We start from the raw sequence: 57,671 nt of genomic DNA on the forward strand, positions 1-57,671 counted from the left end.
GCCGTCTCGTCGTCGAGTACGAGGTGGATCAGCGTGCTGTCGAAGTCACCGCGCAGCTCCGTCTGGATGCCGGCGCTCTGCAGCAGCGCACCGCTCGACACCTCGCCGGTCTCGACGTTGCGATAACGAGACACCGGATCCAAGCCACGCAAGCGAATCGGCGGCTTCGGCAGACCGTACTGCTGCGCGTGCAGCCACGCGATCACCACCACCTCCGAGCCGTCCCGCTGGATGTACTGCACCGCCGACAGGTCGCCTGCCACCGGCTCTCGCAGCCGATACAGCAACCCGTGCTGGACCACCGGCCGGATCTTCTTGTACTGCGCGACCAGCTCGCGCGCCTCCGCCAGCTCCGGCTCCGACCACTTGGTCAGGTCGCCGCCCAACCCCAGCAGCCCGGCCATCGCGACGTGGAAGCGCCAGCGCACCGAATACGTACGCCGGTTGAGGAAGTTCGGGCTGTCGGTCACCCACGCCGACATCACGCGCGGCGCGTAGACCTGCGTGAAGCCGTTCTGGATCGTCAGGCGGTCGTAGGCGTCGGTGTTGTCGCTCGTCCACACCATGTCGGTGCGCTGCAGGATCCCGAAGTCGACCCGCCCGCCGCCTCCGGAGCAGCTCTCGAACGCCACGGTCGGATGCGCCTGCCGCAAGCGGTCCAGCAGGCCGTAGAGGTTGCGTACGTGGTCGATCCACAGCCGGGTGGGGTTGTCCTGCTCGTCGGCCCAGCCCGGCTCGGAGAACGGGCGGTTCATGTCCCACTTGACGTAGTCGATCGCGTTGTCGGCGAGCAGCGAGTCGAGCCAGCCGTACGCCCACTCGACGACGCCATCGCGCGCGAAGTTCAGCACGAGCTGGTTGCGCCGCTCGTTCCGCCGCCGCGTCGGGTAGTGGTAGACCCAATCCGGATGGGCGCGGTACAGATCGCTGTCGGGGTTGACCATCTCGGGCTCGACCCAGATCCCGAACTGCATCCCGAGCGAGTGCACGTGGTCGGCCAGCGGCCTCAGGCCGTTGGGAAACCGCTCCGGGTTGGGCGTCCAGTCGCCGAGCCCGGCGCGGTCGTTGACCCGCTTGCCGAACCACCCGTCGTCCATCACGAACAGCTCGACGCCGAGGTCGGCCGCGAGCTTCGCCAGCTCCTTCTGGTTCGACTCGTTGATGTCGAACCAGGTCGCTTCCCAGGAGTTGTAGAGCACCGGCCGCAGCTCGCCGGCCTTCGGAACGATGTGCCGCAGCTGGTACGTGTGCCACTCGCGGCTCGACCCGCCGAACCCGCCGGCGGAGTAGAGCCCTGCGAAGACAGGCGTCTCGAAGAACTCGCCCGGTGTCAGCCGCCAGGTGGAGAACCCGTCGTGCCCGAACCCGCCCGACACCTGCGCGCGGCCGTTGGCGTACCGGTGTGCGACGAACTGCCACACGCCACTCCACGCCAGCGCACCGCTCCAGACCTCGCCGTGCTCCTCGCCGGCCGTACCGTCGTCGATCGCGAACCACGGGTTGGCCTCGTGGCTGGTGGTTCCGGTCCGGCTGCCGAGCACCACCGACGACTCCGTCGACAGGGGTACGCGGTCGAGCTGTGTCTCCGCGGCCCAGCGCCCGTGCAGGTGGCTGAGGCGGTAGTCGTCGCGGTGCGGGATCGACCAGGCCGCCGAGTGCGCGATCCGTACGTCGATCGGCCCCTGCATCGGATCGTCAGCGGAGTCTGTGGAGGCCGCGAAGTCGGCCGACCCGGTGTGGCGCAGCTCGACCCACCGCTCGATCACGTCGGACTTCTCGTACGCGCGGTACGAAAGCGTGATCCGCAACGGATACGTACGATCCCGGAAGTGCAGGTCGAGCTCGCTGCGGTTGCCCTCGGTCAGCGTCTCGGCCTGGTCGAACTCCCACTCGATCTCGCGTACGCCGTCGCCGAACTCCACCGACAACGTGGGCTTGCCGAACCGCAGCCCGGCCTCGACGGGGTACTCCGCCGCGCCGTCGGCGCCACGTTCGGCCCAGCGCAGCCGGCTCGGCTGCTGCGTGACCAGGTGGACGGCATCGGCCAGGTGGATCACCGGTCCCCAGTGCAGGTTGACCAGTTCGCCTTCCGGCGTGAGATGAACGGCGTAGGACGTCGCCGGCGTGGTGATCAGCCAGACCTGGTTGCCTGGGTCGTGCTCGATGGTCGCCATGCGGCTACTCCTATGCCGTTCCTGTCCGAGCTGCTGCGACTCAAGAGCGCGGGCGCAGCCTCAGGTTCTGCATACCCCCGTCGACCGCGACTTCAGTCCCGGTCGCCGAAGCGGTGAGCGGCGAGGCGAGGTAGACGATCGCCTGCGCGACCTCGTCCGGGCTCACCAGCCGGCCGGTCGGCTGGCGGGCCTCCAGCGCGCTGCGCTCGGCCGTGGGGTCGGCTGCCATGGACAGCAGGCGTCCGACCCAGGGTGTGTCGACCGTGCCGGGGTTGACGCAGTTGACCCGGATGCCCTCGGCCACGTGGTCGGCGGCCATCGCGAACGTCAGCGAACGTACGGCGCCCTTCGACGCGCTGTAGACCGCGCGCTGCGGGATGCCGGCGGTCGCCGCGATCGAGCAGGTGTTGACGATCGAGGCGGCCGGCGACTCGCGCAGGTGCGGCAGCGCGGCCCGGGAGATCCGGACCATGCCCATCACGTTGACGTCGAACACCTTCTGCCACTCGGCGTCGTCGTTGGCCTCGACCGTGCCCTGGGCACCGATGCCGGCGTTGTTGATCACGATGTCGAGGCGGCCGAAGTGCACGACGACGCCATCGATCGCGGACCGAACGCTCACGTCGTCGGTGACGTCGCAGGGAATGCCGACCAGCGGCGCCTCCACCTTGTCGGCGGAAAGGTCGAGGCAGGCGACCTGCGCCCCACGCGCGCTGAGCAGCCTGGCCGTCGACAGTCCGATGCCGGAGGCGCCTCCGGTGACCGCGGCGACCAGGCCTTCGAACTCACTCATGCGCCGACCAGCTGCTGCCGCTGCTTGCCGAGGCCCTCGATGTCGAGCTCCATGACGTCGCCCGCCCCGAGGTAGGGGTACTTGCCCGACATCGCGACGCCCTGGGGCGTTCCGGTGTTGAGCAGGTCGCCCGCGTCGAGCACCATGTACTGCGACAGGTGCCAGACCAGGAACGCCACGTTGAAGATCATGTCGCCGGTCGTGGAGTCCTGCCGGGGCTCGCCGTTGACGAACGAGCGCAGGTTGAGCTTGCCGGGATCGATGCCGGCGGCCGGCACCAGCCACGGGCCGAGCGGGTTGAACGTCTCGGCGCACTTGCCCTTCGACCACTGGCCGCCGGACTGCTCGATCTGGAACGCGCGCTCGCTCACGTCGTTGGAGACGACGTAACCGGCGACGTACGAAAGCGCCTGCTCGGGCGACTCGAGGTAGCGCGCCTGCTTGCCGATGACGACGCCGAGCTCGACCTCCCAGTCGGTCTTCTGCGAGCCGCGCGGGATGCGCACCTCGTCGTAGGGGCCGACGACCGTGTTGGGGTGCTTGAAGAACACGATCGGCGTCTCCGGCGGCGGCGAGCCGGACTCCGCGGCGTGGGCGGCGTAGTTCTGCCCGATGCAGACGACCGCGCCCGGCTTCGCGATCGGCGCGCCGAGGCGCAGGCCGGAGCCGTCGCCGGGGTCGTCGAGCCGCGGGAGCGAGCCGCCGGCAAGCGCCTGCTCGGCGCGGCCGATGCCGCCGCCGGCCAGGAACGCGCCGTCGATGTCCGCCGTGAGCGGGGTCAGGTCGTGGACCGTGCCGTCGTCGGCGATGACGGCAGGCTGCTCCTCGCCGGGAGCGCCCAAACGAATGAAGCGCACAGGTGTCGCCTTCCTAGGAGGTCGAGCCTTGACGTCGAGGCTTGAGGTCGAGGGCGGGTCTACCAGTTGGCTTCGCCCTGGGCGACCAGCCACTCGCCGCCGGCCTTGGCGACGTCGAACGGGTCGCCGGCGCACTCGTCCAGCTCGATGATCGCGTGCGAGACGCGCGGGCCGGCGTGCATCGCGGCCACGTTGTCGACGCTGCCCTGGCCGACCTGGACCTGCAGCTCACCGCGTACGGCCGGGCCGTCCTTGATGTGCAGCAGCTGGACGCGCTCCTTGTACTTCTCGATCACCTCGGCGGGGTTCTGCAGGCCGGTGGCCGCCCAGTAGACGTCGACCTCCAGGAACACCCGCGGGTCGAGGTTGGCGACCAGCAGGTCGTAGGGGTAGCTGCCGTCGGGGAGCTTCGCCCACTCGAACTCGTGGTTGTGGTAGCCGACCTGGATGCCGGTGCCCTCGGCAGCGGCGGCGGCCTCGTTCAGCGCGCCGGCGAACGCCTTCACGCCGTCGGCGCTCTTCATCGCGTCGCCGTGGCCCTCGATGCAGCCGGGCGCGGGGGCGATCACGCGGTTGGTGCCGATCGTCTTGACCTCGTCCAGGACGGACGCGAAGGCGGCCGGGCTCCAGACGGCGTGCGTGGCGACGACGCTGAGGCCGTTCTGGTCGTAGAGCGCGCGCAGCGCCTTGGCGTTCGCCAGCCGGTCGGCGGCATCATCCGGGCTGAACCCGCCGATCCCGAACGGCTCGACGGCACGGAAGCCCTGCTCGGCCGTCCGGGCCAGCGCTGCCGCGCGGTCCGCGCCGATGGCGTTGCGGAAGGTGTAAAGCTGGACGGCAAGAGGAAGTGCCACCGAGTCACGCTCCAACTGTTGAACTCAAGAGGTCTGGTACGGATTGGTCCATCGTGCATCCTGCCCCACGCGTACAAACACGGGCACCCGGTCTTGACTCTTGAGACGTAACGTCCGGCACAGGCCGTTACCGGGCGAGGTGGTCCTGGTCACGACTCGTGAGCGTGCCCGGCGAGCTTGGCACGGACCAGGTCGACGTCGGAATGGCCGAGGTCATCGAGGATCTCCTCGGCCTGCGACCACGCCGCCCGGGCAGCCATCAGCTCGCCCGCCGCGAGCTCGTTGTCTCCGATGTGGGTCAGCACCGTGGCCTCGAAGTACCGGTCGTCCAGTCCACGGAAGAGGTCGAGCGCCCGGCGGAAGCACGCCCGAGCCTCGGCGTGGCCGCCGAGATGCTGCTGGGCGTAGCCGAGCGAGTCCCAGGCGTCGGCTTCGCCATCACGGTCGCCGAGCTGCTGGTGCAGCGTTACGGCCTGCCTGCAGGACACGAGTGCTTGCCGATGGTTGCCGAGCAGGGCACTGTACCAACCGACGTCGTTGTGCGCCCTGGCCTGCCCGACCAGGTGGTTCGAATGCTCGAACAACGCGAGCGCCTGCCGGGCGTGGTCGAGCGCCTCGGAGTAGTGGCATTGCTGCTCGGCGACCTGGGCGATCAAGCTGTGCACGTGGGCCGGACCGGCGTGGTCTTCCAGACCGCCGTACAGGTCGAGCGCGCTCATCAGCTCCGCGCGAGCCGAGACCAGCTCGCCGACCTCGGTATAGGCGCGGCCAAGCAGGCGATGCGCCCACGCCTGGGCTGGGCGATCGCCCAGCCGGCGGGTCGCGGCCAAGGCAGCCTGCCCCACTTGTACCCGGTCGTGCCAGTGCCCTCGCCGTTTGAGGAACGTGTCGAGCGACCAGGCCAGCTGCCATCCATGCCGGTCGAACCCGGATGCCACGGCCAGCTCCAGCACCGCCAGCAGAATGAGGTGCTCGACCGCGAACCATTCCATCACCTGGCCGGCATCGGCCGGGCGTTCCGGGCTGGCGTCCGGTTGCGGAGACGTGAGCTCGATCGGGTCGCGGGTGGGCCGGAGCAGGCGCTCGGCGAAGTACGCGGAATGCAGGTAGTGGTCGAACATGCGGTTCGTCGCCGCCTGCCGGTCGGCGTAGGAGTCGGTTGTGTTGGCGAGCTCGAGCGCGTAGGCGCGGAGCAGGTCGTGGCAGCCGTACCGGCCTGGCTTGTACTCCGTGATCAGGCGGGCGCGGCTGAGCTCTGCGAGCGGTGACCGGACCGCCTCGGCCGCGAGCCCCGCAAGGCTCGCGGCCGCGACGACCGAGACGTCCGGGCCGGGGTGGAGGCCGAGCAGCCGGAACAACCTCGCGGCTCGCGCACTCAGCCGGACGTACGACCAGGACAGCACCGCGCGCAGGTCGGGGTTCTCGCCCGCGAGCGCGTCCAGGCGGGCCCGGCTGTCACGGAGATCCTCCGCCAGCGCTGCGAGGGAGAAGTGTGGGTGGGCCGCCGCTCGGGAGGCGACCATCGCCAGCGCAAGTGGCAGCCGCGCGCAGGCCGAGACGATGAACTGGACGGCCTCGGGTTCACGGCTGATCCGGACCTCGCCGAGCCGGTAGGTCAGCAACTCACGCGACTCGATGTCGCTCAGGAGATCGAGCGTGAGCGGGGTCGCGCCCTCTCGCGACACGAGTTCGGCAAGGCTGTCCCGGCTGGTGACGATCACGAGGCATCCTGGCGTACCCGGCAGCAGCGGACGGACGTGCTCGGAGTCCCTGGCGTTGTCGAGCACGACGAGAACGCGTTTGCCCGCGAGCATCGAGCGATACATGGCGGCCTGGGCGTCGAGGTCGACCGGAACGCGTTCTGGCGGGACGTGCATCGCGCCCAGGAAGGCGCGGACCGCGACCTCTGCTGCCATCGCGGCCTGCGACGGCGCGAATCCACGGAGGTTGACGTAGAGCTGACCGTCGGGGAAGTGGTGCCGGACCCTGTGAGCATGGTGTACGGCGAGCGCGCTCTTGCCAACGCCTGCCGTACCGGAGATCGTGGCGATGACAACGGCGGCCGGCTGCCTGCGAGGCGAGCCGAGCAGGGCGTCGAGCCGGTCGACTTCGAGCTGCCTGCCGGCGAAACCGGCTATGTCCATGGGCAATTGCGCCGGAGGCTGACCGAAGACCGCGGCGGACCGTGGCTGGGGAACTGGTAATCGATCTCTTGACTGAGGCCCGGCGGCTGGTGTGAGGCCGAGCAGTTCGTACCGGATCGAGAGAACGTCGGCCAGGGTTCGCAGCACGTCGATATCGGAGAGGCGTTGCCGACCAGTCTCCAGGCGGGAGATGACAGAACCGCTGCAACTGCAGCGCTTACCTAGGTCGGCTTGAGTCAGGCCCATCGCCTGACGTGCCCTGCGGATGATTTCCCCCCGGCCGTCGGACCGCGGCGGTAGGGCTGGGTTGATCACGGAGCCACCCCCTCGCTTCTGAGCTCCGCGCGCGACACCAAGCATATCCCTGCCCTGACCTGCGCGCACGCGATCAGATGACCGCACGCCCGCAATGCCGAATCGGGATCTCAAAGGGAATAGCCGGAAACCCGATAAGAATTCATCGACCCGATTCTCGAGCCGTTTGATTCCGAATTTGGATGGAGCTTTTGTCGCGAACTCGAAATCGCCGCCATTCCTCGGCGACAATCAGCAAATTGCCATCGAGAGTCGACGGCAAACAAGAAGGAATCCTGCCCGTCGGCGCTCGCGACCACGGGGGGCGATCAGGTACTCACAAGTAGCGCGAGTGTCAGATGATCTTGCGTCAGGCTGGCTTTGCGGCCGCGCAAAAATTTGCCCAGAACCATTGCATAGAAGGCCTTCTCCGGCAGTAGACTCCGACAGCCGCTGATGACCAGCTGAGTAGACGGCTGGTGGGTGGGGAGTCGCCGGCAGCCCGAAAGACAAACCTGCCCAGAAAGAGGTTGAGGTTGAAGCTCAAGGCGGCACTCATCGCACTCGTTGCTTTCGCCATCATCGCGATCGGTAACCAGTCGACTTCAAGTCACCATGAGAGCCCCGGATCCGGACGCGGGTCCACCTTAACTCTCGAAGCGTAACGACTAGCTTCGAAAACGTGACTGGCCATCCCATCCGTCGAGACCCCAGACGGGCGGGATGGCCAGGCTTCTGGGAGCTCGGGAGAAGCAGCCCAACGACCAGTCAGTCGAGGCAGAACTCGTTGCCCTCGGGGTCGGCCATGATGATGTGGCCGCCGTCCAGCGGGAGCGCCGGCTCCTTCCGCAGCACCTTGGTCGCGCCGCGGGCGATGAGCCGTTCGGCCTCCTGCGCCAGCGCTGCCATCCGCGCCTCGCCCTCGAGTCCTGGTGCCGCTCGCACGTCCAGGTGCACGCGGTTCTTGACCTGCTTGCCCTCCGGCACGCGCTGGAAGAACAGCCGCGGCCCCTTGCCCTCCGGGTCGACCGCCGCAGAGGCGCTGTTGCGCTGCTCCGGCGGCACGCCCCAGGCCTCGAGCGCCTGCTCCCACGTGTCGAAGCCGGGCGGCGGGTCCTGCACCTGGTAGCCGAGGGCGTCCGCCCAGAACTCCGACAGCGCGGCCGGGTCTGCACAGTCGAATGTGACCTGAACGTCAAGCGCCATGGTCAGCTCGCCTCCTGCTGGATGTAACCGTTGGTGTGAACGTAGAGGTCGCGGAGTACGCAGACCTCGGACAGGTGGTGGATCAGCTCACGATTGATGTGCAGGACGAGCCTGGCCAGCGGGTCGTCGGCGTACTCCCCCTCGGCTTCCCCGCACGGCTTCGCCAGGCCGGCTTCGCCGAGCGACTCGACGCCGGCCTGCCAGGTGGCGTACTCCGCGTCGAGCTGGGCCAGCGCGCCGGCGGCTGTCTCGGCGTACTCGAACGTGAAGTAGTCGGTCGGCGCACGTCCGAAGTGCGCCGCGTTCCTCGCGGCCAGCACGCCGACGATCACGTGCCCGAGCCGCCAGGCGATCGTCGTGAACGGCGGCGGGTCGGGTTCTGGCATCGCGAAGTCGATGGTCAGCGCGCCGGCGCCGGCCTGCACGGGTGCGGTTCCGGTGCCGCGCGGGCGCACGTTCCAGCAGCCGGGCACCGGCTCCCAGAAGTACTCGTCGTCGGTGAGCCCGTCGAGCCGTGCACGCAGCTGCTGGGTCCAGTGCCACGCGATCTGGTCTCGGACGAGGAAGTTCCAGCTCTGGTCGGTCATGGGTCCCAGCGTTCCCGCAATAGCGGACAGTATCGGTCCGTGATTGGTGGTTGAATCGACTACGTGACCGTGGAGACGACGACCGAGCGCGTGCTGCGACTGCTGATGCTGCTGCAGCGCAGGTCGTCGTGGACTGCCACCGAGCTCGCCGCCGAGCTGGGCGTCACCGACCGCTCCGTACGCCGCGACGTGGAACGGCTGCGCGCGCTCGGCTACCCCGTACACGCGACCGCCGGCGTCGGCGGCGGCTACCAGCTCGGTGCGGGCACCCGGCTACCACCGTTGCTCCTCGACGACGAGGAAGCCATCGCGACGGCGGTCTCGCTGCGGCTCGGCTCGGGCGGCACAGTCGCCGGCGCGGGCGAGGCGGCGCTGCGGGCGCTCGCGAAGCTCGACCAGGTGATGCCGCCGCGGCTGCGCGCCGAGGTGAGGGCGGTGCACGGCGCCACCGACACGCTGGTCGACCCAGGCGTCTCGATCGACCCGGAGCTGCTGATGACGCTCGCCCGCGCCAGCCGCGACGCCGTACGCGTGCGGTTCCGGTACGCCGGCCATGGGGGTGACGAGACCGAGCGTAGGGTCGAGCCGGTACGCATGGTCGCCACCGGCCGCCGCTGGTACCTCCTGGCCTGGGACCTCGACCGCGACGACTGGCGCACGTTCCGGCTCGACCGAATGCGCGCCGTGGAAGCGACGACGTGGCGCTTCCGGCCGCGGGAACATCCCGATCCGAGCAGCTTTGTGCAGCGTGCCGTGACGGCGGCGCCGTACCGTTATCTGGCGAAGGTGCGGCTGCACGCCGAGCCCGAGCAGGTACGCCAGCTGGTACCACCCCAGGTCGCCCAGATAGAGACCGACCCGGAAGCAGGCTGGTGCCTCCTCACTTCCGGCGGCGACGACCTTGGCTGGATCGCCATGCACGTTGTCCGCCTGGGCTTCGAGGCTGAGGTGGTGGAGCCACCGGAACTCCGCGAGGTGGCCGGCCGGCTCGCCACCCGCCTCGCCGCGATGGCCGGCACCGAGAACACCTGATGGGCCAGCTGCAGCAAAGCCCACCCAGCTTTCCTCAGCCGCGCTACCACGTGCGATACGGCGTATATGCGATCCACCAGCTCGAGCGACCTTGCCGACGCCGCAGCGGAGCAGTGGGCCCTCGTGACGACTGCACAGGCACGATCTCTTGGCGTGTCACCGCAGGCCGTAGCGCGCCTCACCAGGCAAGGGGCACTTGAACGCATGACGCACGGCGTCTACCGAGTGGCTGGGGCTCAGCCGTCACCGCTTGACGATCTCCGGGCAGCGTGGCTTGCCCTCGATCCCGCACGTCGAGCCAACGAGCGCTTTCGCGACGACATGCCCGCTGTCATCTCCCACCGATCCGCAGCTGCGATCCACGAGCTTGGGGACCTCGATGCAGACGAATTCGAGTTCACCAGCGCCGAACGCAAGCAGACCCGCAGACCGGGTATCCGCCTCCACCGCGCCAAAGTCGGCTCCCTGGAGTGGGCCGTGGTGGATGGCCTTCCGGTCACCACGGTCGTCCGTACCATCGCAGACCTCGCGAGTGGGCACATCGACGGCGGGCACCTCGCCGGCGTTGTGCGGGATGCGCTCACCAGAAGGCAGGTTGACGATCAGCAGCTCGCTGCAGCTCTTCGGCGCCACGCCCACCAATACGGCGTACCAATGGGTGACGGAGAGGCGCTCCTCGTGCGATTCCTCCAAGAGTCCGGGATCCCCGAGCCGCTCGGCCGTGCAGTCGAACTCGCTGGTGCACATTCGCTCAGCCCTGCCGTACTCGAGCAGTTCAGAAAAACAGGAGGCCTCAAGCGGCTCCAAGAGCAACTCGCATCCATCCAGCGTGTGATCGCGCCCATCGCGTGGTTCAGCGAGCAGGTCGCGAACTCACCGGCCTTCAAGGCTGCGACTGCTGCAGGAGAGATCGTCCAATGGACGAAGCCGCCGCAGGTGCTCCACGAGTTCACGAAGCAACAGGCCGCACTCTCCAACTCTCCGGCAATGAAGGCCATGGCCGAGCTCGCCCACCGAACCAGCTCTCCGGCGATACAGCAGCTGGCAAAGCAATACACAGAGGTGGCTGAGGTATCGCGACTTGTCAGGGCGGTCAGCGAGGCCATCGCAACGCCAGAACGCCAGCTCGTCAAGGAGCAAGGCGACAGCGAATGAACATGGTCAATGGCTCGCCACAGTATGCGACCCCGAACGCCTTCCGCAGGGCGCTTGACGACCGGCTCAAGAGCGAAGCCAGATCCCGGGGCCGCGCTTTGGAGGAGCTACGGCGAGAGTTCCTGTTCCAGCGATTCCTCGCGCTGATCTTCTCCGTCCCTGACGGACAGTGGGTACTCAAGGGCGGGGTAAGCCTGCTGATGCGGCTCGCGGAGGCACGGTTACGGGGCATACGCGCGTAGGACCAAGCTCGCCAAGGCGCTACATAGCATCGAGACCGCACTCGAGCACGTGGGACAGTGCATCGACCCGCTCCTCGAGGGGTCTCGCGACCAGGGCCGCTGGCGGCCGGGACGCGGCTGGTCGGACTGACACGAGCTCACTCACCACAGTCGGCTGATCCACGTTTACCCGCTGGCACCGAGGACAACTAGACCGGCGGCACACCGTGGCGTTTGGCGGGCACCGAACGGTCCTTCGTCGACGCGGCTGCAAGCCTCGCTACCAGCTCGCCCCGCAGCTCGCCTGGCTCGACGATCGCGTCGATGACGAGGTCGGAGGCGAGGCGGAGGATGTCGATGGTGTCTTCGTAGTCCTCGCGCAGTGCGGCCACGTAAGCCTCGCGTTCGGCTGGGTCTTCGATCGAGGCGATCTTGTTGAAGTAGACCGCGTTGATGGCGGCTTCTGGGCCCATCACCGCGATCTTCGCGCTCGGCAACGCCAGGCACGCGTCCGGGCCGAAGCCCGGCCCGCACATGGCGTAGAGCCCAGCCCCGTAAGCCTTTCGCACGATGACGGAGACCGTCGGCACCGAGGCTTCGGCCACCGCCGTGATCATTTTGGCGCCGGAACGGATGATCCCCTGCCGCTCGACCTCGCTGCCGATCATGAAGCCGGGTACGTCGGCGAGGTAGACCAGCGGGATGTTGAACGCGTCGCACAGCCAGATGAACCGGGCGGCCTTGTCGGCGCTGTCGACGAACAGCACGCCGCCCTTGACCGCGGGGTTGTTGGCCACCACGCCGACGACCTGACCCTCCAGGCAGCCGAACCCGACGATGAGCTCCGGCGCGTACAGCGGCTTGATCTCGAAGAACGACTCGGCGTCCAGCAACGCGTCGAGGACAACGTGCATGGGGTATCCCACGCTCCCATCCTCGGGCACCAGCCCGGCGGTGAACTCGAGCGCGGGAGACCGCCCTTCGTACATCGGCGGCAGCGACCGCCACGACCCCGGAACGTAGGAGAAGTAGGCCTTCGCGAGCTCGACCGCCTCGGTGTCGTCCGAAGCCAGCAGGTCGCCGCAGCCCGACACCGACGCGTGCATGCGCGCGCCGCCCATCTCCTCCAGCGTGACCTTCTCACCGACGACCATCTCCGCCATCCGCGGCGAGCCGAGGTACATCGACGCGTTGCCCTCGACCATGATCACGAGGTCGCAGAACGACGGGATGTACGCACCGCCCGCCGCCGACGGCCCGAACAGGCAGCAGATCTGCGGCACCTTGCCGGAGAGCGCGATCTGGTTCGCGAAGATCCGTCCCGCACCGCGCCGTCCGGGGAACAGCTCGATCTGGTCGGTGATCCGCGCGCCCGCGGAGTCGATGAACCAGAAGATCGGCAGCTCGTCCCGCAACGCGGCCTCGGTGATCCGGATGATCTTCTCGACCGTACGCGCGCCCCACGAGCCGGCCTTCACCGTCGGGTCGTTCGCGACGACCAGCGCCGGCCGGCCGTCGACCAGGGCGCGCCCGGTCACGACACCATCGGCCGGCAGGTCGGCGGCCATCGCGTTGGCCAGCTGCCCGTCCTCGACGAACGTGCCGTCGTCGACCAGCAGCGCGATCCGGTCGCGTACGTAGAGCTTGCCCTGCGACGAGAGCTTCGCCGCGCCGCGCTCGGACGGTCGTAGCGTCGCCTCGCGCGCGGCCGCGACCGCCTTGGCGTGGTCCTTGGGCTCCACAGTCGTCGACCCTATTCCTCTCTTACTCCACGGGAAGGCCGAGCCCTCGGGCCAGCACGAGCCGCTGGATCTCGCTGGTGCCCTCCCCGACCTCGAGGATCTTCGCGTCGCGGTAGAAGCGCGCGACGGGGTACTCCTCCATGAAGCCGTAGCCGCCGAAAACCTGCGTCGCCACCCGGGTGGCGGCCATCGCGGCCTCCGAGGAGAACAGCTTGGCCATCGCGGCGGCCTGCTTGACCTCCGTACGCGGCCGGCCGGCGTCGGTGAGCGCGGCGGCCTTGTACGTAAGGAGCCTGGCCGCTTCGACCGCGACCCGCAGGTCGGCGATCTGGAACGCGACCGCCTGCTTCGACCCGATCGGCACGCCGAACGCCTTGCGCGTCTTGGCGTACGCGAGCGATTCGTCGAGGCAGGCCTGCACCAGCCCGACCGCGAGCGCCGAGATCGCGATCCGGCCCTCGTCGAGCGTTGCAAGGAACTGCCGGAAGCCCGCGCCGCGTTCGCCCAGCAGGTGGTCCTCGGGCACCCGGCAGTCCTCGAACGTCAGCGGATGCGTGTCGGACGCGTGCCAGCCCAGCTTGCGATAGCTCGGCTCGACGATGAAGCCCGGCGTGTCGGACGGGACGATGAACGCCGAGATCTCCGGCTCGCCGTGCCTGCCGGGGAACGTCCGCGCGGTGACGGTCACGAGCGACGTGATCGGCGTGCCGGAGTTGGTGATGAACTGCTTCGAGCCGTCGATCACCCACTCGCCGTCCTCGAGTACCGCGCGGGTCTTGGTGGCGCCCGCGTCGGAGCCGGACTCGGCCTCGGTCAGTCCGAACCCCGCGAGCGTACGGCCGGCAGCCAGGTCGGGCAGCCAGCGCCGCTTCTGCTCCTCGGTCCCCCAGCCCAGGATGGGCTTGATGCCGAGCCCGACGCCGGCCTCGATCGTGATGCCGAGCGACTGGTCGGCCCGCCCGACCTCCTCGATCGCGATGCAGAGGCTGGTGAAGTCGCCGCCGGAGCCGCCGTACTCCTCGGGCACGGTCAGCCCGAACACGCCGAGCTTGCCCAGCGCCTGCACGGTCTCGACGGGGAAATGGTGCCGCTCGTCCCAGTCCGCGGCGTAAGGCGCGACCTCTGCGAGCGCGAACTCGCGCATCACCGCGCGGAACTCCTCGTGCTCGGGTGACAGCTCGAAGGTCATCCTCGACCTCCCCTCGGAAGATAGGTACTTACGCTTACGTAAACGTAAGCCTAGGCTGGCACCATGGGCAAGGCTGAAACGTGGTCGATCACGGAACTGGCCGAAGAACACGGCGTGACACTGCGGACGATCCGGTTCTACGAGGACCGCGGGCTGATCACGCCGGAGCGGCGCGGGCAGCAGCGCATCTTCCATGCCCGCGACCGGGTACGCCTCGGGCTCATCCTGCGCGGCCGCCGGCTGGGGTTCTCCCTACGGGAGATCGCGACGATCGTCGACATGTACGACGCCGAGCCCGGTGAGACCGGGCAGCTGCGCTACCTGCTGGAACAGATCGAGCACCGGCGCAAAGCGCTGGAGCAGCGTCGCCGCGACATCGACGAGACACTTCGCGAGCTCGACGAGGTGGAGGCACGCTGCCGAGTGGATTTGAAGAAACTCGAGCATTAGGGAATACCCTCAGGGGGTATGCTGCTGGCATGGGCATGAACACCTCCCCCGACACGCACACCCACGTAGACCACGGCGGGCACGACGCCCATGCCGGGCACGAGGCTCACGGAGCTCACGGTGGGCACGACAAGCACGCCGGGCACGACCCGGAGATGTTCCGCCGCAAGTTCTGGCTGAGCCTGATCCTCACGATCCCGATCGTGCTGACCAGCGAAATGATCATGGAGTGGTTCGGCTACTCGCTGAGCTTTCCGGGCAGCTCGTGGGTCGGCCCCGTTCTCGGCTCGGTCGTCTTCTTCTACGGCGGCTGGCCTTTCCTCGCCGGCGGCGTGTCCGAAGTACGTGACCGCGCGCCCGGCATGATGCTGCTGATCTCGATGGCGATCACGGTCGCGTACGTCGCGTCCGCGCTCACCAGCGTCGGAGCGTTCGACCTGGACTTCTGGTGGGAGCTGGCCGCGCTGGTCACGATCATGCTGCTCGGCCACTGGCAGGAGATGAAGGCGATCGGCCAGGCACAGGGCGCGCTGGCGGCGCTCGCCGCGCTGCTGCCCGACGAGGCCGAGCGGGTGCGTCCCGACGGTGAGGTCGAGACGGTCAGCGCGGCCGACCTGGCAGTCGGCGACGTGGTGCTGGTCCGTTCCGGCGCCCGCGTACCCGCCGACGGCAAGATCGTCGAGGGCTCCGCCGAGCTGGACGAGTCGATGATCACCGGCGAGTCCAAGCCGGTCGAGCGAGGGCAGGGTGACCGCGTCGTCGCCGGTACGGTCGCGACCGACTCCGCGATCCGGGTCGAGGTCGACGCGGTCGGCGAGGACACCGCGCTGGCGGGCATCCAGCGGCTGGTCGCCGCCGCCCAGGCCTCCCGCGGTCGGGCGCAGGTGCTGGCCGACCGGTTCGCCGCGCTGCTGTTCTACGTCGCGACCGCTGCCGGGCTGGTCACGTTCCTGGCCTGGTGGGCGCTCGGCAGCCTCGACGAGGCGGTCGTACGTACCGTCACGGTGCTGGTGATCGCGTGCCCGCACGCCCTCGGCCTGGCGATCCCGCTGGTGATCTCGCTGTCGACGGCGGTGGCCGCGAAGGCCGGGATCCTGGTGAAGGACCGGCTGGCGCTGGAGCGGATGCGTACGGTCGACGCGGTGCTGTTCGACAAGACCGGCACGCTGACCAAGGGCGAGCACGTGCTGAGCGGCGTCGCCGCGGCTTCCGGCTCGAGCGAGGACGAGGTGCTGCGGCTGGCCGCGGGTGTCGAGTCCGACAGTGAGCACCCGCTGGCCCGCGCGATCGTCGCGGCGGCCCGGTCCGGCGGCTCCGAGCCCGCGCGGGCGGCGAACTTCCGCTCGCTCACCGGGCGCGGCGTCCAGGCCGAGATCGACGGCGCGACATACGCCGTCGGCGGTCCGGCGCTGCTCCGCGAGCTCGGCGCGACCGTGCCCGGCTCGCTGGTCGAGCAGACCACCGAGTGGGCCGAGCGCGGCGCGGCCGTGCTGCACCTGCTGAAGCTGGACGGCTCGGATGCCACCGGAGATGTCTCGGTGCTGGGTGCGTTCGGCCTGGAGGACGAGGTACGGCCGGAGGCCCGCGAGGCGATCGCCCGGCTGCGTTCACAGGGGATCCGCAAGATCGCGATGATCACCGGTGACGCCAAGCAGGTCGCCGAGGCGGTCGGCAACGACCTCGGGATCGACGAGGTGTTCGCGGAGGTGCTGCCCGCCGACAAGGACAACGCGGTCGCCGACCTGCAGAGCCGTGGCCACACCGTCGCCATGGTCGGCGACGGCGTGAACGACGCGCCGGCGCTGGCCCGGGCCGACGTGGGCCTGGCGATCGGTGCCGGCACCGACGTCGCGATCGAGTCGGCGGGCGTGGTGCTCGCCTCGTCCGACCCGCGTGGTGTGACCGGCGTGATCGAGCTGTCGAAGGCGTCGTACCGCAAGATGATCCAGAACCTGGCCTGGGCCGCGGGCTACAACGTGCTCGCGATCCCGCTGGCCGCCGGCGTGTTCGCGTTCGCCGGACTGACGCTCAGCCCCGCCATCGGCGCGGTGCTCATGTCAGCCTCGACGATCATCGTCGCGCTGAACGCCCAGCTGCTGCGCCGCGTCAAGCTGACCCGCTGAGCTGGCTGCGAATGACCACGTTAACCACGCTTTTAGCTGGTTAACGTGGTCATTCGCGCTCCGCCACGCGTTTCGCGGTTCGCCACGCCAGTAGGTGCTTCGCCACGCCCCGGGGCGTGGTTAACCCGCCAATTACGTGGTTAACGTGGTCATTCGCGGCCGAGCTGCTGGGCCTGGATCGCGGTGATGGCCACTGTGTTGACGATGTCCTGCACCGTCGCGCCGCGGGAGAGATCGTTGATCGGCTTGCGCAGACCCTGCAGCACCGGGCCCACCGCGACCGCTCCCGCCGACCGTTGCACCGCCTTGTAGGTGTTGTTGCCGGTGTTGAGGTCCGGGAACACCAGCACCGTCGCCCGGCCGGCGACCGGGCTGTCCGGCAGCTTGGTCCGGGCGACGCTCGGCTCCACCGCCGCGTCGTACTGGATCGGGCCGTCCACCGCCAGCTCCGGCCGCCGTTCGCGGACCAGGCGGGTCGCCTCGCGTACCTTGTCGACGTCCTGGCCGAAGCCCGATTCCCCTGTGGAATAAGACAACATCGCGACCCGCGGCTCGACGCCGAACTGCCCGGCCGTGAGCGCCGACGACAGCGCGATGTCGGCCAGCTGCTCGGCCGTCGGGTCGGGGTTGACGGCGCAGTCGCCGTAGGCCAGCACGCGATCGGCCAGGCACATGAAGAAGACGCTGGACACGATCGAGACGCCCGGCGCGGTCTTGATCACCTCGAACGCCGGCCGGATCGTGTGCGCGGTCGTGTGGATCGAGCCCGACACCATGCCGTCGGCCATGCCGAGATGGACGAGCATCGTGCCGAAGTACGACACGTCGGTCACGACGTCGCGGGCCAGCTCGAACGTCATGCCCTTGTGCGCCCGCGCGGCGGCGTACGCCTCGGCGAACCGGTCGCGCAGGCCGGGGTCGTGCGGCGACAGGACGTCGGCCTCCTCGAGGCTGAGCCGCAGCTCGGCCGCGCGCGCCCGGATCTCGTGCTCGTCGCCGAGCAGCGTGAGGTCGGCGACACCGCGCCGCAGCAGGATGTCGGCAGCCCGCAGGATGCGTTCCTCGCCGCCCTCGGGCAGCACGATGTGCTGGCGGCTCTGCCTGGCGCGCTCGACCAGTTCGTACTCGAACATCAGTGGCGTCACGACCTCGGACTTCGCCAGCTCGAGCCGTTCGAGCAGCCCGCCGCCGTCGACGTACTCCTCGAACGCGCCGAGCGCGCTCGCCGCCTTGGCCTCGGCGCCGGGCGTGATGCGACCGCGGACGGCGGCGAGCTGGGTGGCCGTGGCGTACGTGTCGCCGGCGGTGACGAACACCGGCAGGCGGCTGTCGAGCCCGGCCAGCAGGCGCTGGATCGGCTCGGGCGGCTCGAGGCCGCCGGACAGCACGATCGCCGCCAGTGCCGGGAAACCTTCGGCCCGGTGGGCGAGCAGCAGGCCGAGCAGGACGTCGGCCCGGTCGCCGGCGGTGATCACGACGGCTCCGTCGGCCAGGTGGTCGAGGAGGTTCGGCAGCGTCATCGCGGCGACCAGCAGGTCGGGCGCCTCGCGTCCGATCAGAGACTCGTCGCCGGACACCAGCCGGCCACCGCAGGCCGCGGCGAGGTCTTCGACGGTGGGCGCGGCCAGCCGCGCGATCTCGGGGATGGCGTACGCCGGCAGGTCGAGCCCGTCGACTGCCTGTCGCATCGCTTGCAGGCCGAGCTCGTCGACCCGGTTGACGACCACCGCGAGGACGCCGGCGTGCTCGGCGGCGAGCTCGGCGCGCGCGACCTGGATCGCCGACCCGACCTCATCGGGCCGCCGGCCCGCACCCGACAGCACCAGTACGACGGGAGTGCCGAGGTTGGCGGCCAGCCGGCCGTTGAACTCCAGCTCCGTAGCCGCGCCGACGCCGGTGTAGTCGGTGCCGACCACCAGTACGGCGTCACAGGTGCGGGCCAGCGACCGGTAGCGCTCGACGATCGTTCCTGTCGCGCGCTCGGGATCGGCGTGCAGCTCGTCGTAGCTCACGCCGATCGCGAGCTGTGCGGGATCGAGCTGGTAGCGGGAGCGCAGCAGCTCGACGATGTTGTCGGACGCACCGTCACGTACGACGGGACGGAACACACCGATCCGGGCGACCCGGCGGTAGAGCCGATCCATCAACCCGAGCGCGACCAGGGATTTGCCCGTGGCCGCTTCCGTGGCAGCGATGTACAAGCCTGTCGTCACAGCGGTCCACGCTAGCGGCTCCCGGCTAACGGCCCGCCTTGTGAAAGCGCCAGGTCGCCAGCGGAACGAAGATCACGAGCAGCGCCAGCGACCAGCCGAGCGTCACGAGGATGGGGTGCTGGAGCGGCAGGCTGGCGTGCGCCTGGGCGGCGCCGGGGTTGCCGAACAGCTCACGGCACGCCGCGACCAGCGCCGAGATCGGATTCCAGTCGGCGATCGCCCGCAGCCACGGGGTCATCCCCTCGGTCGGCACGAACGCGTTCGACAGCATCAGCACCGGGAAGATCAGCGGCACCATGTCCTCGGCGGCCCGCGCACTGACCGACAGTCCGAGCACGACGCCGGCCCAGCTCAAGGCGTACCGCAGCAGCACGATCAGCCCGAACGCCGCCGCCGTCTCCGCCCAGCTTCCGTGGGCGCGCCAGCCGACCAGCAGGCCGATCAGCACCATGATCACCATGCCCGGGATCGCGGCGAACAGATCCCCCGTCGTCCGGCCGAACGGCACCGCGAGCCGCGCCATCGGCATCGAACGGAACCGGTCCATCACACCGGCATCCACATCGTGCGCGATCTGAGTGGTGCTCACGAGCACCCCGGACGCCGCGACCATCGCGAACAGGCCGGGCAGGAGGTATTCGCGGTAGTTCCCGCCGCCCGGCACCCCGATCGCGCTGCCGAAGACATAGCCGAACAGCAGCACCATCAGCCCGGGAACGACCACCGCGGTGAGCAGCTCGCCGGGCTTGCGCCGCAGGTGACCGAACTCCCGACAGGTGAGCGTCCAGCCGTCGCGCAACGTCCACCCCAGCCGCCCGATCCAGGTCCCCGAAGCAGCGGGGATCCGCACGCTCGCCATCACGCCGCCACCTCCCTGGCGCATGCGGCGTGGGCAACTGTCGGGCTCGCGCCGGACGTCGCGAGCTGCAGCCCGCTGACGCGGCCGCCCGGCAGCTCCGCCGCGCACACGCCACCACCGCCGACCGACTGACGCCGGCTGGGCCGCCCGCCGGTCCGCCACCGCGATCCGCCGCCCGGCAGCTCCGCCGCCGCGCGCATGCCGCCATCTGCCCGCCTGTGCCACCCGCGCTGCGCGGTGACGTGGCTGGGCCGCCGCAACAACTTGGCACCCAGCCATCGCCGTTGCAACGGCACACCGATTCGCACCAAGGTCACCCTCATCCCCATCGCCTCCATCACGCCACCTGCCCATCGCTGTCGACTGAGGCTCCCGCCGATCCGCCGCCGAGATCCGGTGCCTGCCACCTGCGCCGCCGCGCTCACGCCGCCACCCGCCCATCGCCGCCCGCCGGTCCGCCACCCAGATCCGACGCCAGCCAGCTGCGCCGCCGCGCTCACGCCACCTGCCCATCTCCGCCGGCTGAGGCGCCCGCCAGTCCACCGCCGAGATCCGATGCCTGCCAGCCGCGTCGTCGCCATCACGCCGCCACCTGTCCATCGCTGCCGGCGGTGGCTGCGGCGGACGTCGCGAGCTCGGGCTCGCTGGCGTGGCCGGTCAGGCGCAGGAACACGTCGTCCAGGGTTGGGCGGCGCAGGCCGATGTCGTCGGTGGTGATGCCCGCGGCGTCCAGGGCGCGGACCGCCGCGACCAGGGCGTCCGATCCCCTACCGACCGGCACGCTGATCCGTCCGGCCGCTGCCGCCACCTGTGGCTCTGCGCCGGCGGTCTGCGCGATCGCCGTCGCCGCGGCGTGGACGGAGGCGAGGTCGCGGACGACCACCTCCAGGCGGTCGCCGCCGATTCGGGCTTTCAGGTCGGCCGGCGTGCCGGCGGCGATCACCAGCCCTGCGTCGAGTACGACGATCTGGTCGGCCAGCTGGTCCGCCTCGTCGAGGTACTGCGTGGTCAGCAGCACCGTCGTACCTTCCGCGACCAAGGCCCGGATCGCGTCCCACACCTCGTTGCGGCTGCGCGGGTCGAGCCCGGTCGTCGGCTCGTCCAGGAAGAGGACGGTCGGCGCGATGATCAGGCTGGCGGCCAGGTCGAGCCGCCGCCGCATGCCGCCGGAGTACGTGCTGACCAGCCGGTTCGCCGCCTCCGTCAGCCCGAAGCGGGCCAGCAGCTCGTCGGCTCGCCGCCGGGCGACGCGCTCGGGCAGGTGGTAGAGCCGGCCGAACATCCGCAGGTTGTCGCGCCCGGCGAGCTTCTCGTCGACGGCGGCGTTCTGGCCGGCCAGCCCGATCCGGTAACGCACCTGGTCAGCGGAGCGCACCACGTCGTGGCCGGCGACCCGCGCGCTCCCCGCGGACGGCCGGTCCAGCGTGGCCAGGATCCGGATCGCCGTGGTCTTCCCGGCACCGTTCGGGCCGAGCAGCCCGCACACCGTGCCCGCCGGAACCGCCAGATCGACGCCACGCAGCGCCTCGGTCTCGCCGAACCGCCTGCGCAGGCCCTCGGCGACGACAGCCTCGTCGGTCAAGACGTCCACCTCCTCCTTTGAGTACATCGTACGCTGATAAGCGTACACCGTACCCAGTGCGTACGATGTGCGCAAGATGCCGAGCAACGACAGCCCGCTGATCTGGGAGCGCCTCGACCGCGTACCGCGCGGCCCGCGCCCCTCGATGAGCCACGACCAGATCGTGAAAGCCGCCGTCGAGCTCGCCGACACGGAAGGCCTGGACGCGGTCTCGATGCGCCGGCTGGCCAAGCAGCTCGACGCCGGCACCATGTCGCTCTACCGCTACGTCGCCAACAAGGACGACCTGATCGAGCTGATGACCGACTACATCGCCGGCGAGGAGGCACCGACCGGCCCGCCGTCCGGCGACTGGCGGCACGAGCTGGCCGAGGCGGCCCGGCGAACGCGGCGGCTGGCGTTGCGGCACCCGTGGTCGACCGACCTGATGCTCGGCCTTCCGGTGCTCGGGCCGAACTCCCTACGCCAGATGGAGCGCGGCCTGGCCGCCGTCGACGGACTCGGCCTGTCGATTGATCAGATGATGGACCTGACCAGCACGGTGACCGCGTTCGTCATCGGCTTCGCGCAGGCGGAGCTCGCACAGGTGCGCGCCCGGCAGCGCACCGGCCTCACGGAGGAGCAGTACCGCGACCGGATGGCGCCCTACCTCGGCAAGCAGCTCGAGACCGGGCGGTTCCCGTACACCCAGCGCCTGATCGTCGAGGCCGAGGACTTCCCAGACGTGGACACGGTCTTCGAGCGCCGGCTCGGCTACGTCCTCGACGGCCTGGCGGCGTCACTGCCCACGCTGCCCACGCCACCGTCCAAGCCGGACGGACGGTGAGTAAGCAGAAGTGGGGTCGGCCCAAAAATCCGCGCGCGGAAGATCCGGTAGAAATAGAGCCGTGATCGGCTCAAATACCGTGGCCGCGGCGCCACCATGCTGACCGCCTGGTTACTTCTCGGCGCCGCCGTGGCACTGATCGCGGCGAGCGGACTCTTCGTCGCGGCCGAGTTCTCCTTCGTGACCGTGAGCCGGCCCGCCGTCGAACGTGCGGCGGCCGAGCACGTCCCCGGCGCCGCGGGTGTTCAGACCGCACTGCGCTCGCTGTCGACGCAGCTGTCCGGCGCCCAGGTCGGCATCACCATCACCAACCTGCTGATCGGCTGGCTCGCCGAGCCGTCGATCGCGCAGCTGGTGCACGGGCCGCTGCTGTCGATGGACCTGCCGGAGAGTGCGGTGCCCGGCGTCGCGATCACGATCGCGCTCGTCCTGTCGACCATCGCCACCATGATCTTCGGCGAGCTGGTGCCGCAGAACCTCGCGCTCGCCCATCCGTTCGGCGTCGCCCGCGCGGTACAGCGGCCGGCGCGCGCGTTCACCACGGTCAGCCGGCCGCTGGTGAAGGTGCTCAACGGAACCGCGAACTGGGCCGTGCAGCGCCTGGGCGTCGAGCCGCAGGAGGAGCTGGTCTCGGCACGGACGCCGGAGGAGCTCGTCTCGGTCGTACGTTCGTCCGCGGAGTCGGGCACGCTGCCCGGCGCGACCGCCGACCTGGTGGAGGCCAGCCTGCGGTTCGACGACAAGCAGGCCAAGGACGTGCTGACGCCACGGACGCGACTGTTCTGGGTCTCGCGGAACGACCCGATCCGCAAGGTGATCGAGCTCGCCGCCGAGCACGGCCTGTCCCGTTTCCCCGTCATCGGCCAGGACCTGGACGACATCGTGGGCGTGATCGAGCTCGGACAGGCCGCCGGTGTGCCGCCGAACCGGCGCTCGCGCACGCTGGTCGGCCCGCTGGCGCGCGACCCGCTGTACGTACCGCACACGCAGCCGCTCGACGAGGTGCTCTGGACGATGCGCGACGCGAACACCGAACTCGCGATCGTGCTCGACGAGTACGGCGGCACGGCCGGCATCGTCACGTTCGAGGATCTGGTCGAGGAGCTCGTCGGCCCGGTCACCGACGAGCACGACCCGGCTGCCGAGTCGGTCGAACGCGACGACGACGGCTGGCTGGTCTCCGGCCTGCTCCGCCCCGACGAGCTGCGCCGGCTGACCGGCATCCAGCTGCCCGTCGACCCGCGCCGGTACGAGACGATCGCCGGGGTCGTCCTGCACCAGCTCGGCCGGTTGCCCCACTCGGGCGAGACGCTTTCGGTGAACGGCGTGACGATCCGGGTGACCCGGATGGACGGACGCCGGATCGACCTCGTACATCTCGACGCGGCCGCGCAGGAGGCCGAACGTCCATGAGCACCGCGGTCCCCCTACTTGTCACGTTGCTGCTCCTGATCGGCAACGCGTTCTTCGTCGCGGCCTCGTTCGCGCTGGTGTCGGTGCGCCGCAGCCAGATCGAACCGCTGGCCGAGGCCGGCTCGCGGGCGGCCCGCTCGACGCTGCGGGCGTTGCGCCGGGTGTCGCTGATGATGGCCGGCGCGCAGCTCGGCATCACCATCTGCTCGCTGGGGCTCGGCGCGATCGCCGAGCCGGCGCTGGCGCACCTGTTCGAGCCGGTGTTCCACGCAGTCGGGCTGCCGGAGGCGATGCTGCACCCGCTGTCGTTCACGCTGGCGCTGCTGATCGTGGTCGCGCTGCACGTCGTGGTCGGCGAGATGATCCCGAAGAACCTCACGCTGGCCGCACCCGACCAGGCTGCGCTCATCCTCGGGCCGGTGCTGGGCGCGATGGTCCGCGCGGCCAAGCCGATCGTCCTTGCCGTGAACGCGATCGCGGCGGCGGTGCTGCGGATGTTCCGCGTTCAGCCGAAGGACGAGGTGGCCGACGCGGTGACGCACGAGGAGGTCGGCCACCTGCTCGCGGAGTCGCGCCGGGAAGGTCTGATCGACTCGGAGGAACACTCGCGAACGGCGCACGCGCTCGACTTCACCGAACGAACGGCCGCCGACGCCGTCACGCCGTTGTCGGAACTGGTGACGATCGGGCCCCGCTCGACGCCGGCCGACGTGGAGCGGCTGGGGGCACGGTCGGGACATTCGCGCTTCCCGCGTACGGATGCGGCGGGCAAGCTGTCGGGCTACGTCCACCTGAAGGACGCGCTGCAGATCCCGGCGGCGCTGCGGCACCGGCCCCTGCCGGCGACCTGGATCCGGCCGCTGCCGGTGGTCCGGATGGACACGCCGCTGGTGGAGGTGCTCAGCGTCCTGCGCCGCGGCAGCGGCTACGCCGCCCGCGTCGACGACGCCGGCGGTGTGACGGTGGGTGTGGTCACGCTGGACGGCATCCTCGTCCGTCTGGTGCCGGCCGCGCGAACCTGAGGTTTGTCGCGGTGGCGAGTGGAGGTCAGGGAGACCCAGCCGGTGACGGCCGAAATCAGCTCAGCCTGAGGTGGACGAACGGGATCGTGTCGCCTGGGAGGACGTACCGTTCGGACTCGGCGAAGCCGTGCCGGCTCGCGAACCGCAGGCCGTCGGTGTTGGACTCGAGGACGATGGTCTCGATCCGCCGGGCACCGAGCTCGCGCGCTTTCGCCAAGCAGCGTTGGAAGATCTGATCGCCGAAGCCACGCTCGCGGTACTCCGGCAGGACCCGCGCGATCACCGTTGCCAGTGCCGGATCGTCCGACGGTGGACGGACGGTCGAGTTGCCCACCGGCACACCGTCGAGATACGCGACCTCGAGGTGGTTACGCGAAGCCCGCTCGCGTACCTCGTCGATCGAGAGCGCGGCGGTGGGGATGATCAGGTTGTGGATCTCCCGCCAGTCGTGCAGGACGGCATCGCCACCCGACGGCTCGACCACCTCGAACACCAACGCCATCAGGAGACCTTCCACACATAGGCCCGGCCGTCCTTACGGCAGACCAGGATCTCGCCGGCCGAGGTACGGGCCTGCGAGCCCACCTCGGTGAAGTCGCACGCACCACCGGCGGTCGCGGTCGGGTCGAGGGGAGCCGAGGTCGCACTCGAGTTCGGTGCGGGGTTGTGCTCGCCGCCGGGATCGTCGGCGCCGAAGAAAGAGTCGGCCCACCAGATCGAGCTGCCCAGCGCCAGCCCGGCGACGACCAGCAGGATCGAGGCTACGGCGAGCGGCCAGCGCCGCCTGCGCTTCGGCGGATCCGGCTGGTCGGCCTGAGCGGACTGTGGCTGAGCGGACTGTGATTGCCCGGGCGCCAGGTTTCTGCGCTGGATCGGAGTCGCGCTTCGCTGCTGGGCCGTCTGTGGCGTCGCGCTGCGTGTCGGGGCGTGCGGCGGATGGCCCGCCGGCGCGCCGCCGGGAGGCCGCTGACCGCCGGCCGGCATCGGTGTACGAGGTTGCCCCGACCCGTTCGAGGGCCCGGATCCGCCCAGCTGCCCCGGCCCGGCCGGCTGCATCGAACCAGGCGACTGCCCTGCCCCACTCGACCGCACCGGCCCGGCAGCGGACGCCGAACGGCCCGACGGCACCTGCCCGGGCACCGGAACCGCACCAGCCGGCCGCGGCCCACCGAGCCCGCCGAGCACACCCGCCGGATGCTGTGGCGGCGGCCCGGGCAACGGCCCGTCCGGCCCCCATCCCGACGGCAGCGGCCCGACCACGTCGAACACCTGCACCCGCCCGGTCGGGTCCTCGGGCGGCACGCCTTCCGGCGGCAGGATCTCCAACTCCGCAAGGAGGTGCCGGGCTTGGAGGCACGACTCCGGCCGCTCCTCCACCGGCCACGCGCCCAGCTTTCGTACGTACTCCCACATCGCCACCGGCACGTTCTCCGGCGCTGTCGCCGAGATCCCGGAGTCGGGATCGGGCCGCCGGCCGCTGAGCATCTCGGCGGCGAGTACGCCCATGGAGTAGACGTCGTGCCTCGGCTCCGGATCCGCGCCCGCGAACACCTCCGGCGCCAGATAACCCGGCGTTCCCAGCATCTGCGACGCCCGGGTCAGGCGCGGCTCGTTCACGGGTACGGCGACGCCGAAGTCCATCAGCTTCGCGACCGGCCGCGCCCGCCCGGTCGGCTGCAGCATGATGTTGCCCGGCTTGATGTCCCGGTGCACCAGACCGGCTTCGTGTACGGCCGACAGCGCCGCGAGGACCTGGTCGGTCAGCACCGCCACCCACTGCGGGGACAGCCGGCCATACCGCTGGAGCAGCAGCGACAGCGTGCCGCCTCTGATCAGCTCCATCGTGAACAGCACGCGCTCGTCTTCGCCGGCCCAGTTGCGCGGCGTCACGACGTTGGGGTGGTGGATCCGGAACGACTGCTCGCGAACGAACCGCAGCAGCGCCGACGCGTCGCCCTGCCGCAGCACCTTCGCGGCGACGTACGCCCGCGCGCGGTGGTCCCAGGCACGCCACACCGAACCCATGCCGCCCGCGCCGAGCGGGTCGACCAGTTCGTACCGACCGGCGAACACCTCACCCACGGCAACCGAGGATAGGGGCAGAATGGCCCGGACCGCTCGCCTGGGAGGGCCAGACCGCATGAACTGGGGCCGAGGACTAGCGCCGCGCCGGCTGACGGCGTGCTGCGCCGCGCTGATACTTGGCCTGCTCGCGATCGGCTCGCCTTCCCAGGCCGACGACTCGAAGGTCCGCGACTTCATCCCGCGCGGCACCGCGGTCCACGGGATCGGCACGCCGTCCAACGCCCCCACGATCGTCCCCGGTCTCTATCACGACACGATCGGCCCGGTCGGCGACCCGTCCGGTGTGAAGTACTACCTGGTCGAGCACACCCCGAAGGCCGTCATGTACTTCTCCGCGACGGCCCGGCCGCCGAAATACGACGACAAGGACGGCGACGACGGCCTCACTGTCAGCGTCCGTACCCAGAACTGGGACGAGTGCGCCAGCTGGGCGCACCTGCGCGACGCCAACTACGGCCTGCGCGGCCTGTCGGTCAGCGACGTGTCGATCGGCCTCCCGGACGACGGCGAGGTCGACCCGTGCGCCGGCCAGGGCCAGGTCGTCCTCGAGGTACGCCGCGGCGACTCGAGCACAGAAACGCCGGACGCGACCAAGCCGCTCGACTTCGAACTACAGATCGTGGAGGAGCCGCAGGCCGCGCACACCGAGTCGCTGCCGCCGCCGGACGAGACCTCGATCGTCAACGACGAAGGCGTCGCACCGCGGCCCACCAAGCCGGTGACCGGCGGCCCCGGTTTCGCCGACGCCGCGACGCTGGAGCCCGGCACCGCGCGCGACAGCATCCGGCCCGGCGAGGTGCACTTCTACCGCATCCGGGTCGGCTGGGGTCAGCAGCTGTCCACATCGGTACGCCTGCAACCCGACAGCGCGCTGCAGGACGAGATCGACGAGGACGACGGCCTGGAGACCACACTGCGGTCGTACAACCCGGTCCGTGCGGAGATCGAGGACTCCGATCCGCAGACCTACGTCCCGGACGAGCCGCGGCCGTTCCACTCCAAGCTGCCCGAGGTGCGCTTCCGCAACCGCGAGAGCGAGAACAACTGGCCGGTGTCGATGGCCGGCTACTACTACCTCTCGCTCGAGCTCGCGAGGGACGACGGCGACTTCGCCGTACCCGTCGAGGTCTCGGTGGCGGTGACCGGCAAGCAGTCCGGGCGGCCGGACTACGTTGGGCTCGCAACACCAAGCCCACCCCAGTCATCCGATGAATCCGGCACCAAGCTCGCGGGCCTGGATCGACCGATTTCGATCGGGATCGCGTCTGTGGGTGGTGTACTCGTGTTGATCGGAGTCGTACTCGGAGCGCTCTTCCTGCGAAGGACCGCATGATCCGGACTGTGCCCTTGACTGTTTCGGTACTGCTGACGGCTGGTCTCGTGCTGCCGGCTGCCGCGGCTGCCTCCACGGCGTCGGCTGAGCAGGTACGCGCGCCCGCGGAGTTCGCCGTGCAGGGCAAGCGAGTCCGGGGCGCAGCCGCGCCGGACGGCGCACCCCGGCTGGAGCCGGGGCAGTACGCCGACCAGTTCGGACGTGACGGCGCCGACCTCTACTACACCGTCGCGCGCTCCCACACCGACTCGACGCTGTACGTCGGCCTCAGCGGGCGCCCGAAGTCGGCGTCGAGCGATCGCGAGTCCGTTGTGCTGCGGCTGCTCACGACCGACGGTCTCGACTGCGGCTACGGCGAGACGTTCGACAACGACTTCCAGGTCAAGCGCCGCAACTCCGTCGAGAGCGCGACCGCGGTGAGCTGGTCGCCCGCCGCGGAGATTCGTAAGCGGTGCCTGAGAGACAGCGAGCTGATCCTGCGGGTCTCTCCGGACCCCGACGCCGCCAGGCTGACCGGATCGCCGTTCGAGCTGACCGTGACCGAAGAGCCGCCGGCCGCCACCGCGGAGCTTCCGCCGGCCGCCGGCGAGCCCGACGACTGGACCGGTATGCCGCCGGTCTCGCGGGCGACCAACGTCACGGGCGGCACATCCTTCAACCAGGCAAGGGATCTGCGTACCGGCTCCTACCAGAGCGAGATCCAGCCCGGCGAGGCGCGGCTGTTCAAGGTGCCGGTCGGCTGGGGCCAGACCCTGCAGGCGACCGCGCGGGTCCAGAAGCCGTCGGCGGCGTTCCAGCGCGAGCTCGACCCGCTCGAGCAGACCATCACGCTGCGCCTGTACGGGCCGACCCGCGGCTTCGCCAGCGCCGACTCGACCACCGCGCCCGGGCAGGTCGGTGACGTCATCTCGTTCACGCAGGACACTCTGCTGTCGGCGATGACGTTGCCGGTCCGCTACAACAACCGGAGCGGTGAGGACCCGGAACAACAAGCCGCCTCCCTGGCCGGCGACTACTACGTGATGGTCACGCTGTCGGAGGACAAGCAGCGCCAGGCCTACCGGCTGCCGTACGAGCTGACCATCAAGGTCGCCGGCCGGCCCGACGCCGCTCCGGCCTACCCCGCCGGCCAGAAAGTCGTCGGCCCGGGTGCTTCGCAGCTGGCGATGACCGACCTGCCATCAGCCACCGAGCAGACCGACGACGACGCGGGCGCGGGCACGATCGGCCTGCTGGCGATCGCCGGCGCCGTACTCCTGCTGTCGGGCCTGGCCACCCTGATCATCACCAGGGCCAGAAGCCGCCGCCGCCCGGAGTACGAGGACAGCGTGGTCAGCGAAAGCAGCTGAACACCGGCGACAAGCAGACCACCACCAGCCACTCGACCGACAACGACGCGGACGCGGGCGCGATCGATCCGCCACCAGCCACCGGCTCGGCCGACCACGCCGGCGCGGGCACCATCAGCCAGCCGGCGGTCAGCCGACGCAGCTGAACACCGACGACGATCGACCCGCCACCAGCCACCGGCCCGGCCAACCAGGCCGGCGCGGGCACCATCAGCCAGCCGGCGGTCAGCGGAAGTAGATGAGCGCCACGGCGGCGAGCAGCAACATCGCGCCCACCACGGTCGCGAACACGGCGACGGCGCGGACCACTCGCCCGCCGCGGCGGCGGGGTGGTTGCGCCGGCTGCGCGGCGGCCGGGCGATCGCTCGCCCACACCGGTCCGCTCTGCTGGACGGGCTCGCGGGCTCGTTCGCGCTCCCGCCTGGGTGCGTCGACGGGTGGCCGCGCCGGACGGGGCTGCGGGCCCTGCCGGGTCGGGCGCCTGGGCGGGCGGCGCTCGGGCGGCGGAGTCGCGAACCGGCTGGGTACCGGCGGGCGCTCCTCGGGGCGCCCCTCGGGGCGCTCCCGTTCGCCGGACGGCTCGCGGGCGGGCGGCTCGGCCGCCCACTCGGGCTCGGTCGCCCAGGGGCCGCGGGCGGGCTGCTCGCGCTGGGCCTGCCGCCGGGGTTCGGGCCGGACCGGTGGCTGCGGCTCCGGGCGGGCCAGCTGCTCGTCGGACAGCAGGTCCTCGACCGGTGTCTCGGACCGGAAGCTGGGTTCCAGCTCGGGCTCCGGCTCGGGTTCCAGCTCCGGCTCCGGCTCGCGGGCGCGTACGGGCTCGGGTGCCGGCTGAAGCTCGGCCTCGTGCGCCGGCTCGTAGTCCTCCTCCGGCTCGGCTTCCGCCGGCGCCAGGTCGGCTGCCGCGGACGGCTGGAGCGTGGGCAGCTCGGCCTCGGTCTCCAGCGGCTCCAGCTCCGGCTCCGGCTCTGGTTCCAGCTCTGGCTCTGGCTCTGGTTCCAGCTCCGCTTCGAACTCGGGCTCGGCCGCGGCCGCCACGGGCTCGGGTTCCGGCTCGGGCCGGGGCTCGGGTGCGAGCGGCTCGGGCGCCTCCACGACCTCGGGCAGCTCCTGCAGCTCGGCGACCTCGGCAGCGGGTTCCGGCCGTGCCTCCGCGACCTCAGCCTCTGCCGCCTCGGCCGGCTCCGGCTCCGCCTCCGGCTCGTCGTACCTGCGATGGAAGACCGCCGCCGGTATGCCGGTGCCTTCGCGTACGAGCATCCGCGGCTCGCCCAGCGGCCCTTCCGGTCCCCAGTCGGCGGGGAACGGCGGCGTGTGGTCGGTGACCTGGATCCCCGCTCCACCCGCCGCCGGCCAGTTCGACGGCAGCGAGCCCGAGTCGGCCAGCTCCTGCCGGGCCTGCGCCGCATCGGCCGGTCGTTCGTCGGGATCGCGCGCGGCGAGCCGCCGGAGTACGCCCCACAGCGGTGCCGGCACGCCCAGCGGCGCCTCGGTCTCCAGTGCCGCCGGCACCCCGTCAGGCGTCGCGGGTGAACGGCCGCGCAGCAGCTCGGCCGCCACGGCACCGCACGCGAACAGGTCCTGCCGTGGATCGGGTCCCGCACCCTGCGCCTGCTCCGGCGCCATGTACCCAGGCGTGCCCACGAAGCTGGACGCCCGGGTCAGCCGGGGCTGGCCGAGCTGGGTCGCGATGCCGAAGTCGGACACACACAGCTGTGGCTCGCCGGTGCCGGTGGGCTCGAGCAGGAGGTTCGCGGGCTTCAGGTCGCGGTGCACGATGCCCAGCGCGTGCAGGGCGACCAGCGCGGACAGCAGCTGGTCGAGCAGCACGGCCACCCACTCCGGCGGCAGCGTGCCGTAGGCGTCGAGCAGCGTCTCGGTCGAGCCGCCGCACACCATCCGCATCGTGAACAGGACCCGGTCGCCCTCGCCGGCCCAGCCCGCCGGGATCACGACGTGTGGATGGTCGACGAGGTACGACTGCTCGCGGACGAACCGCAGTAAGGCAGCGGCATCCGCGTGCTGGAGCACCTTGGCGGCGATGTATTCCTGCCGCTTGTGGTCCCAGGCACGCCACACCGATCCCAGACCGCCACCCTGGCCCAGGGGATCTACTAGTTCGTACCGCCCGGCGAACAGCTCACCCACGTACCGCTCCTAACCCTCCTCGCACATGTGATCCTAGGCACTGACCCATGGCCCCTAGCCATTCGGTCACAAGACTGGCAAACTCCCTCACGAGTTGTCAGCAGTGCCCCAGACACCTAGTTGGCAGGACTTGCGCACGAACATGCAGAGACGATCGGTCCGTCGCGCCGTGGTCGCACTCCTTCTCTTCTCCGCGGCCTTCGTCCCGTTGGCCGCCAATGCCGCGGTGCCTGCTTCCCAACCAGCTGGTGTGCCCGCGTCCGGGCAGGACTCCGGGCAGGACTCCGGGCAGGACAAGGACAACAAGCTCGTTCTGCTCTTCGACTCCTCCGGGTCGATGGCGGATCCCGACGCGAGCGGTCAGACCAAGATGGACGCGGCCAAGCACGCGTTCCACGAGCTGATCCCGAAGCTGCCCGAGGGCGCGCAGGTCGGTCTCCGCGTCTATGGCGCGAAGGTCTTCTCCAAGAAAGATCCAGGTGCGTGCGACGACACGCAGAGCGTCGTACCGGTCGGGCCGGTCGACAGGAAAGGGCTGGCCGGCGCGGTCGACGGCTTCCGGCCGTACGGTGAGACCCCGATCGCCAACAGCCTGCGGGCCGCGGCCAAGGACCTCGGCACGTCCGGCAAGCGCACGATCCTGCTGGTGTCCGACGGCGAGGAGACCTGCGACCCGAACCCCTGCGCGACCGCCAAGGCGATCAGCGGGCTCGGAATTGATCTGAAGATCGACGTGGTGGGCTTCAAGGTCGACGAGAAGGCAAGCAAGCAGCTGCGCTGCATCACCGACGCCGGCAACGGGACCTACTACAACACCGACGACGCCGAGGACCTCGTCGACAGCCTGGAACGCCTGGCGGTACGAGCGTTCCGGCCGTTCCGCGTCGACGGGCGTGAGATCCGGGGCTCGCGGGACAAGAAGCCGTCCGGCCCGGTGCTGACCGCCGGCAAGTACGTCGACACCGCGCCGGCGCTGCAGGAGGCGAAGTACTACCGGCTGCGCCGGACGATTCCGGGCTCGACGCTGCACGTCGGCGCGACCGCGCGGCCCGCTCCCGGCGAGCAGATGAACACGCTGAAGCTCGAGACCACCGCGCTCGACGGCCGAAGTTGCGGCTACGGCACGGGCAGCGAGGTCAGTTACGCCAACACCAACCCGCTCGTCACCGCGGCGGTGTCGAGCTGGGACGAGCTCACCGCCGACAACCCCGGCTGCTCCTCGGGTGACCTGATCCTGATGCTGCGGCAGGACGGCTCCAAGAACGGCGCCCAGGGCGACAACCTCGAGGGCGTACCCGTCGAGATGGTCGTCGTGGAAGAGCCGCCGATCAAGGACCAGTCGCTGCTGGAGGAGAAGGCGCCGTCGAACCCGCGCTGGCAGGACATACCGGCAGGAGCCGGCCAGCCGATCACGCCCGGCTCGTCGTTCTCCGACTCGCCGAAGGTTGGTCCCGGGCAGTACCTCACGTCGCTGTTCCCCGGAGAGGTGCAGTTCATCAAGGTCCGGCTGAACTGGGGCCAGCGCATGCAGGTCGAGGCCAAGGCCGCCAAGCCCGACTCCAAGCTGGCCGCGCTGACCGACTATCCCCAGCCGCTCGACCTGCGGATGATCGCGCCGACCCGCGGCGCCGCGCAGGCGTACTCCTCCGGCATCATCGCGCGTGACACGACCATGCTCGAGGACGACAAGTCCGTGCGCGCGGTGACCAGCACGCTCGCCGTGACGTACGGCAACCGGGCCGCGATCGACCGGGAGCACAAGAACTCCTCGGTCGCGGGCGACTACTACATCGCGATCTCGCTGGGGCGCGACAAGGACAGGCAGTCCTACGTCGTGCCTGTCGACCTCGGGATCTCGGTCACTGGCGCGACGGGCGGTTTCGGCACGCCGATCTACTCCGGCACGCAGGCGCTGCTCGGCCCGGGCGTCGACGGCATCTCGGGCGTGGTGAAGCGCACCGCACCACCGTCGCCGGCTCCGACCGAACGCGCGGAGCAGTCCCGGCCGGAGACGACGGCCACGACGGCGGCCACACCGGCGGAACAGAAGTCGCTCACGCCGGGCAAGCTCATCCTGGTGATCGTGCTGTCGGCGATCGTGGTCGCGCTCGTGATAGCGATGGTCGTCCGGGAGATCGTGCGGCGGCGGTCGGCCAGGCAGGCCGCGTTCTTCGACTCGCCGTACTGACGGACTGACGTACTGACCTCGCAGGCCCGGCGAACGGCTAACTAGACTCCCGGAGTCAGGAGGGAGCCGTCCGTGGCTATTCGCAAGGTGCTCGTCGCCAATCGTGGCGAGATCGCGGTCCGGATCATCCGTGCGTGTGAGGACGCCGGCCTCGGCAGCGTCGCGGTCTACGCCGACGCCGACCGGGATGCGCTGCATGTCCGGCTCGCCGACGAGGCGTACTCCCTCGGCGGCGCCACGCCTGCGGAGACGTACCTGCGGATCGACGCGCTGCTCGAGGTCGCGGCACGTGCGGGCGCGGACGCGGTGCACCCCGGCTACGGCTTCCTCGCCGAGAACGCGGAGTTCGCCCGCGCGGTCGGCGCTGCCGGCCTGACCTGGATCGGGCCGCCGCCGGCCGCGATCGACGCGCTCGGCGACAAGGTGCGCGCCCGGCACATCGCGAACCAGGTCGGCGCTCCTCTGGTCGCCGGCACGCAGGACCCCGTGTCCGGTGCCGAAGAGGTGGTCGAGTTCGCCCGGGAGCACGGGCTGCCGGTCGCGATCAAGGCGGCGTTCGGCGGTGGTGGGCGCGGCCTGAAAGTCGCGCGGACGCTGGAGGAGATCCCCGAGCTGTACGACTCGGCGGTCCGCGAGGCGGTCGCGGCGTTCGGCCGTGGCGAGTGCTTCGTCGAGCGCTACCTCGACCGCCCGCGGCACGTCGAGACGCAGTGCCTGGCCGACTCCCACGGCACCGTCGTCGTGGTCTCGACGCGCGACTGCTCGCTGCAGCGGCGGCACCAGAAGCTGGTCGAGGAGGCGCCGGCGCCGTACCTCTCGCAGGCGCAGATCGACACGCTCTACCAAGCCAGCAAGGCGATCCTGACCGAGGCGGGGTACGTCGGAGCGGGCACCTGCGAGTTCCTGGTCGGCCAGGACGGCACCATCAGCTTCCTCGAGGTCAACACGCGGCTGCAGGTCGAGCACCCCGTCTCGGAGGAGGTCACCGGGCTCGATCTCGTCCGCGAGCAGTTCCGGATCGCATCCGGCGAGGCGCTCGGCTATGGCGACCCGGTCGTAGACGGGCACTCGATCGAGTTCCGGATCAACGCCGAGGACGCGGGCCGCGGCTTCCTGCCCGCGCCCGGCACGCTGCTGCGCTGGCACCCGCCGTCGGGTCCGGGCGTCCGGCTGGACGGCGGCTACGACCAGGGCGAGACGGTGCCCGGCGCGTTCGACTCGCTGGTGGCCAAGCTCGTCGTCACCGGCCGGGACCGTACCCAGGCGCTGGAGCGGGCCCGGCGCGCGCTGGCCGAGTTCGTCGTCGAGGGCATGCCGACCGTGATCCCGTTCCATCGCGCGGTGCTCGGCGACCCGGCGTTCACGGCGCCCGACGGAACGTTCGGCGTACACACGCGGTGGATCGAGACCGAGTTCGACAACCAGATCCCGCCGTACGACGGCCCGACCGCCGAGACCGCGGCCGCGGGTCCCGCGGAACGCGAGCGCGTCACCGTCGAGGTCGACGGCAAGCGGCTGGAGGTCGTGCTGCCCGCCGGCCTCGGCACGTCGTCCGCGAACGGCGGCGGTGGCGGTACGGGCGACCGGCGGCCGCCGCGACGTGGTGGCTCGAAGCAGGCGACGGCCGTCGCCTCGGGCGACGCGCTGACCTCGCCGATGCAGGGCACGCTGGTGAAGGTCGCGGTCGAGGAAGGCCAGCGGGTCGAGCCGGGCGAGCTGGTCGTGGTGCTCGAGGCGATGAAGATGGAGCAGCCGGTCAACGCCCACAAGGCCGGGGTCGTCACCGGGCTGTCCGCCGCCGTCGGCACCACCGTCACGGCAGGCGCCGTGATCTGCGAGCTGAAGGACTGAGCAACCCGCCGGCTCAGTCGGCGGCGGACCCAGGCGGCGGCTCGGCAGCCGACTCCATCCGCGACTCGCCCCGCCGGTCCAGCCGGGCGGCACTACGCGCGCGCTCCGACAGGATCAGCGTCATCACCAACGTGAACACCACCGCTCCCGCCAGCACCCACAACGTCGTCGTACGCAACGAACCGGCCAGCGCGTCGTACAACTCCGTCGCGATCGCCCGCGACGGCTGCTCGGTGCCGAACGACCGCTGCGCCCTGTCCCGTAACAACTCCGGCGCCGCCAGCAACCCCACCATCGCGAGGCTCACGCCGATCCCGGCCAGCTGCAGCAACCGCCTGCGCCGCCGCGACACCAGGAACGCCAGCACCAGCAACCCGCCCGCCACCACCGGCAGCACCATGGCCAGCGACGCCAGCTGCTCGTAGCGCACCCGCGCCTGCTCCAGCGACTCACCTCGCACCAGTACGAGCTTCGGGTTGCCGACCTTGACCTGCCGGGCCACCGTCAGGCCCTCCGCCACCAGCTGCCGTCGCACCTGCTCGACCAACGGCGTCAGGTCGACGACCACCTCGGTCCGGTCACCCCGCACGATCGCATCCCGCGCCGAACGGTTGGCGTCCAGCCACACCTGCTCGGCCGCGGGGGTGTCCAGGGCGGTCCGGATCTCCTTCTCCGCCAGCGCGGTCACCGCCGCGTCGGCCGGCTGCAGTACGCCACGCAGATCGTCGAGCACCGACCGCGGGATGCCCGCCAGCTGCGCCGCCGCCAGCCCGCGGTCGACCATGCCCTGGATGTTGAGCGCCGTACGCAGCTCGGTCGTGACCCGGACCGCGACCGCGTCCTGGACGGCGGGCTCCTTGACCAGCGGTCGCACGGTCGTGAGGTATCGGCCGCTGGTGAGTTGCTGCTTCGCCCACATCGCCGGAACGGCACCCGCGGCGGCCAGGCAGCCCAGGACGAGCAGGATGCCAGCAACCGCCGTGCGCCACGAGGACCCTGCCGTCGTCATGCCCCTCAGCGTAGGCCGTAGGCCTTCGTCACGGTCTGAACCAGCCGATTTCCTTCGACATCGGTGGCGTCGACCCGCAGCGAGACCGCCTTGCCTGCCTGGGACTTGGCATGCTTGACCAGCGCGAGGTACTTCCCCTCGCCGACCCGGACCACGGTGACCGGCTGCCAGCTCGCGCCGTCGTACGACTGCGCGAACGCGACCGACTTCAACTTCGGCGCGGCCGCCCCCGCCTGGTGCCGGATCGCGAGCTCGACCGGCACCACCTCGCCGGCCCCGACCTGGCCGGAAGGATCGGCCGTCGGCAGGTCGTAGTTCACGAGCAGCAGCGGCAGCCGCTTCTCCTCGGCTCCGCCCTCGGAGTGGAACGTCCACGCCGACGAGAGCTTCGTGGAGTGCTTCCACCAGTCGAACGACCGTTCGCTGGAAAGCTCCAGCTTGTACGTCGCCGCTCCTTCCGGGACCTCGGTCCAGATCCCGTTGTACGGTTCGTCGGCCAGCAGCTCACCGTCGCGGTAGAGCCGGAGCCGGTGCTGGGCGTCGTCGGATTCGCTCGTCCGGTCGGCCTGGTCGGTGAACGCGGAAACGTACGCGGAGAACTGCGTCCCGGTCCGCGTGACCTCGAACCAGCTGGTCGTGTTGTCCGGCAACGAGTGCGTGGCGACCGGGTGGAACCAGCGGACCTGCTCCCGCTGGCCGGCCCGATAGGTTCGCGGCTCCTCGGTCATGCTCACATAGCAGTCCGGACAGCTGTTGTTCGGCAGCACGACCTGCGACCACCGCACCGGACCGCCCTGGACGTAGTCGATCCGCTTCGACGGCGACGGGAACATAGGCAGCAACCAGGGACCGTGATCGAATCCCATCGGGGTGAGACCGGCCCTCGCCTCCGACGTCCGTGCCTGCGGAGCCGGCCCGCCGAACGTCGTGTCCAGCTTGGCGAACTGCTTCGGATCGACGGCGAACGAAGGGTCGTCAGGCACCCGCCCGTCGACCGGAACCGCCAGGTCGTAGACATAGGTCGCCGGGAAGACGGCCTTGGTGTCGATCTGTACCGGCCCCTTGGCCAGCAGCCCTTTCAGCTGCGCGGCCGCCGCCCGGCTGGTCACCGCGATGGGGAGGTTCGGCGTCGGCTCCACCTCGCCGCCCCAGAAGTACCATTCGGCCAGCCGGCCGGGTGAGTCCTCGGTGTACATCAGCGCGAGCTTCGCTCCGGCCTTCGCGGCCTCGCTCGCCTGCTCGGCCGGTGAGATGCCGGCTTCCCTGCGGATCAGGGCGATCGCGCCGTCGGCGGAGTCACCCGGCTGGAAGTCGACCACCGGCATCCGGGACGTCCCGTTGAGCCTCCGACTCGCGAACGGCATGTAGCGCGGATCCAGCTTCACCTCGGGGGCTCCCACCACGTCCAGGCTGATCGGTGGCAGCTCCTGTCGCGCGCCGACGCTGAACTCGAAGTCGGACGTCTCGGCCGGCTTGGTCGGCGTGGCGTAGAACAGGCTGTTGGTCTCGTCAGCCTCCAGCCCGACCAGGCCATAGCCTCCGAAGCCCGTGGGCTGCCTGGCCGCGGACACGTAGCCGAAGCTCACCGACCGGTTCGACAGCCGCGGAGTGCCCTGGACGGACAGCTTCACCGGCTTGGCCTTCCGCGCGTCCAGGACGAGGTTGGTGTCGCCCTTCACCTCGACCTCGGGCTCAACAGCCAGGGTGTACTGCCACGGAGTGGCGTCGGTCGGATCGTCGAACATCAGGCTGCCGAAGCTGTACCTGCCCGGCGGGATCCGCAGCTTGGCGACACCGTTGTCGAACGGGACGAACGGGTCTTCGGCGTACCACTCGCCATCGTCGATGTCGGTGACGGCGAGAGTGGAGCCGCCCGGCACACCTGCGCGGTCGAAGCCGTGCACGGTCACCTCGTAGAGCTCGGGCTCGAGGTACCAGCCGACCGGCGTACGCAGGGTTTCGCCCACGGCTTTCGCGGTGAGGACGCCACCGTAGTGCGCGGGCGCCAGACCGTCGAGATTCAGCGTCACCCCGACGCTCGCCTTTCCGTGAGCGGGGACGGTCAGCGTCTGCGCGGAGAGCGTCCACGCGGTCGCCGGCACGTCGGTCGCCGCGACCGACAGGTCCAGGGTGACGGCGGTGTCCGAGTCGTTGGAGTAGGCGAGCTCGCGGGTGGCCGGTGCTGGGTTCTCGTGCGGCCAGCGGACGTAGCCGAACTCCAGCTTGCCGCTCGACGCGTGCACCGCGGTGTCGACCGCGTGGGCGACGTCGACCCGGCCGGCGCCCTGCTCGTAAACGGTGTTGGCGTCGTTCGGCTTGGCCGTGCTCATCAGGCCGGCCTTCAGCTCCGCGGCCTTCCAGTCCGGGTGCTGCTGTGCGAGGATCGCGGCCGCACCGGCGACGTGGGGCGTCGCCATCGACGTACCGCTCAGCGTGACGTAGTTGTCGCCGACCGGCTCGCCGAGCTCGGTGCCCGCGGCCTTCGCGGCGACGATTCCCACGCCGGGCGCGGTGATCTCGGGCTTGATGGCGCCGTCGGTCTTGCGCGGGCCGGTGCCTGAGAACAACGCGAGCGACTCGTCGCGATCGACCGCGCCGACCGACAGCGCCGCGTCGGCGGTCGACGGGCTGGAGACCGTTTTCGGCCCATCGTTGCCGGCCGCGATCACGAACAGCGCTCCGGACTGTTCGGTCAGCTCGTTGACAGCGACGTCGGCCGGGCTGGTTCCGTCGGTCGGACCGGTGCCGAGGCTCAGGTTGACCACCTTCGCGCCCTGTCCGACGGCCCATTCCATACCCTCGATGACGTCGGACTCGTAGCCGTAGCCGTCGTCGTCGAGGACCTTGGCCGAGACCAGTTTCGCCTGCGGGGCAACGCCTTTGTACTTGCCGTTCACCGCGGCGCCCGTACCCGCCGCGATCGAGGCGACGTGCGTGCCGTGCCCGAAGTGGTCGACCGCGTCGGCGGCTCCGGAGAAGTTCGCGCTGGCCACGATCTTGCCGGCCAGGTCGGGGTGTGTCGGGTCCACTCCGGTGTCGACGACACCGATCGTCACGCCCTCGCCGTCGAAGCCCTTGGCCCATGCCTGCGGAGCACCGATCTGCGGGACGCTGCGATCCAGCGAAGCCTTGACCTTGCGGTCCAGCCAGACGCGCTCGACGCCCTTGCTGCCCTGGAGTTCCCGCCAGAACGTCGCGGTCGTGCGCTTGTCTGCGCGCAGCGCGGTCGCTTCGATCGACTCCAGGCTCGCGTCGCGTTTCGCACCCTTGAGGCTGGTCGTGGGCGGCCTGCCGGCGTACCGGACGATCAGTGGGAGCGTCTTGAGGTGCTGGTCGTCGTACTTCTGTGCCACCAGCGTCGTGACGTCGAACAACGTGGGATCGAGCTTACGCAACTGGGGTCGCGCCGCGCTGGGGATGACGTAGGTCTTGCCGTTCTGCCGCACGATCTGGATCGCGTCGGACGGGTTGGTACGGCCGGGTACGAACGTGACTCGCTCGCGCCCCGCCCTCCCCGCGCCGATGATCACCTTGTCACCGGTGATCAGCGTGACCGTGTGGGTGCCTGTTCGGCCTGCCTGGCTCGGACTCCGGGCCGGCTGCCTGGCGGCCGCGGGCAGGCCCGGTGCTCCGGCGAGCAGGCCTGCCGCGACTGCTACCAGCGCGGCCGCCGCCGTGAAGCGGCTTCTGGTCGACATGTCTGGTTGTCCCTCCCGTAGCCGGCCGGCTGCCGGCCTCTGTGCGAAGTCGGAATGAGCTGACGAACGGTTGTTCGCGACTTTTGGTCCGCGAGTTCGCGCTCATGCGGGAAAAGGGACGTCCCGGGTGTGGAGCATCGCCGGGCACGAGGAGACGAATGGTGAACGGTCCCGCGATCGAGAACCGGACGGCCGTCCACCCGTTCTGCCTGTAGGAAAAGCTCTGGCCAGGCCCGTCAGTTTCGAACGGGCCTGGCCAGTGTGCGGCTGTCAGCGATCTCGGGTTGGGCTAGAAGTCGAAGCCACCGCCGAAGTCGCCTCCGAAGTCGCCGCCGCCTCCCATGTCGAAGTCGCCGCCACCGGCGTCACCGCCGGCATCGCCGCCGTCACCGCTGTCACCGCCGTCGCCGCCGTCACCGCCATCTCCGCCGTCGCCGCCACCCTCGTCGCCGTAGCCGCCGTCGCCGTAGCCGCCCCACATGCCGCCCATCATGGAGCCGATCAGGAACGCGGGCAGCAGGCCGGACGTGGCGAAGCCGGCGAAGTAGCCCTGCATCCAGCCGGAGTAGGCAGGTCCGCCCTGCCAGTACGGCACGCGCTCGCCGTCCTCGTTCACGACCTTGCGAATGTCGGGCTCGGCGCCCGCCTTGACCCGCTCGGCGTCGGCCGCGCAGACCGGGACGCGGCGGTACGCACCGCCGGCCGGAGCCCAGTCGACGTCCTCGGCCGACGGGCCGTGCTGCGGGTTGAAGAAGCACGGTGGGCGGCGCTGCGGCAGCGGCTCGTTGTTGATCCGCGCGCGTACGCAGGCCACGGCGTACTTGCCGTCCTCGAGGATCTCGGTGATCGGCTTGATGTCGGCCGGAGTCCTGGCCGTGTCGAGCTGCTTCTTGGCCGTGTCGTACTCGTCGAGCGCGCGCTCGTAGTCCTGCCGCGTCGCGTCGTCGAGCTGGACGCCCAGCACGTCGGTGTCGAGCCGCTGGAGTTCCTCGCCGAACTTCACGACGTCCTCGCTCGCGAACGCCTTGACCTTCTGGAACTCGGCGGCCTCGAGCTCGAGCCGCTCCCGCTTGTTGCGCTGGTTGACCACGACCGCGCCGATCACGACGACAGCGACCAGCGCGAGTAGTACCCAGATCATGTGTGCTCTCCCTCAGAGGCCGGCGCAGCTCTTTGCCGTTCCTTTAGCTTATGGGACGAGCGGGCGACCGTTCCGTGTTCCCCAGCGGAGGGTCGGCCTCGACACTGACCGCGACCGTACGCGCGGGCCGTGCACGCCGGGTAGCCAGCCAGGAGCCGAACAGAATCAGGGCGAGTCCGGCGAAGGTTCCGGCACCGATCGGCTCGCCGAGCAGCACGGCGCCGTACGTCACGGCGAACAGCGGCGCGAGATAAGCCACCAGCCCGGCGCGCTGCGGCCCGGCCTCGGCGATCAGGCGGTAGAAGAGCACGAACGCCCCCGCCGTGCAGACCAGGGCGAGCGCCAGCAGCGCACCGAGCACGGATGCCGACGGCAGGCGGCCGGGGACCTCGAACACGGCGAACGGTGCCGTGACCACGGCGGCGGTGGTCATCGTCGAGGCGGTCACGACCACCGGATCGACGCCGGTCATGAACCGCTTGGCCGCAGCCACGCCGATCGCGTAGCAGACCGCGGCCGCGACGATCATGCCCGCGCCGAGCAGGTCCGGGGCCGGGCCGTGGCCAATGCCGCCGAGCAGCAGGACGACGCCGACCAGGCCGGTCAGCGTCCCGAGCACCGCCCGCAACGCGGGACGCCCGAGCCCGAGCAGCGGCATCAGGACGACCAGCCACAGCGGCATGGTGGCGACCAGGATCCCGGCCAGCCCGGAGTCGATGCGCTGCTCGCCCGCGCTGATGAGCACGAACGGCACGGCGACCTGCGGCAGCGCCACGAGCGGCACGAGGTGCCAGCGGCCGGCCAGCGCGGCGCGCTTCCGGATCAGCACCGGTGCCAGCACGGCGGCCGCCAGCCCGACCCGCAGGAACACCAGCGCGAACGGGCCGAAGCCACGCAGGGTGAGGCTGATGAACAGGTACGACGATCCCCAGATGGCCGACAGGCCGACCAGCTCGGCCCACGCACGACGTGTCATGGGATCAACTGTCGCGGCCGGGCGCTCTGAAGAGCAACTACAACCTTGCGACCGGCTTTTAAGCTGACCTTCAAACCAGAAAGGCACAGCATGCTCGACATGAACCGCCTTCGAGTCCTGCACGAAGTGTCACGGACGGGCAGCTTCTCGGCCGCTGCCCGGTCGCTGCGCATCACGCCGTCGGCGGTGGCGCAGCAGATCGGCGCGCTCGAACGTTCGCTGGGCGTGCCGGTCGTGGCGCGCAGCCCCCGCGGCGTCCGGATGACCGACCCCGGCCGCCTCCTGGCCGAGGCGACGACCGGCGTGGTCGCCGACCTGGCGCAGGTGCAGCGCCACCTCGAGGTCTACTCCGACGGCGGCGTCGGCCGGCTCGCGGTCGCGACGTTCGCCAGCGCCGGTCAGACGTTGCTGCCACTGGCGCTGGCGCCGCTGACCTGGCGATCCGACGTCGAGCTCACCGTCCACGACGCCGAGGTCGACGAGTCGCTGCCGCTGCTGCGCGACGGCGTGGTCGACCTGGCGATCACCTGCCACTTCCACACGTCGGCGGCGCCGCGGGCGTGGCGGCGCGACCTCGACCACACCCCGTTGCTGCGCGAGGAGATGTACGCCGTGGTGAGGGCCGGGCACCCGCTGGACGGCCGCGATCACGTCTCGCTGGCCGAGCTCGCCGACGATCCGTGGATCCTCGGGCAGAGCTACTGCGGCGAGCAGGTCAACCAGTTCTGCACGGCGGCGGGGTTCGAGCCGCGGGCGGCCTGCCAGAGCTCGGACTACACCTTCGCCCAGACCCTGATCGCGGCCGGTGTTGGGGTGGCGCTGATCCCCGCGCTGGCCCTGTCCAGGCACCTGCGGGGGGTCAGCGTGCTGCCGCTACGGCCCGCGCCGTACCGCTACATCGGTGTCGTACGCCGTCGCGAGCGGTGGACGCCGCCGCTGGCGGGGGAGCTGGTGGAGTTGCTGAAGAAGGCCTCGGCAGAGCTGGCACTACCCGGCGCGGAACCCATGCTGGAGTGAGCTCGCGCCACCCAGTTCACACGCGCCGGCGACTTTCCGGCCGTTCGTCGCTCCCCTGCCGGTCAGACGAAGCTGCCGAGCGAAGGAATCCCCCAGGCCGGCCCGTTCCACAGCGGTTGCTTCAGGTGCGGGTCGGCGGCGACGTCGGGGCACTTGCGCCACAGGTGATCCGGGTCGGGTTGGCCGCGCAACAACGGAAGCGACCATGGGTCGCTCGATCCGGCAGGACTCGGGCCCACCGGCGCTTCGTACCTGATCGACACCACACATCCGACCTGCGCGGCCGTCGCGGCGCTCGCGCCCTCCGGCGTGACGGCCACCATGGCGAGTCCGGCCAGCAGCCCGCACACCGCACGTACCGACGCCCTGGCCATGTCCATCTCCTCGTCGAGCGCCCACCCGATCCGGAGATCTCCATTCCCCCATTCGGCCGTCCCGACTCCTATCGCCCCTCCGGACGACCGGAGCTGGTCAGGAGCGGCCGGGCTGGTCGCGCAAGTGCAGGCGGCGGGCGGCTTCGGCGATCGAGCCGGTCAGCGAGGGATAGACGGTGAAGGTGTGGGCGAGCTGGTCGACTGTCAGGTTCTCCTGCACGGCGATCGCGACGGGGTAGATCAGCTCGCTGGCCCGCGGTGAGACCACGACGCCGCCGACCACGATGCCGGTGCCCGGGCGGCAGAACAGCTTGACGAAGCCGTCGTTCACGCCCTGCATCTTGGCCCGTGAGTTGCCTGCCAGCGGCAGCTTGATGCCGACCGCCTGCTTCGCACCGCTGTCGATGTCGGACTGGGTCCAGCCGACGGTCGCGATCTCGGGCTCGGTGAACACGGTCGCCGACACCGACTCGAGGTTCAGTGGCTGGACGGCATCGCCCAGCGCGTGCCACATCGCGATCCGGCCCTGCATGGCCGCGACCGAGGCGAGCATCAGGACGCCCGTGCAGTCGCCCGCGGCGTAGACGCCGCGGGCCGTCGTCCGAGAGACGCGGTCGACGTGGATGAAGCCGCGGTCCAGCTGTACGCCGGCCGACTCCAGGCCGATGCCCTCGGTGTTGGCGAGCGAGCCGACGGCCAGCAGACAGTGCGTGCCGTCGACGGTACGGCCGTCGGTCAGCGTGACGCGTACGCCGTCGGACGTCCGCTCGACCGACTGGGCGCGCGAGCGGGACAGGACCTCCATGCCGCGGCGCTTGTAGACGTTCTCGATCACGGTGGCCGCGTCGGCGTCCTCGGACGGGAGTACGCGGTCGCGGCTGGAGACCAGCACGACGTCGCAGCCGAGGCCGCAGTAGGCGCCGGCGAACTCCAGGCCGGTGACGCCCGAGCCGACCACGATCAGCCGGCCCGGCACCTCGTCGAGGTCGTAGACCTGCTCCCAGGTGAGGATCCGCTCGCCGTCGGGCTGGGCGTCGGGGAGGGTACGGGGGTAGGCACCGGTCGCGAGCAGCACGACGTCGGCCGGCAGGGTCTCCGTGCCGCCGTCGGCGAGCTCCGCGATCACCTGGTCGGGGCCGGAGAGCCGGCCCACGCCGCGCAGGATGCGGATGCCCTCGCGGTCGAGCTGCCGGGCGACGTCCTCGGACTGCCCGTGCGCGAGTGCCTTGACCCGCGCGTTGACCTTCGCGATGGCGACGTCGACGGTCTTGGCGTCGGGCTCCGCACCGAGGATGCGGACGCCCAGCTCGCCCGACTCGCGTACCTCCGTGGCCTCCGTCGCCGTGGCGATCAGCGTCTTGCTCGGCACGCAGTCGGTCAGGACCGCCGACCCGCCCAGCCCGTCCCGGTCGACGACGGTCACGTCGGCTCCGAGCTGGTCGGCCACCAGAGCCGCTTCGTAACCGCCTGGTCCACCACCGATAATCACGACACGCGTCACGAGGCTCCATTCTTCCGCACGGCGGCCGGCGCACATTACTCTCACTGGTTGTGAACTTGTACGCCGCGTACGCGGCGAACCTTAGCCCGCGCGAGATGGCCGAGCGTTGCCCCCACTCGCCACTGCGCGGCACCGGCTGGCTGCTCGGCTGGCGGCTCACGTTCGGTGGCGAGGACCGCGGCTGGGAAGGCGCCCTCGCGACCGTGGTCGAAGACCCGACGTCCCAGGTCTTCGTCTCGCTGTACGACATCGCACCGGCGGATCGGAAGGCGTTGCAGGGCTGGGAGGGTGCCGATCTCGGGCTCTACCGGAAGATCAGGGTGCGCATCGAGACGCTGGACGGCGAGGTGGGAGCGTTCCTGTACGTCCTGGACGCGTTCGAGGGCGGCCTCCCGTCGGCCCGCTACCTCGGCATCCTGGCTGACGCCGCCGAAGAGGCCGGCGCGCCCGACGACTACACCTCGGAGCTGCGGCACCGCCCGTGCCGGAGTGTCGGACCGTAGCCGGGACCGGTCCCGGAGATATGACGGCACGCTGACGGTGATGAGCCACCCAAGCGTCCCCAGCTGCTCGGAGTCCACATGCGACCGGCGATCGTCCTGACCCTGCTCGCGCTCGCACTGGCCGGATGCTCACCGGAGCCGGTCGAGTCTCAGGCGGAGCCGACACCACAGGGGTCCACGACCGGGCCACCGTCCACCCTGACGCCTTCGCCTTCGCTGACGACCCCGACTCCCACGTACACGACGCCTGCTCCCACCGTTGTCCCCACGACCGTGGAACCGCCGCCGTATCCCGCCGACGGAAGGCGGGTGCGAACGTGTAACGACAGGACCTGCGAGGTCGCCGTCTCGAGAGGCGTGGCGATTCCGGTCGGCAGGAGCAATCCCACGTTTACCGTCCGCCGCATCAGGGCGAACGACGTGCTGTTCCTGGTCGACTACCCCGACGGCGGCCAGGCCACCCTGCTCCTGAAGCCGGACGACTGGGCGCCTTTCGGGGACTTCAGGATCACCCTGCTGGAGATCGACGGCGCGAAGGCAGTGGTGTCAGTCTCCACGCCGTCCCTGCCTCCCGACTACAACGGCTTCTAGCCGGCGCCCTGCTCCACCTCGACATGGAGCAGGGCGCCCTTTCAGGTGAGCCCTCGGCCGGGGGCGAGCGCGGCCGGGCCCACGTTCTCTACTCGGCCGGACTCACGTGCCAGGCGTTGGCGATGGTCTGGCGGAGCTGGTTTCCGTCCCTGTCGGTCAGCGTGACCCGCAAGGTCGCGGCCTCGGCACTGGATGGCGCCGTGGGCAGGACGAACGAGACCTCCCGGCCGTTGCCGGCGGCCGCGGCTGCCTTCGACCACGACGCGCCGCCGTCGTACGAGACCTCCACCGCCGAACGGATGCCGCCCGGCCCCGACGCTCCCGGCTGGTAGCCCGGACGCAGGATCAGCCGTGCATCCGGCGAGACCACGTTCGCCTGCGAGGTGGACAGCGCGTACGTCGTCTGCAGCAACGGCAGCACCTGGCGCCCCGAGACGTGGCCCGAGGTGAAGCGCCACACCGAGCTCGACGACGTCGACGTCGTAGCCCACGCCGCAGGCGTACGAGACACGTCGAGCTGCAGCTCGTACGTCCCCGCGGAGGTGGGCACCGCGAACGAGGCCACGGACCACGGCACCGTGCCCACCACGGTGCCGTTCCGCCGCAGCGTCAGCGACGTCCGGTCCCGCCGGTTGTCGCCCCAGCCGTAGGTGGCCAGGTCGCCGGTCATGAACTGCGGGATCGCCACCCGGATCGCGTCCTCGAAGCGCGCGACCGGCAGCCCGTCGGCCTCCGAGCCGGTGCCCACCGGCACCGCGGGCCGCACGATCGCCGGCCACCACACGGCCGTCGCCTGCTCGCCACGCCGGTACGACGCGGCCACGGCGTACTCCAGGCCCGCCCAGTTCCACAGGTCGGCGTACGCCCTGGTCACGTAGGAGATGTCCCCGGCCAGCACGTAGTCCGTCCGCGTGAACGGCGGATTCACCTCGCGCGTCGCCGGGAAGCCGGTGGAGATGCCCGGCGCGTACGCGTCGCGGTAGTCCCGGTGCGTCAGCGCCCGCGCGTCGTGCAGGTGGAACGACGTCCGCACCGAAGCCAGCGGCAGCCGTGCCGCGTCGTACCGCAACGGCTCCGACCCGGCCAGCGACGACTCGGCGAACAGCAGGTCGTAGCGGTACGTGCTGTCCGGTACGCCCACCAGGTGAGCCGTTGCCGGCAGCCGCGCCAGCAGCTGACGCCCTTCGAGCTGTTCCAGCGTGTAGACCGGAATCGTCGCTCCAGCAGGCGATTCCGACCACCAGCCGGGTGCGTCCTTCCACAGGAACACGGCTTTCGCGCCGGCCAGAGCCGCGGCCCTGACCTGCGCGGCGGCCGCCGGCCGGCTCACCCACGTCACCAACGCGACCGCACCGCGAGCGTCCAGTGCCTCGAACTCCGCCGAGGTGCCCGTGCCGGCGTTGACGACCGGCAGCCGCTCGTCGCCCACGTACGCAGGCGTGTCGTAGCCCGCCTTGTCCGGCGTCGGCAGCCGCAGGCCGGTGGCGCCCTCGACGTCGACCGTCAGTTGCGGTTGCGCGAGGTCCCACCGGTGCGTGAGCTTGAACTCCCCGTCGCGCACCCGGGAGAACGGCTGGACGTAGACCTCCTCGGTACGCCCGGAGAGGTTCCACCCGGACAGCGCCGTCCGCGAGCCCAGCTTGCGGTACCACGCGAGCACATAGCTCGACACGTCCGTGTCCTTCGGCGTGCTCACCAAGAGGCGCCGGCTGACCTGCCGCGCGTCGTACGACAGCGACATCGACTCGTCGATCCGGAAGTCCGGGTCGCCCATCACGGTCGCCGACTGGTCCCAGCCGCCACCGTCGTCTGTGAACGCGAACACCACCAGGGAGTACCGTCCGGACGGCACCTGCAGCTTGCGCTTCCCCTCCCGGTCGAACGCCCACACGATCGTGTCGCCGGTGTCGAGGCTCATCAGCTGCACGCCGCTGACGGCCTGCGCCGGCTTACCGTCCCGGTCGAGCGCCGACACCGTGAGCTCGTGCAGCGGCGCACCGACGGTGAATCCCAGCCCGGTCCGCAACGTCGTGAGCCCGCTCCGCGCGACCAGCGTTCCGGCGTACGAGCCCGGCTGCGTACGTTCCGGATCGAGCCGCACCGTGGCCGTGCCCGTCCGTCCCGGCGCGATCATCAGCCGCCGTGGCGACACCGTGAGCGCCGCCTGGTCGCTGCCCGCGCCGGCGTTGGAGACCGACGCCGACAGGTTCAGCAGCACCGGTACCCGGCTGGTGTTGGTGTAGGTCACCCGCCGCGAGACCGGCTGCCGGGCGGTGCCCGTCCAGGCCAGGTCGCCGAACGACACCGAGCCCGCACTCGCCAGCACCCGCTGCGACAGCGCCCGCGCGATGTTGATCCGCCCGGTCCCCTGCGCGGCCTCGGAAGGACCGCTGCTCTCCGCGGTACGAGCCGGCTCCGTGCTGGTCACCAGCGCCGTCTTCAGCTGCGCCGGCGTCCAGTCCGGATGCCGCTGCGCGAGAATCGCGGCCGCACCCGCGACGTGCGGCGTCGCCATCGAGGTGCCGGAAAGCGAGGTGTACCACTGGCTCACGTCGTGGCCGATCGACGTTCCCTCGGCCTTCGCCGCCACGATGTCGACGCCCGGTGCCGTGACCTCCGGCTTCAGCGCGCCATCGCCCAGGCGAGGACCGCGGCTGGAGAAGCCCGCCAGGTCGTCCTGCTTGCTCACCGCGCCGACGGTCAGCGCGGTCGTGGCCGTACCCGGGCTCAGCACCGTCTGGTTCCGTGGCCCGGCGTTGCCCGCCGCGGCGACGAACAGCGTGCCGGACTGGGCCGAGAGGCGGTCGACGGCCTGAGCCATGATGTCCTCGTCGCCCTCGTACGTCGGTGCGCCGAAGCTCATGTTGACGACCTGCGCGCCCTGCGCGGTGGCCCACTCCATGCCCTCGATCGCCCACGACAGCTCACCGCCGCCGCTGTTGTCGAGCACCTTGCCGATCAGCAGGTCGGACCTGGGCGCGACACCCTTCCGCTTGCCGCCGGAGGCCTGGCCGCTCCCGCCCACGATCGACGCGACGTGCGTACCGTGGCCGAAGCCGTCCTGCACCGTCTCACCGGGTACGAAGCTCTTGCCGGCACTGACCCGGCCCGCGAGATCGGGGTGACCGGCGTCGTATCCCGTGTCGAGCACGGCGACCTTGACGCCCTTGCCGTCGTACCCCGCTCGCCAGGCCGTCGGAGCCTCGATCTGCGGAACGCTCTGGTCCAGTGTCGCGCGGACGCGAGCGTCCAGGCGGACCTGGCCGATGCCGGAGCTCGTGGCCGTGATCGCCTGCCAGAGCTGACGTTCCCTGCCCTTCGCCGGCGTGACGGCGATGCTCGACACGCTCTCCAGCGTGTGCCGCTTGACCGCGCCGGCAGGCGTCTTCGGTGTCACGCGCTGCTTGCCTGTGCCGGCGCCTGCGCTGAGCAGGAGCGGCGCCGCGTCGTCGACGTAGCCCTGCTCGACGAGCTCCGACAGGTTGAACAGCCGGTCGTCGAGCTTGCCGCTGCTGACGTACGGCATCGCCTCGGCCGGGATCAGGTGCAGATCACCGCCGTAGTCGCCGGTGAAATAGGGCCGTCCGGGCTGCATCTGCTGCTCGAGTACGGCACTGCGCCGGCCGTCCGGCAGCAGGGTGAACCGGGCGACGTCGCCCGTGACCAGCGTGAGGCGGTAGGACGTGGCGCCTGGGGTGTTGGAGGACGGCGACCCCGCTGTCGCTGTCGTTGGTTCGGAATGAGCGGTCGCGCCACCGGCTGCGACCAGGCTCGCGCCCACCAGAACGGCGGACGCCACGACTGCACGAACTGCTCGCACGTAAGTTGATTCCCTCCCACGGACGGGTCGCCCCTTAGAGGGTCAACCCCACAGCGGGTGCAACTACCTGGGCAAGCCAAATGGTTGTCGGCTCTTCGCCATGTCAGATACTCGTCAGGTGGAATCTCTCGCAGACCCCTACGACGCCGCCGAAGCCGCCGCGTCAGAGCTCGGAAAGCTCACGGGCGCCGACCGCCACGACGTCGCGCTCGTGCTGGGCTCGGGCTGGAAACCGGCGGCCGACCTCGTGGGCGAGACCGTCGCGGACCTCGCGACGACCGACCTTCCGGGGTTCACCCCGCCTGCCGTGGCAGGGCACGCCGGCCGGATCCGGAGCGTCTCCGCCGGTGACAAGCGGCTGCTGGTCTTCCTGGGGCGTACCCATCTGTACGAAGGGCACGGGCCGGCGGCCACGGTGCACGGCGTACGGACGGCGCTCGCGGCAGGCTGCCGGACCGTGGTGCTGACCAACGGGTGCGGCGGGCTGCGCGAGCACTGGCGGCCTGGCACCCCGGTGCTGATCTCCGACCACATCAACTTGACGGCCTGCTCGCCGCTGGTCGGGGCGCGGTTCGTCGACCTGACCGACGCGTACTCACCGCGGCTGCGGGCGCTGTGCCGGCGGGTCGACCCCGCGCTGGAGGAAGGCGTCTACGCGCAGCTGCCGGGGCCGCACTACGAGACGCCGGCGGAGATCCGTTACCTGCGTACGGTCGGCGCGTCGCTGGTCGGCATGTCGACGGCGCTGGAGACGATCGCGGCGCGCGAGGCGGGTGCCGAGGTGCTGGGGCTCTCGCTGGTCACCAACCTCGCGGCGGGGATGACGGGGAGTCCGTTGTCGCACGATGAGGTCCTTTCGGCCGGCCAGGCCGCGGCCGAACGGATGGGCCGCCTGCTGGCCCGGATCGCGGCCCAGCTCTGATGCCGGACGCCGACGCGGAGCTCGACGTCCAGCCGGGGGCCGGCCCGTCCGCGGGTGAACCCAGCGGGCGGGACCGGCCGCCTGTCTCGCCGTCGCGCATCATGTTCCGCGTCCTCGCCGTACTCGCCCTGCTCGGGCTGGTGGCCGGCACGGCGGTCCGCGCGTTCGGTCTCTCTGGCGGGCTGCTCGCGGCTGTGGTGGGGCTGACGCCGTTCATCGGGCTGGCGTACCTGCTGCCGATCCTGCTCGGTGCGCTCGGCCGGTCGCGGCTGCTCGCCGCGCTCGGTGTGGCCGGCCTGCTCGTGCACCTGGTCTGGGCGGCGCCGCTGTTCGTGCCCGACCAGGCGAAGGGCGACCGCGCGCTGACCGTGCTGTCGGCCAACCTGGAGTACGGCGGCGGCGACCCGGCGACCATCGTCCGGCTGGTGCGGGAGCACGACGTCGACGTCGTGTCGCTGCAGGAGCTGACCGACGAAGCCATGCCCGGCATCCGGGCGGCCGGCCTCGACCGGTTGCTTCCGTACCGCTACGCCGTGCCCGGCCCGCCGACACCGGCCGGCAGCGGGATCTGGAGCCGGTACCCGCTGTCCGGTGGCGTCAAGCTGGAACCGACCCGGTTCCACAACCTCAGGGCGACGGTAGACATCGGGCAGCAGCGGCTCACGGTCGTGGCGGCGCACCCGTTCCCACCGGTCGGTCCGGACGGGCACCGTCTCTGGACGCGCGACTTCGGGACGCTCCAGGCCGCGCTCGCCGACGTCGACGGCCCGGCGATCGTCGCCGGCGACTTCAACGCGACGCCCGACCACCGGCCGCTGCGGAAGCTCTACGACCTCGGGTACGTCGACGCGGCCGACAGCGCCGGATCCGGTGTCGTCGCCACCTGGCCGGCGGGCAGCCGGATCCCGCCGGTCCTGGCGCTCGACCACGTGCTGGTGAAGGGCGAGATCGGCGTCGAGCACTTCGAACGCGTCCGGGTGCCGGGCACCGACCACTACGCCGTACTCGCGGAGCTGCGACTGTGAGCGAACAACCAGAGCCCAGCGAGGGACCCAGCGGCAGGCACGCCAGCTGGCTCGAGCTCTTCTTCGACCTCGTGGTGGTCGTCGCGGTGGCGCAGCTCGCCCACCGCCTGCAGGGCCACGAGGGCAGTCCCGGCTGGCAGGACGTGCTGGTCTTCGCCGTGCTCTACTTCGCGGTCTGGCTGGTGTGGTCGTCGTTCACGATGTACGCGAACGTCGCGGCCGAGAAGACCCGCCAGCGCTCGATGCTGATCGGCATGCTGGGCATCGCGGTGATGGCGGTCGCGATCCCGGAGGCGACCGGCGAACGCTCGACGTTGTTCGCCGCCGCGTTCGTCTTCACGCGGGTGGCGGGCATGCGGACGTGGGGCACCGTCCGGCAGATCCTGACGTCCTGGCCCGTGGCGCAGAACAGCGCCGGGCTGGTGCCGTGGATCATCTCGCTGTGGATGGACCAGCCCACGCAGCTGTACCTCTGGGCGTTCGGGCTGGCGATCGACCTGTGGTTCTCGTTCGGTGCCACGCGCGACCCCGACGAGCTGATCAAGCGGTTCCAGAAGCGGGAAGAGGATCAGTTCCGGCGCAACCAGCAGCGCCTGCGCCGCGGCGACGCGCCGGAGATCATGCCGCAGTACTCCGCCGCCAGCCTCGACGCGGAACACCTCGGCGAACGGCTCGGCCTGTTCGTGATCATCGTGCTCGGCGAGGCCATGCTGCAGCTCGTCACGGCCGCGTCGGAGGGCGCCTGGGACAACCGCCTGGTGGCGGTCGGGGCTGCCGGGTTCGGGCTGCTGGTGGGCGTGTGGTGGCTGACGTTCCAGTACGGCTTCGGGGAGAAGCCCGACCTGCCGCCGAGGCTGCTGATGCCCGCCCACTTCCTCCTCACGGCGGCGATCGCCGTGGTCGCGGCCGGGCTCGGCGTGCTGACGCAACACGCCCACGGCCACACCGAAGCGAGCGGCCGCTGGCTGGTCTGCGCCGGCCTGGCGATCTACCTCGCGATCTCCGCGATCCTGAGCGCGAGGGTGAAGTCGCTGTGGATCGCCCTGCTGATCGTGGGTGCCGCCGTGGCGCTGGCGCCTCTGGGCGGCTTGGTACCGCCGTGGCTGTTCGCCTGGGGACTGGCAGCGTGTGTAGGAGCGCAGGTGCTGTACCTGCGCCGCTTCGCCCGCCCCGGCTGAACCGCTGCCCCGCCGCCACATCGGCATCGGACGCCTCCGCCGGCTCACGGCTCACGGCTCAACGCCAGGTCAGCACCCAGCCAGGCCCGCCGCCCCCACCGCAGCCATCGCGGGCCCGCGCATCGCAGCAGCCGACAGACCGGCCCAACCAGCTCTACAACCGGATCGCCTCGTCGGACAGCAGGGCCAGCGCCGCCGCGCTCGGACGGCGGCCGGCCGCCGTCGCCACGGCTACCCGCCACAGTGGCGCCGGTGGCTGCAGCGGCACGAACTTCGCACGTGTCCGCTTGTGGGTGAACGAGCACGGCACCAGCGCCACGCCCAGCCCCGCGCCCACGAAGTCGAGCAGCGAGTGGACGTCGTTCACCTCGATCGCCACCCGGCGATCCACGCCCGCCGCGGTCAGGGCCTGGTCGGTCACGTCGCGGGTGATCCAGCCCGGGTGGAAGTCGACGAACGTCTCCTTCTCCAGCTCCTCCAGCTCCACCTCGGCGTTGTCGACCAGCCGGTGTGCCGGGCCGCACGCCAGCACCATCGGCTCCCGCGCCAGCTCGGTCAGGGCGACCCCCACCGGCGACGGCGACGGCGCCGACACGAACGCCACGTCCACGTCGCCGATCCGCACCTGTTCGATCAGGTCGGTCGAGCCGCCCTGCCGCAGCCGGATCTCCACCCCCGGATGCGCTGCGTGAAACCGCGTCAGCACCTCGTGTACGTGCAGGGCCCCCAGGCACTGCTGTGTACCCAGCACCAGGCGCCCCCGCAGCACCCCGCGTACCGCCGCCACGGCCTCCTTGGCCGCCGCAGCGTTGTTGAGCGTGTGCCGGGCCTCGACCAGCAGCGCGCGTCCGGCATCGGTCAGTTCGACCGTGCGCGTGTTACGGATGAACAGCTCGGCCCCGAGCTCGCGCTCGAGCGTGCGGATCGATGCCGACAGTCCCGACTGCGCGACATGCAGCTCCCGGGCGGCCCGGGTGAAGTGCCGGTGCTCTGCGACGGCGACGAAGTATTCCAGCTGGCGAAGTTCCATCGAGCAATCCGATCAGTCGGATCAGTTTCTGCTGTTGGACAGCTTAAACGCCAGCGGGAAAGCTGGTGCCATGGAATATCGGACCCTTGGCAGCACCGGCACGGTTGTGTCCAACCAGTGCCTCGGAACGATGACGTTCGGTAGCGAGACCGATGAGAAGGGCTCGTTCGAGCAGCTCGACCGGTTCGTCGAGGCCGGCGGCAACTTCATCGACACCGCGAACGTCTACTCCGGCGGCGAGTCGGAGGCGATCATCGGCCGCTGGCTCGCGGCAAGACCCGGAGTCCGCGAGAAGGTCGTGATCGCGACCAAGGCCCGTTTCTCCCGCGACGGCGACCGCAACGACCTCGGCCTGTCCCGCGTCTCCCTCGCGCGGAACCTCGACCGGAGCCTCCAGCGCCTCGGCGTCGAGACGATCGACCTCTACCAGGCGCACGCGTTCGACGCCCATACGCCGCTGGAGGAGACACTGCGCTTCTACTCCGACGCCGTGACCGCCGGCAAGATCCAGTACGTCGGGGTGTCCAACTTCGTCGGCTGGCAGCTCCAGAAGATCGTGCTGGTCGCCAAGCACCTCGGCTACCCGCCGGTCGTGACGCTGCAGCCTCAGTACAACCTCCTGCAGCGAAGCATCGAGCTCGAGGCCGCCGAGGTCTGCGTCAACGAGGGTGTCGGCATCCTGCCGTGGTCGCCGCTCGGCGGCGGCTGGCTCACCGGCAAGTACCACCGCGACTCCACCCCGACCGGCGCGACCCGCCTCGGCGAGAACCCCGAGCGCGGCATGGAGGGCTACGCCAAGCGCAACGCCGACGAACGCACCTGGGCGATCCTCGACGCCGTACGCCAGGTCGCCGACGGCCGCGGCGTCTCGATGGCCCAGGTCGCGCTGTCGTGGCTGGCCGACCGTCCCGCCGTGACGTCGGTGATCCTCGGCGCCCGGACGACTGAGCAGCTCGACGACAACCTCGGCGCCTCCGACCTCCACCTCTCGGAGGAGGAGACCCAGCTGCTGACCGACGTCAGCGCCCCGATCGTCGACGACTACCCGTACGGCGGCCCGGGCACCGGCCAGCGCTCCCGCGCCATCCAGTAGCCCGCCGCCCGATCGCGCTAATGACCACGTTAACCACGCTTTCAGCTGGTTAACGTGGTCATTAGCGCTTCGCCACGCGTTTGGCCCACGCGGCAGAGCCGCAAATCGACACAGCGCCACGCCAGTAGGTGCTTCGCCACGCCCCGGGGCGTGGTTAACCCGCTAATTACGTGGTTAACGTGGTCATTCGCGGAACAGTGGGTCAGCGCTTCCAGGACGGCAGCACGTCGACGTCGGACGCCATCACGTAGCCGACCCGGTGCCCCACCTGGATCTCGTAGTACTTCGTGGTGCCGCGCACCACCACGTGGTCCGTCCCGTCGAAGACGTCGAACGTCACCGCGCGGTAGTACTCCGCCGACGCCGGCGCCTCGCCCAGGACGTACCGCTGCCCAGGCAGCAGCTTGTACGGCAGCGGCGAGATCGCCTGCACCGGAATCGTCGTCCCGGCATACGCCTCCGCCTCCGGATACGCCCGCCCGTAGACAGGCACCTCCGTCTTGCCGGCCTTCGGCGTCACGACCAGACCCGTTGCCCACAAGGCGGTCCGCGCACCGCGCGGGTTGTGGAACCAGCCCTTCTGCCCGAGGTACCAGACCGCCACCCAGTCGCCGCGCACCTCGGCGACGGCGTACTGCTGCCCGGTCGAGACCCGGCTGCCGATGTCGGAGACCCGCATCGTGGTGTCGCTGCCGTCCTGGTGCAGGCCGATGTCCTTCAGCAACGGTGCATCAGCTCGCGGTTCGGTGTGCAGGATCACCGACGACGAGCTCCACTCGCCGCACATCGGCCGGTTCGACGGGTCCTCACCGGGCGGCCCGGGGTTGTCCTCGCAGCCGGTGAACGGCAGGAAGTTGTGGTCGTAGTCCGGCTTGATGGTGACCATGCCGGTCCGGCTCGTGCCGGTCGGGAAGAGCGGACGGTCCATCAGCGCGAAGTAGTGCGCCCAGTCCCAGTACGGTCCCGGATCCCAGTGCATGTTGGGAATGTTGGCCGTCGTCACGCCGGGGACGTTGTCGTGCCCGAGGATGTGCTGCCGGTCGATCGGGATGCCGTACTTGCCGGCGAGATAGCGGACGAGCTTGGCGGAGGTGCGATACATCACCTCGGAGTACCACGTGCCGCGTGCCGCCCAGCCTTCGTGCTCGATGCCGATCGACTTGGCGTTGATGTACCAGTTGCCGGCCTGCCACGCGACGTCCTTCGCCTTGAGGTGCTGGGCGATGTGGCCGTCGCTGTTGCGCATGGTGTACTGCCAGGACGCCGCGTAGTTCGGGTCCTGCGTCAGGTTGATGACGCCGGGATAGCTGCCCTCGGTGTCGTGGATGATGATGTAGCGGATCTTCTGGCTCTTCGGCCGGTCCGCGAGGTCGTAGTGCCCGTAGTCGCCGTCACCGAGCTCCTCGTACGCCGACGGGATCCACTCGCAGGCAACGGTTCGCGGGCACTCGGTGTCGCCGGTGGCGGAGGCTCGCAGCCCGGCCTTGGCCAGCCAGTCGTGGTTGGGTTTCACGTTCCGGGCTTGGAGTTTCACCGCCTGACCGTCGTCTGTGGTGCGGGCCGCACCTTCGGCCAGGATGGAGTACGCCTCGTCGGCGAAGCTCGCGGCCGTGGCCGCGTCCTTGGATCCGCTGTAGAGCGCGACCGCGCCGTACCAGTCGGCCAGGCTCTTCTTCCTCGCACCGCCGAGCTGCTTCTGGTACGAGGCGAGCAGCGCCGCACCGCCGCGGATGTTGGACGCCGGATCCGTACGCAGCTTGGCCGCGGAGATGCCGGTCGCCTCGGCCGCGTCGCCCACAGTGTCGAGGTTGGGCAGCTCGGCCGGCGTCGCGGTGTTCGTGGTGCGCGCCGCCGACGCGGTCAACGGCCGGGCGGTGTCGCCGCGCGCGTCCTCGCCGTCGTGGTGCTCCGCCGCGGGCGTGCTGTTTGCAGCCCGTACGTCGGTGAGGTGCATCGGGCCGTAGCCGGCCGCGCGCGACGGCTCACCGGCGTGGGTGTCCCAGCGGGTCTCGAGATAGGAGACCGCGAGCAGGATGTCGACGGGTACGCCGTAGGCCTGCGCGGCCGCGGCGTAGGTCTCCTGTCTCGCCTGTGCTGTATCCGTTT

General features: G+C 70.5%; 46 protein-coding genes and 2 pseudogenes (1 of these 48 running past the window's edge). 20 read left to right on the forward strand and 28 right to left on the reverse strand.

The window, feature by feature from the left end:
* From ACYVF6_RS25105 to ACYVF6_RS25140, 8 genes and pseudogenes are all read right to left on the reverse strand, one after another.
* The coding region (locus ACYVF6_RS25105) for an alpha-galactosidase (protein ID WP_460524971.1) at positions 1-2,174 on the reverse strand (2,174 nt) is incomplete at its 3' end.
* Positions 2,175-2,214: 40 nt separating this feature from the next.
* Positions 2,215-2,967: an SDR family NAD(P)-dependent oxidoreductase gene (locus tag ACYVF6_RS25110; protein WP_460524972.1), complete on the reverse strand. Its 753-nt coding sequence runs from the start codon at positions 2,965-2,967 to the stop codon at positions 2,215-2,217.
* Complete coding sequence (locus tag ACYVF6_RS25115) at positions 2,964-3,824, reverse strand: fumarylacetoacetate hydrolase family protein (protein WP_460524973.1); 861 nt, start codon at positions 3,822-3,824, stop codon at positions 2,964-2,966. The genes ACYVF6_RS25110 and ACYVF6_RS25115 overlap by 4 nt, the downstream gene beginning before the upstream one ends.
* Before the next feature lie 59 nt (positions 3,825-3,883).
* A complete protein-coding gene (locus tag ACYVF6_RS25120) occupies positions 3,884-4,678 on the reverse strand; it encodes a sugar phosphate isomerase/epimerase family protein (RefSeq protein WP_460524974.1) in 795 nt (264 codons plus the stop codon).
* A gap of 149 nt (positions 4,679-4,827) precedes the next feature.
* Entirely contained in the window at positions 4,828-6,822 is a 1,995-nt protein-coding gene (locus ACYVF6_RS25125) for a tetratricopeptide repeat protein (RefSeq protein ID WP_460525546.1), read from the reverse strand.
* A 123-nt stretch (positions 6,823-6,945) separates the two neighbouring features.
* Positions 6,946-7,182: pseudogene (locus ACYVF6_RS25130) on the reverse strand (helix-turn-helix domain-containing protein); the annotation flags it as partial.
* A gap of 702 nt (positions 7,183-7,884) precedes the next feature.
* Positions 7,885-8,322, reverse strand: a complete 438-nt coding sequence (locus ACYVF6_RS25135) for a VOC family protein (protein WP_460524976.1) — start codon at positions 8,320-8,322, stop codon at positions 7,885-7,887.
* Between the two features lie 2 nt (positions 8,323-8,324).
* A complete protein-coding gene (locus tag ACYVF6_RS25140; protein WP_460524977.1) occupies positions 8,325-8,909 on the reverse strand; it encodes a DinB family protein in 585 nt (194 codons plus the stop codon).
* A 63-nt stretch (positions 8,910-8,972) separates the two neighbouring features.
* Here ACYVF6_RS25140 and ACYVF6_RS25145 point away from each other — a divergent pair, with 63 nt between their 5' ends.
* Together ACYVF6_RS25145 and ACYVF6_RS25150 are read left to right on the forward strand one after the other, a co-directional pair.
* Complete coding sequence (locus tag ACYVF6_RS25145) at positions 8,973-9,941, forward strand: helix-turn-helix transcriptional regulator (RefSeq protein WP_460524978.1); 969 nt, start codon at positions 8,973-8,975, stop codon at positions 9,939-9,941.
* A gap of 66 nt (positions 9,942-10,007) precedes the next feature.
* A pseudogene (locus tag ACYVF6_RS25150) lies at positions 10,008-10,160 on the forward strand (type IV toxin-antitoxin system AbiEi family antitoxin domain-containing protein); the annotation flags it as partial.
* 24 nt (positions 10,161-10,184) lie between these two features.
* On the opposite strand, the gene ACYVF6_RS25155 reads toward ACYVF6_RS25150, so the two are convergent.
* The gene (locus tag ACYVF6_RS25155) at positions 10,185-10,748 is read right to left on the reverse strand and encodes a hypothetical protein (protein ID WP_460525558.1); all 564 of its coding nucleotides are present in this window, start codon (positions 10,746-10,748) and stop codon (positions 10,185-10,187) included.
* Positions 10,749-10,772: 24 nt separating this feature from the next.
* Here ACYVF6_RS25155 and ACYVF6_RS25160 point away from each other — a divergent pair, with 24 nt between their 5' ends.
* Together ACYVF6_RS25160 and ACYVF6_RS25165 are read left to right on the forward strand one after the other, a co-directional pair.
* Positions 10,773-11,096: a hypothetical protein gene (locus ACYVF6_RS25160; protein WP_460525559.1), complete on the forward strand. Its 324-nt coding sequence runs from the start codon at positions 10,773-10,775 to the stop codon at positions 11,094-11,096.
* Entirely contained in the window at positions 11,093-11,338 is a 246-nt protein-coding gene (locus ACYVF6_RS25165) for a hypothetical protein (protein ID WP_460524979.1), read from the forward strand. Before ACYVF6_RS25160 ends, ACYVF6_RS25165 begins: the two co-directional genes overlap by 4 nt.
* 188 nt (positions 11,339-11,526) lie before the next feature.
* Here ACYVF6_RS25165 and ACYVF6_RS25170 read toward each other — a convergent pair whose 3' ends face one another.
* Complete coding sequence (locus tag ACYVF6_RS25170) at positions 11,527-13,059, reverse strand: acyl-CoA carboxylase subunit beta (RefSeq protein ID WP_460524980.1); 1,533 nt, start codon at positions 13,057-13,059, stop codon at positions 11,527-11,529.
* Positions 13,060-13,081: 22 nt separating this feature from the next.
* Positions 13,082-14,248 carry an acyl-CoA dehydrogenase family protein gene (locus ACYVF6_RS25175; protein ID WP_460524981.1) on the reverse strand — a complete coding sequence of 389 codons (1,167 nt, stop codon included), beginning with the start codon at positions 14,246-14,248 and terminating at the stop codon, positions 13,082-13,084.
* A gap of 63 nt (positions 14,249-14,311) precedes the next feature.
* Between ACYVF6_RS25175 and ACYVF6_RS25180 the strand changes: the two genes are divergently transcribed.
* Together ACYVF6_RS25180 and ACYVF6_RS25185 are read left to right on the forward strand one after the other, a co-directional pair.
* Positions 14,312-14,698 carry a MerR family transcriptional regulator gene (locus tag ACYVF6_RS25180; protein ID WP_460524982.1) on the forward strand — a complete coding sequence of 129 codons (387 nt, stop codon included), beginning with the start codon at positions 14,312-14,314 and terminating at the stop codon, positions 14,696-14,698.
* A 29-nt stretch (positions 14,699-14,727) separates the two neighbouring features.
* Complete coding sequence (locus ACYVF6_RS25185; RefSeq protein ID WP_460524983.1) at positions 14,728-16,821, forward strand: HAD family hydrolase; 2,094 nt, start codon at positions 14,728-14,730, stop codon at positions 16,819-16,821.
* A gap of 149 nt (positions 16,822-16,970) precedes the next feature.
* Here the strand turns inward: ACYVF6_RS25185 and pta are convergent, their stop codons facing one another.
* The 4 genes from pta to ACYVF6_RS25205 all read right to left on the reverse strand — a co-directional run bounded on the left by pta (position 16,971) and on the right by ACYVF6_RS25205 (position 21,484).
* Positions 16,971-19,034 carry a phosphate acetyltransferase gene (gene pta, locus ACYVF6_RS25190; RefSeq protein ID WP_460524984.1) on the reverse strand — a complete coding sequence of 688 codons (2,064 nt, stop codon included), beginning with the start codon at positions 19,032-19,034 and terminating at the stop codon, positions 16,971-16,973.
* Positions 19,035-19,059: 25 nt separating this feature from the next.
* Positions 19,060-19,893: an ABC transporter permease gene (locus tag ACYVF6_RS25195; RefSeq protein ID WP_460524985.1), complete on the reverse strand. Its 834-nt coding sequence runs from the start codon at positions 19,891-19,893 to the stop codon at positions 19,060-19,062.
* Entirely contained in the window at positions 19,893-20,216 is a 324-nt protein-coding gene (locus ACYVF6_RS25200; RefSeq protein WP_460524986.1) for a hypothetical protein, read from the reverse strand. The genes ACYVF6_RS25195 and ACYVF6_RS25200 overlap by 1 nt, the downstream gene beginning before the upstream one ends.
* Before the next feature lie 257 nt (positions 20,217-20,473).
* Positions 20,474-21,484 (reverse strand): DrrA family ABC transporter ATP-binding protein, encoded by a 1,011-nt coding sequence (locus ACYVF6_RS25205; protein ID WP_460524987.1) that lies wholly within the window; start codon positions 21,482-21,484, stop codon positions 20,474-20,476.
* 67 nt (positions 21,485-21,551) lie between these two features.
* Here ACYVF6_RS25205 and ACYVF6_RS25210 point away from each other — a divergent pair, with 67 nt between their 5' ends.
* From ACYVF6_RS25210 to ACYVF6_RS25220, 3 genes are all read left to right on the forward strand, one after another.
* Positions 21,552-22,301: a TetR/AcrR family transcriptional regulator gene (locus tag ACYVF6_RS25210; RefSeq protein WP_460524989.1), complete on the forward strand. Its 750-nt coding sequence runs from the start codon at positions 21,552-21,554 to the stop codon at positions 22,299-22,301.
* 96 nt (positions 22,302-22,397) lie between these two features.
* Positions 22,398-23,714 carry a hemolysin family protein gene (locus ACYVF6_RS25215; protein WP_460524990.1) on the forward strand — a complete coding sequence of 439 codons (1,317 nt, stop codon included), beginning with the start codon at positions 22,398-22,400 and terminating at the stop codon, positions 23,712-23,714.
* Positions 23,711-24,736, forward strand: a complete 1,026-nt coding sequence (locus ACYVF6_RS25220) for a hemolysin family protein (RefSeq protein ID WP_460524991.1) — start codon at positions 23,711-23,713, stop codon at positions 24,734-24,736. The genes ACYVF6_RS25215 and ACYVF6_RS25220 overlap by 4 nt, the downstream gene beginning before the upstream one ends.
* A 55-nt stretch (positions 24,737-24,791) precedes the next feature.
* Here ACYVF6_RS25220 and ACYVF6_RS25225 read toward each other — a convergent pair whose 3' ends face one another.
* Both ACYVF6_RS25225 and ACYVF6_RS25230 read right to left on the reverse strand, forming a co-directional pair.
* Entirely contained in the window at positions 24,792-25,238 is a 447-nt protein-coding gene (locus tag ACYVF6_RS25225; protein ID WP_460524992.1) for a GNAT family N-acetyltransferase, read from the reverse strand.
* On the reverse strand, positions 25,238-26,818 hold the full coding sequence (locus ACYVF6_RS25230; RefSeq protein WP_460524993.1) for a serine/threonine-protein kinase: 1,581 nt from the start codon (positions 26,816-26,818) through the stop codon (positions 25,238-25,240). The genes ACYVF6_RS25225 and ACYVF6_RS25230 overlap by 1 nt, the downstream gene beginning before the upstream one ends.
* Positions 26,819-26,876: 58 nt before the next feature.
* Here ACYVF6_RS25230 and ACYVF6_RS25235 point away from each other — a divergent pair, with 58 nt between their 5' ends.
* Both ACYVF6_RS25235 and ACYVF6_RS25240 read left to right on the forward strand, forming a co-directional pair.
* The gene (locus ACYVF6_RS25235; RefSeq protein ID WP_460524994.1) at positions 26,877-28,154 is read left to right on the forward strand and encodes a hypothetical protein; all 1,278 of its coding nucleotides are present in this window, start codon (positions 26,877-26,879) and stop codon (positions 28,152-28,154) included.
* Between the two features lie 8 nt (positions 28,155-28,162).
* Positions 28,163-29,503: a hypothetical protein gene (locus ACYVF6_RS25240; protein ID WP_460524995.1), complete on the forward strand. Its 1,341-nt coding sequence runs from the start codon at positions 28,163-28,165 to the stop codon at positions 29,501-29,503.
* Here ACYVF6_RS25240 and ACYVF6_RS25245 read toward each other — a convergent pair.
* Both ACYVF6_RS25245 and ACYVF6_RS25250 read right to left on the reverse strand, forming a co-directional pair.
* Entirely contained in the window at positions 29,487-29,714 is a 228-nt protein-coding gene (locus ACYVF6_RS25245; protein ID WP_460524996.1) for a hypothetical protein, read from the reverse strand. The two genes, ACYVF6_RS25240 and ACYVF6_RS25245, sit on opposite strands and share 17 nt — an antisense overlap.
* Before the next feature lie 14 nt (positions 29,715-29,728).
* A complete protein-coding gene (locus ACYVF6_RS25250) occupies positions 29,729-31,648 on the reverse strand; it encodes a serine/threonine-protein kinase (RefSeq protein WP_460524997.1) in 1,920 nt (639 codons plus the stop codon).
* Between the two features lie 142 nt (positions 31,649-31,790).
* Here ACYVF6_RS25250 and ACYVF6_RS25255 point away from each other — a divergent pair, with 142 nt between their 5' ends.
* Positions 31,791-33,836, forward strand: a complete 2,046-nt coding sequence (locus ACYVF6_RS25255) for a vWA domain-containing protein (RefSeq protein ID WP_460524998.1) — start codon at positions 31,791-31,793, stop codon at positions 33,834-33,836.
* A gap of 72 nt (positions 33,837-33,908) precedes the next feature.
* Complete coding sequence (locus ACYVF6_RS25260) at positions 33,909-35,687, forward strand: acetyl/propionyl/methylcrotonyl-CoA carboxylase subunit alpha (protein ID WP_460524999.1); 1,779 nt, start codon at positions 33,909-33,911, stop codon at positions 35,685-35,687.
* A 13-nt stretch (positions 35,688-35,700) separates the two neighbouring features.
* Here ACYVF6_RS25260 and ACYVF6_RS25265 read toward each other — a convergent pair whose 3' ends face one another.
* The 4 genes from ACYVF6_RS25265 to ACYVF6_RS25280 all read right to left on the reverse strand — a co-directional run bounded on the left by ACYVF6_RS25265 (position 35,701) and on the right by ACYVF6_RS25280 (position 42,511).
* Positions 35,701-36,696 (reverse strand): hypothetical protein, encoded by a 996-nt coding sequence (locus ACYVF6_RS25265; RefSeq protein WP_460525000.1) that lies wholly within the window; start codon positions 36,694-36,696, stop codon positions 35,701-35,703.
* A 5-nt stretch (positions 36,697-36,701) separates the two neighbouring features.
* The gene (locus ACYVF6_RS25270) at positions 36,702-40,394 is read right to left on the reverse strand and encodes a S8 family peptidase (RefSeq protein ID WP_460525001.1); all 3,693 of its coding nucleotides are present in this window, start codon (positions 40,392-40,394) and stop codon (positions 36,702-36,704) included.
* A 289-nt stretch (positions 40,395-40,683) separates the two neighbouring features.
* Positions 40,684-41,535: a hypothetical protein gene (locus tag ACYVF6_RS25275; RefSeq protein ID WP_460525002.1), complete on the reverse strand. Its 852-nt coding sequence runs from the start codon at positions 41,533-41,535 to the stop codon at positions 40,684-40,686.
* Between the two features lie 43 nt (positions 41,536-41,578).
* A complete protein-coding gene (locus ACYVF6_RS25280) occupies positions 41,579-42,511 on the reverse strand; it encodes a DMT family transporter (protein ID WP_460525003.1) in 933 nt (310 codons plus the stop codon).
* Positions 42,512-42,610: 99 nt separating this feature from the next.
* Here ACYVF6_RS25280 and ACYVF6_RS25285 point away from each other — a divergent pair, with 99 nt between their 5' ends.
* Entirely contained in the window at positions 42,611-43,528 is a 918-nt protein-coding gene (locus ACYVF6_RS25285) for a LysR family transcriptional regulator (RefSeq protein WP_460525004.1), read from the forward strand.
* Positions 43,529-43,590: 62 nt separating this feature from the next.
* On the opposite strand, the gene ACYVF6_RS25290 is transcribed toward ACYVF6_RS25285, so the two are convergent.
* A complete protein-coding gene (locus ACYVF6_RS25290; protein ID WP_460525006.1) occupies positions 43,591-43,902 on the reverse strand; it encodes a hypothetical protein in 312 nt (103 codons plus the stop codon).
* A 97-nt stretch (positions 43,903-43,999) separates the two neighbouring features.
* On the reverse strand, positions 44,000-45,403 hold the full coding sequence (locus tag ACYVF6_RS25295) for an NAD(P)H-quinone dehydrogenase (protein WP_460525007.1): 1,404 nt from the start codon (positions 45,401-45,403) through the stop codon (positions 44,000-44,002).
* A 50-nt stretch (positions 45,404-45,453) separates the two neighbouring features.
* Between ACYVF6_RS25295 and ACYVF6_RS25300 the strand changes: the two genes are divergently transcribed.
* A complete protein-coding gene (locus ACYVF6_RS25300; RefSeq protein WP_460525008.1) occupies positions 45,454-45,906 on the forward strand; it encodes a gamma-glutamylcyclotransferase in 453 nt (150 codons plus the stop codon).
* A 78-nt stretch (positions 45,907-45,984) separates the two neighbouring features.
* Positions 45,985-46,497: a hypothetical protein gene (locus ACYVF6_RS25305; RefSeq protein ID WP_460525009.1), complete on the forward strand. Its 513-nt coding sequence runs from the start codon at positions 45,985-45,987 to the stop codon at positions 46,495-46,497.
* Between the two features lie 88 nt (positions 46,498-46,585).
* Here the strand turns inward: ACYVF6_RS25305 and ACYVF6_RS25310 are convergent, their stop codons facing one another.
* Positions 46,586-50,317 (reverse strand): S8 family peptidase, encoded by a 3,732-nt coding sequence (locus tag ACYVF6_RS25310; RefSeq protein ID WP_460525010.1) that lies wholly within the window; start codon positions 50,315-50,317, stop codon positions 46,586-46,588.
* 118 nt (positions 50,318-50,435) lie between these two features.
* On the opposite strand from ACYVF6_RS25310, the gene ACYVF6_RS25315 reads away from it, so the two are divergent.
* Genes ACYVF6_RS25315 through ACYVF6_RS25325 form a run of 3 tightly spaced genes read left to right on the forward strand, consistent with a single transcriptional unit; the run spans position 50,436 to position 53,442 of the window.
* Positions 50,436-51,239, forward strand: coding sequence for a purine-nucleoside phosphorylase (locus ACYVF6_RS25315; protein WP_460525011.1), 804 nt, complete (start codon positions 50,436-50,438; stop codon positions 51,237-51,239).
* The gene (locus ACYVF6_RS25320; protein WP_460525012.1) at positions 51,239-52,264 is read left to right on the forward strand and encodes an endonuclease/exonuclease/phosphatase family protein; all 1,026 of its coding nucleotides are present in this window, start codon (positions 51,239-51,241) and stop codon (positions 52,262-52,264) included. The genes ACYVF6_RS25315 and ACYVF6_RS25320 overlap by 1 nt, the downstream gene beginning before the upstream one ends.
* Positions 52,261-53,442: a low temperature requirement protein A gene (locus ACYVF6_RS25325; protein ID WP_460525013.1), complete on the forward strand. Its 1,182-nt coding sequence runs from the start codon at positions 52,261-52,263 to the stop codon at positions 53,440-53,442. The genes ACYVF6_RS25320 and ACYVF6_RS25325 overlap by 4 nt, the downstream gene beginning before the upstream one ends.
* A 154-nt stretch (positions 53,443-53,596) precedes the next feature.
* On the opposite strand, the gene ACYVF6_RS25330 is transcribed toward ACYVF6_RS25325, so the two are convergent.
* Complete coding sequence (locus tag ACYVF6_RS25330; protein WP_460525014.1) at positions 53,597-54,472, reverse strand: LysR family transcriptional regulator; 876 nt, start codon at positions 54,470-54,472, stop codon at positions 53,597-53,599.
* Between the two features lie 70 nt (positions 54,473-54,542).
* Between ACYVF6_RS25330 and ACYVF6_RS25335 the strand changes: the two genes are divergently transcribed.
* Positions 54,543-55,565 carry an aldo/keto reductase gene (locus ACYVF6_RS25335; protein ID WP_460525015.1) on the forward strand — a complete coding sequence of 341 codons (1,023 nt, stop codon included), beginning with the start codon at positions 54,543-54,545 and terminating at the stop codon, positions 55,563-55,565.
* Positions 55,566-55,767: 202 nt separating this feature from the next.
* On the opposite strand, the gene ACYVF6_RS25340 is transcribed toward ACYVF6_RS25335, so the two are convergent.
* Positions 55,768-57,671: the 3' portion of an N-acetylmuramoyl-L-alanine amidase gene (locus ACYVF6_RS25340; RefSeq protein WP_460525016.1), read on the reverse strand. 103 nt of this gene lie beyond the right edge of the window; the window shows 1,904 of its 2,007 coding nt (coding positions 104-2,007); the start codon falls outside the window, past its right edge; the stop codon is at positions 55,768-55,770.

The sequence above is a fragment of the Flindersiella endophytica genome, from assembly GCF_054779015.1.

Coding starts and splice junctions, on each gene's coding strand:
- ACYVF6_RS25110 (WP_460524972.1), bottom strand. CDS start 2,967: ATGAGTGAGTTCGAAGGCCTGGTCGCCGCGGTCACCGGAGGCGCCTCC.
- ACYVF6_RS25125 (WP_460525546.1), bottom strand. CDS start 6,822: ATGGACATAGCCGGTTTCGCCGGCAGGCAGCTCGAAGTCGACCGGCTC.
- ACYVF6_RS25135 (WP_460524976.1), bottom strand. CDS start 8,322: ATGGCGCTTGACGTTCAGGTCACATTCGACTGTGCAGACCCGGCCGCG.
- ACYVF6_RS25140 (WP_460524977.1), bottom strand. CDS start 8,909: ATGACCGACCAGAGCTGGAACTTCCTCGTCCGAGACCAGATCGCGTGG.
- ACYVF6_RS25165 (WP_460524979.1), top strand. CDS start 11,093: ATGAACATGGTCAATGGCTCGCCACAGTATGCGACCCCGAACGCCTTC.
- ACYVF6_RS25175 (WP_460524981.1), bottom strand. CDS start 14,248: ATGACCTTCGAGCTGTCACCCGAGCACGAGGAGTTCCGCGCGGTGATG.
- ACYVF6_RS25180 (WP_460524982.1), top strand. CDS start 14,312: ATGGGCAAGGCTGAAACGTGGTCGATCACGGAACTGGCCGAAGAACAC.
- ACYVF6_RS25185 (WP_460524983.1), top strand. CDS start 14,728: ATGGGCATGAACACCTCCCCCGACACGCACACCCACGTAGACCACGGC.
- ACYVF6_RS25195 (WP_460524985.1), bottom strand. CDS start 19,893: ATGGCGAGCGTGCGGATCCCCGCTGCTTCGGGGACCTGGATCGGGCGG.
- ACYVF6_RS25200 (WP_460524986.1), bottom strand. CDS start 20,216: ATGAGGGTGACCTTGGTGCGAATCGGTGTGCCGTTGCAACGGCGATGG.
- ACYVF6_RS25210 (WP_460524989.1), top strand. CDS start 21,552: ATGCCGAGCAACGACAGCCCGCTGATCTGGGAGCGCCTCGACCGCGTA.
- ACYVF6_RS25215 (WP_460524990.1), top strand. CDS start 22,398: ATGCTGACCGCCTGGTTACTTCTCGGCGCCGCCGTGGCACTGATCGCG.
- ACYVF6_RS25220 (WP_460524991.1), top strand. CDS start 23,711: ATGAGCACCGCGGTCCCCCTACTTGTCACGTTGCTGCTCCTGATCGGC.
- ACYVF6_RS25225 (WP_460524992.1), bottom strand. CDS start 25,238: ATGGCGTTGGTGTTCGAGGTGGTCGAGCCGTCGGGTGGCGATGCCGTC.
- ACYVF6_RS25235 (WP_460524994.1), top strand. CDS start 26,877: ATGAACTGGGGCCGAGGACTAGCGCCGCGCCGGCTGACGGCGTGCTGC.
- ACYVF6_RS25245 (WP_460524996.1), bottom strand. CDS start 29,714: ATGGTGCCCGCGCCGGCCTGGTTGGCCGGGCCGGTGGCTGGTGGCGGG.
- ACYVF6_RS25255 (WP_460524998.1), top strand. CDS start 31,791: ATGCAGAGACGATCGGTCCGTCGCGCCGTGGTCGCACTCCTTCTCTTC.
- ACYVF6_RS25265 (WP_460525000.1), bottom strand. CDS start 36,696: ATGACGACGGCAGGGTCCTCGTGGCGCACGGCGGTTGCTGGCATCCTG.
- ACYVF6_RS25270 (WP_460525001.1), bottom strand. CDS start 40,394: ATGTCGACCAGAAGCCGCTTCACGGCGGCGGCCGCGCTGGTAGCAGTC.
- ACYVF6_RS25275 (WP_460525002.1), bottom strand. CDS start 41,535: ATGATCTGGGTACTACTCGCGCTGGTCGCTGTCGTCGTGATCGGCGCG.
- ACYVF6_RS25280 (WP_460525003.1), bottom strand. CDS start 42,511: ATGACACGTCGTGCGTGGGCCGAGCTGGTCGGCCTGTCGGCCATCTGG.
- ACYVF6_RS25285 (WP_460525004.1), top strand. CDS start 42,611: ATGAACCGCCTTCGAGTCCTGCACGAAGTGTCACGGACGGGCAGCTTC.
- ACYVF6_RS25290 (WP_460525006.1), bottom strand. CDS start 43,902: ATGGCCAGGGCGTCGGTACGTGCGGTGTGCGGGCTGCTGGCCGGACTC.
- ACYVF6_RS25305 (WP_460525009.1), top strand. CDS start 45,985: ATGCGACCGGCGATCGTCCTGACCCTGCTCGCGCTCGCACTGGCCGGA.
- ACYVF6_RS25320 (WP_460525012.1), top strand. CDS start 51,239: ATGCCGGACGCCGACGCGGAGCTCGACGTCCAGCCGGGGGCCGGCCCG.
- ACYVF6_RS25330 (WP_460525014.1), bottom strand. CDS start 54,472: ATGGAACTTCGCCAGCTGGAATACTTCGTCGCCGTCGCAGAGCACCGG.
- ACYVF6_RS25335 (WP_460525015.1), top strand. CDS start 54,543: ATGGAATATCGGACCCTTGGCAGCACCGGCACGGTTGTGTCCAACCAG.